The sequence below is a fragment of the Methylobacterium phyllostachyos genome, from assembly GCF_900103445.1.
In the GTDB taxonomy this organism is placed as follows: domain Bacteria; phylum Pseudomonadota; class Alphaproteobacteria; order Rhizobiales; family Beijerinckiaceae; genus Methylobacterium; species Methylobacterium phyllostachyos.
Genome location: NZ_FNHS01000022.1, coordinates 13571 through 69920, shown reverse-complemented (window position 1 = coordinate 69920; position 56350 = coordinate 13571). Strand labels below are relative to the sequence as shown.

General features: G+C 68.3%; 52 protein-coding genes (1 of these 52 only partly in view). 27 read left to right on the top strand and 25 right to left on the bottom strand.

Annotated elements, in window-relative coordinates; all coding sequences use genetic code 11:
• Positions 1 to 468 carry the beginning of a UDP-glucose dehydrogenase family protein gene (locus BLQ49_RS26035; RefSeq protein WP_091721775.1) on the bottom strand. The gene continues 876 nt to the left of window position 1, outside the view, so 468 of the gene's 1344 nt are visible here — the first part of the coding sequence; the start codon lies at positions 466 to 468; its stop codon lies beyond the left edge, outside the window.
• Between the two features lie 343 nt (positions 469 to 811).
• Here BLQ49_RS26035 and argB point away from each other — a divergent pair, with 343 nt between their 5' ends.
• The 3 genes from argB (at position 812) to rplS (ending at position 3263) form a co-directional block, all read left to right on the top strand.
• Positions 812 to 1705 carry an acetylglutamate kinase gene (argB, locus tag BLQ49_RS26030; protein WP_091721772.1) on the top strand — a complete coding sequence of 298 codons (894 nt, stop codon included), beginning with the start codon at positions 812 to 814 and terminating at the stop codon, positions 1703 to 1705.
• A 153-nt stretch (positions 1706 to 1858) separates the two neighbouring features.
• Positions 1859 to 2599 (top strand): pyrimidine 5'-nucleotidase, encoded by a 741-nt coding sequence (locus BLQ49_RS26025; RefSeq protein ID WP_091721769.1) that lies wholly within the window; start codon positions 1859 to 1861, stop codon positions 2597 to 2599.
• A 262-nt stretch (positions 2600 to 2861) separates the two neighbouring features.
• Positions 2862 to 3263: a 50S ribosomal protein L19 gene (gene rplS, locus BLQ49_RS26020; protein WP_091721765.1), complete on the top strand. Its 402-nt coding sequence runs from the start codon at positions 2862 to 2864 to the stop codon at positions 3261 to 3263.
• Between the two features lie 133 nt (positions 3264 to 3396).
• On the opposite strand, the gene BLQ49_RS26015 is transcribed toward rplS, so the two are convergent.
• The 4 genes from BLQ49_RS26015 to BLQ49_RS26000 are packed head-to-tail and all read right to left on the bottom strand — an operon-like array spanning position 3397 to position 6061.
• Positions 3397 to 4011 carry a GNAT family N-acetyltransferase gene (locus BLQ49_RS26015; protein ID WP_091721762.1) on the bottom strand — a complete coding sequence of 205 codons (615 nt, stop codon included), beginning with the start codon at positions 4009 to 4011 and terminating at the stop codon, positions 3397 to 3399.
• 19 nt (positions 4012 to 4030) lie between these two features.
• Positions 4031 to 4807, bottom strand: a complete 777-nt coding sequence (locus BLQ49_RS26010; RefSeq protein ID WP_091721760.1) for a hypothetical protein — start codon at positions 4805 to 4807, stop codon at positions 4031 to 4033.
• 7 nt (positions 4808 to 4814) lie between these two features.
• Entirely contained in the window at positions 4815 to 5015 is a 201-nt protein-coding gene (locus BLQ49_RS26005) for a hypothetical protein (RefSeq protein WP_091721757.1), read from the bottom strand.
• Positions 5012 to 6061 (bottom strand): hydantoinase/oxoprolinase family protein, encoded by a 1050-nt coding sequence (locus BLQ49_RS26000; protein WP_091721755.1) that lies wholly within the window; start codon positions 6059 to 6061, stop codon positions 5012 to 5014. Before BLQ49_RS26000 ends, BLQ49_RS26005 begins: the two co-directional genes overlap by 4 nt.
• Positions 6062 to 6082: 21 nt before the next feature.
• On the opposite strand from BLQ49_RS26000, the gene BLQ49_RS25995 reads away from it, so the two are divergent.
• The 3 genes from BLQ49_RS25995 (at position 6083) to BLQ49_RS25985 (ending at position 8818) form a co-directional block, all read left to right on the top strand.
• Complete coding sequence (locus BLQ49_RS25995) at positions 6083 to 6802, top strand: HisA/HisF-related TIM barrel protein (protein ID WP_244507766.1); 720 nt, start codon at positions 6083 to 6085, stop codon at positions 6800 to 6802.
• Between the two features lie 65 nt (positions 6803 to 6867).
• Positions 6868 to 7470: a 3-isopropylmalate dehydratase small subunit gene (gene leuD / locus BLQ49_RS25990; protein WP_091721749.1), complete on the top strand. Its 603-nt coding sequence runs from the start codon at positions 6868 to 6870 to the stop codon at positions 7468 to 7470.
• Between the two features lie 145 nt (positions 7471 to 7615).
• Positions 7616 to 8818 (top strand): lytic murein transglycosylase, encoded by a 1203-nt coding sequence (locus tag BLQ49_RS25985; RefSeq protein WP_091721746.1) that lies wholly within the window; start codon positions 7616 to 7618, stop codon positions 8816 to 8818.
• 238 nt (positions 8819 to 9056) lie between these two features.
• Here the strand turns inward: BLQ49_RS25985 and hpnH are convergent, their stop codons facing one another.
• The gene (hpnH, locus tag BLQ49_RS25980) at positions 9057 to 10220 is read right to left on the bottom strand and encodes an adenosyl-hopene transferase HpnH (protein ID WP_091721744.1); all 1164 of its coding nucleotides are present in this window, start codon (positions 10218 to 10220) and stop codon (positions 9057 to 9059) included.
• Between the two features lie 618 nt (positions 10221 to 10838).
• Between hpnH and BLQ49_RS25975 the strand changes: the two genes are divergently transcribed.
• Entirely contained in the window at positions 10839 to 13505 is a 2667-nt protein-coding gene (locus BLQ49_RS25975) for an MMPL family transporter (protein WP_091721787.1), read from the top strand.
• Between the two features lie 4 nt (positions 13506 to 13509).
• Here BLQ49_RS25975 and BLQ49_RS25970 read toward each other — a convergent pair whose 3' ends face one another.
• The 6 genes from BLQ49_RS25970 to BLQ49_RS25945 all read right to left on the bottom strand — a co-directional run bounded on the left by BLQ49_RS25970 (position 13510) and on the right by BLQ49_RS25945 (position 19873).
• Complete coding sequence (locus BLQ49_RS25970) at positions 13510 to 14385, bottom strand: bifunctional helix-turn-helix transcriptional regulator/GNAT family N-acetyltransferase (protein WP_091721741.1); 876 nt, start codon at positions 14383 to 14385, stop codon at positions 13510 to 13512.
• A 32-nt stretch (positions 14386 to 14417) separates the two neighbouring features.
• Positions 14418 to 15260 carry a hopanoid biosynthesis-associated protein HpnK gene (gene hpnK / locus BLQ49_RS25965; protein WP_091721738.1) on the bottom strand — a complete coding sequence of 281 codons (843 nt, stop codon included), beginning with the start codon at positions 15258 to 15260 and terminating at the stop codon, positions 14418 to 14420.
• Between the two features lie 119 nt (positions 15261 to 15379).
• Positions 15380 to 16813 carry a hopanoid biosynthesis associated radical SAM protein HpnJ gene (gene hpnJ, locus BLQ49_RS25960; protein ID WP_091721736.1) on the bottom strand — a complete coding sequence of 478 codons (1434 nt, stop codon included), beginning with the start codon at positions 16811 to 16813 and terminating at the stop codon, positions 15380 to 15382.
• A 55-nt stretch (positions 16814 to 16868) separates the two neighbouring features.
• Positions 16869 to 18077: a bacteriohopanetetrol glucosamine biosynthesis glycosyltransferase HpnI gene (gene hpnI / locus BLQ49_RS25955; RefSeq protein ID WP_091721733.1), complete on the bottom strand. Its 1209-nt coding sequence runs from the start codon at positions 18075 to 18077 to the stop codon at positions 16869 to 16871.
• A gap of 84 nt (positions 18078 to 18161) precedes the next feature.
• Positions 18162 to 18773, bottom strand: coding sequence for an MlaC/ttg2D family ABC transporter substrate-binding protein (locus BLQ49_RS25950; RefSeq protein ID WP_091721730.1), 612 nt, complete (start codon positions 18771 to 18773; stop codon positions 18162 to 18164).
• Positions 18764 to 19873: a flippase-like domain-containing protein gene (locus BLQ49_RS25945; protein WP_091721728.1), complete on the bottom strand. Its 1110-nt coding sequence runs from the start codon at positions 19871 to 19873 to the stop codon at positions 18764 to 18766. Before BLQ49_RS25945 ends, BLQ49_RS25950 begins: the two co-directional genes overlap by 10 nt.
• A gap of 210 nt (positions 19874 to 20083) precedes the next feature.
• Here BLQ49_RS25945 and BLQ49_RS25940 point away from each other — a divergent pair, with 210 nt between their 5' ends.
• Positions 20084 to 21259 (top strand): amidinotransferase, encoded by a 1176-nt coding sequence (locus BLQ49_RS25940; RefSeq protein WP_091721725.1) that lies wholly within the window; start codon positions 20084 to 20086, stop codon positions 21257 to 21259.
• 46 nt (positions 21260 to 21305) lie between these two features.
• On the opposite strand, the gene BLQ49_RS25935 is transcribed toward BLQ49_RS25940, so the two are convergent.
• The gene (locus BLQ49_RS25935; protein ID WP_091721785.1) at positions 21306 to 22325 is read right to left on the bottom strand and encodes an alpha/beta fold hydrolase; all 1020 of its coding nucleotides are present in this window, start codon (positions 22323 to 22325) and stop codon (positions 21306 to 21308) included.
• Between the two features lie 152 nt (positions 22326 to 22477).
• Complete coding sequence (locus BLQ49_RS25930; RefSeq protein ID WP_091721723.1) at positions 22478 to 23257, bottom strand: FkbM family methyltransferase; 780 nt, start codon at positions 23255 to 23257, stop codon at positions 22478 to 22480.
• 652 nt (positions 23258 to 23909) lie between these two features.
• On the opposite strand from BLQ49_RS25930, the gene BLQ49_RS25925 reads away from it, so the two are divergent.
• Together BLQ49_RS25925 and kdsA are read left to right on the top strand one after the other, a co-directional pair.
• A complete protein-coding gene (locus BLQ49_RS25925; RefSeq protein WP_244507765.1) occupies positions 23910 to 24344 on the top strand; it encodes a hypothetical protein in 435 nt (144 codons plus the stop codon).
• 50 nt (positions 24345 to 24394) lie between these two features.
• Positions 24395 to 25249, top strand: a complete 855-nt coding sequence (kdsA, locus tag BLQ49_RS25920; RefSeq protein WP_091721717.1) for a 3-deoxy-8-phosphooctulonate synthase — start codon at positions 24395 to 24397, stop codon at positions 25247 to 25249.
• Positions 25250 to 25348: 99 nt separating this feature from the next.
• Here kdsA and BLQ49_RS25915 read toward each other — a convergent pair whose 3' ends face one another.
• Complete coding sequence (locus tag BLQ49_RS25915) at positions 25349 to 26017, bottom strand: class I SAM-dependent methyltransferase (protein WP_091721715.1); 669 nt, start codon at positions 26015 to 26017, stop codon at positions 25349 to 25351.
• A gap of 311 nt (positions 26018 to 26328) precedes the next feature.
• Here BLQ49_RS25915 and BLQ49_RS25910 point away from each other — a divergent pair, with 311 nt between their 5' ends.
• Together BLQ49_RS25910 and BLQ49_RS25905 are read left to right on the top strand one after the other, a co-directional pair.
• The gene (locus BLQ49_RS25910) at positions 26329 to 26667 is read left to right on the top strand and encodes a hypothetical protein (RefSeq protein ID WP_091721712.1); all 339 of its coding nucleotides are present in this window, start codon (positions 26329 to 26331) and stop codon (positions 26665 to 26667) included.
• A gap of 291 nt (positions 26668 to 26958) precedes the next feature.
• The gene (locus tag BLQ49_RS25905; RefSeq protein ID WP_244507764.1) at positions 26959 to 27405 is read left to right on the top strand and encodes a hypothetical protein; all 447 of its coding nucleotides are present in this window, start codon (positions 26959 to 26961) and stop codon (positions 27403 to 27405) included.
• Between the two features lie 36 nt (positions 27406 to 27441).
• On the opposite strand, the gene queF is transcribed toward BLQ49_RS25905, so the two are convergent.
• A complete protein-coding gene (gene queF / locus BLQ49_RS25900; RefSeq protein ID WP_091721707.1) occupies positions 27442 to 27894 on the bottom strand; it encodes a preQ(1) synthase in 453 nt (150 codons plus the stop codon).
• A 240-nt stretch (positions 27895 to 28134) separates the two neighbouring features.
• On the opposite strand from queF, the gene eno reads away from it, so the two are divergent.
• Positions 28135 to 29424 (top strand): phosphopyruvate hydratase, encoded by a 1290-nt coding sequence (eno, locus tag BLQ49_RS25895; protein ID WP_091721704.1) that lies wholly within the window; start codon positions 28135 to 28137, stop codon positions 29422 to 29424.
• 320 nt (positions 29425 to 29744) lie between these two features.
• Here the strand turns inward: eno and BLQ49_RS25890 are convergent, their stop codons facing one another.
• Entirely contained in the window at positions 29745 to 30926 is a 1182-nt protein-coding gene (locus BLQ49_RS25890; RefSeq protein WP_091721701.1) for an adenylate/guanylate cyclase domain-containing protein, read from the bottom strand.
• 82 nt (positions 30927 to 31008) lie between these two features.
• On the opposite strand from BLQ49_RS25890, the gene BLQ49_RS25885 reads away from it, so the two are divergent.
• The 8 genes from BLQ49_RS25885 (at position 31009) to lpdA (ending at position 38586) form a co-directional block, all read left to right on the top strand.
• Complete coding sequence (locus tag BLQ49_RS25885) at positions 31009 to 31320, top strand: FtsB family cell division protein (protein ID WP_091721699.1); 312 nt, start codon at positions 31009 to 31011, stop codon at positions 31318 to 31320.
• A 136-nt stretch (positions 31321 to 31456) separates the two neighbouring features.
• Positions 31457 to 32530, top strand: coding sequence for a pyruvate dehydrogenase (acetyl-transferring) E1 component subunit alpha (gene pdhA / locus BLQ49_RS25880; RefSeq protein WP_091721696.1), 1074 nt, complete (start codon positions 31457 to 31459; stop codon positions 32528 to 32530).
• Between the two features lie 57 nt (positions 32531 to 32587).
• On the top strand, positions 32588 to 34030 hold the full coding sequence (locus BLQ49_RS25875; protein ID WP_091721693.1) for a pyruvate dehydrogenase complex E1 component subunit beta: 1443 nt from the start codon (positions 32588 to 32590) through the stop codon (positions 34028 to 34030).
• A 60-nt stretch (positions 34031 to 34090) separates the two neighbouring features.
• Positions 34091 to 34378 (top strand): DUF5076 domain-containing protein, encoded by a 288-nt coding sequence (locus BLQ49_RS25870; RefSeq protein WP_091721690.1) that lies wholly within the window; start codon positions 34091 to 34093, stop codon positions 34376 to 34378.
• A 15-nt stretch (positions 34379 to 34393) separates the two neighbouring features.
• Positions 34394 to 34987 carry a Uma2 family endonuclease gene (locus BLQ49_RS25865; RefSeq protein ID WP_091721687.1) on the top strand — a complete coding sequence of 198 codons (594 nt, stop codon included), beginning with the start codon at positions 34394 to 34396 and terminating at the stop codon, positions 34985 to 34987.
• A 4-nt stretch (positions 34988 to 34991) separates the two neighbouring features.
• Entirely contained in the window at positions 34992 to 36419 is a 1428-nt protein-coding gene (locus BLQ49_RS25860; protein ID WP_091721685.1) for a pyruvate dehydrogenase complex dihydrolipoamide acetyltransferase, read from the top strand.
• 304 nt (positions 36420 to 36723) lie between these two features.
• Entirely contained in the window at positions 36724 to 37146 is a 423-nt protein-coding gene (locus BLQ49_RS25855; RefSeq protein ID WP_244507763.1) for an endonuclease domain-containing protein, read from the top strand.
• A complete protein-coding gene (gene lpdA / locus BLQ49_RS25850; protein WP_091721681.1) occupies positions 37147 to 38586 on the top strand; it encodes a dihydrolipoyl dehydrogenase in 1440 nt (479 codons plus the stop codon).
• Positions 38587 to 39021: 435 nt separating this feature from the next.
• On the opposite strand, the gene BLQ49_RS29255 is transcribed toward lpdA, so the two are convergent.
• Positions 39022 to 39579, bottom strand: a complete 558-nt coding sequence (locus BLQ49_RS29255) for a hypothetical protein (RefSeq protein WP_143012323.1) — start codon at positions 39577 to 39579, stop codon at positions 39022 to 39024.
• An 841-nt stretch (positions 39580 to 40420) separates the two neighbouring features.
• On the opposite strand from BLQ49_RS29255, the gene BLQ49_RS25840 reads away from it, so the two are divergent.
• Both BLQ49_RS25840 and BLQ49_RS25835 read left to right on the top strand, forming a co-directional pair.
• Positions 40421 to 41404: a threo-3-hydroxy-L-aspartate ammonia-lyase gene (locus BLQ49_RS25840; protein WP_091721675.1), complete on the top strand. Its 984-nt coding sequence runs from the start codon at positions 40421 to 40423 to the stop codon at positions 41402 to 41404.
• A 122-nt stretch (positions 41405 to 41526) separates the two neighbouring features.
• The gene (locus tag BLQ49_RS25835; protein ID WP_091721672.1) at positions 41527 to 41904 is read left to right on the top strand and encodes a HesB/IscA family protein; all 378 of its coding nucleotides are present in this window, start codon (positions 41527 to 41529) and stop codon (positions 41902 to 41904) included.
• A gap of 149 nt (positions 41905 to 42053) precedes the next feature.
• On the opposite strand, the gene BLQ49_RS25830 is transcribed toward BLQ49_RS25835, so the two are convergent.
• From BLQ49_RS25830 to BLQ49_RS29250, 3 genes are all read right to left on the bottom strand, one after another.
• Positions 42054 to 43112, bottom strand: coding sequence for a GGDEF domain-containing protein (locus BLQ49_RS25830; RefSeq protein ID WP_091721670.1), 1059 nt, complete (start codon positions 43110 to 43112; stop codon positions 42054 to 42056).
• Positions 43113 to 43214: 102 nt separating this feature from the next.
• Positions 43215 to 44723, bottom strand: coding sequence for a DEAD/DEAH box helicase (locus BLQ49_RS25825; RefSeq protein WP_091721667.1), 1509 nt, complete (start codon positions 44721 to 44723; stop codon positions 43215 to 43217).
• Between the two features lie 199 nt (positions 44724 to 44922).
• Positions 44923 to 45135 (bottom strand): hypothetical protein, encoded by a 213-nt coding sequence (locus tag BLQ49_RS29250; protein WP_143012322.1) that lies wholly within the window; start codon positions 45133 to 45135, stop codon positions 44923 to 44925.
• Between the two features lie 537 nt (positions 45136 to 45672).
• Between BLQ49_RS29250 and BLQ49_RS25815 the strand changes: the two genes are divergently transcribed.
• Positions 45673 to 46539 carry an outer membrane protein gene (locus tag BLQ49_RS25815; RefSeq protein WP_091721663.1) on the top strand — a complete coding sequence of 289 codons (867 nt, stop codon included), beginning with the start codon at positions 45673 to 45675 and terminating at the stop codon, positions 46537 to 46539.
• Between the two features lie 188 nt (positions 46540 to 46727).
• Positions 46728 to 47216 (top strand): PRC-barrel domain-containing protein, encoded by a 489-nt coding sequence (locus BLQ49_RS25810; protein ID WP_091721662.1) that lies wholly within the window; start codon positions 46728 to 46730, stop codon positions 47214 to 47216.
• Between the two features lie 85 nt (positions 47217 to 47301).
• Here the strand turns inward: BLQ49_RS25810 and parE are convergent, their stop codons facing one another.
• On the bottom strand, positions 47302 to 49362 hold the full coding sequence (parE, locus tag BLQ49_RS25805) for a DNA topoisomerase IV subunit B (protein WP_091721660.1): 2061 nt from the start codon (positions 49360 to 49362) through the stop codon (positions 47302 to 47304).
• Positions 49363 to 49737: 375 nt separating this feature from the next.
• On the opposite strand from parE, the gene BLQ49_RS25800 reads away from it, so the two are divergent.
• Positions 49738 to 49926 carry a hypothetical protein gene (locus BLQ49_RS25800; RefSeq protein ID WP_091721659.1) on the top strand — a complete coding sequence of 63 codons (189 nt, stop codon included), beginning with the start codon at positions 49738 to 49740 and terminating at the stop codon, positions 49924 to 49926.
• A 234-nt stretch (positions 49927 to 50160) separates the two neighbouring features.
• On the opposite strand, the gene topA is transcribed toward BLQ49_RS25800, so the two are convergent.
• The 3 genes from topA to BLQ49_RS25785 form a co-directional block, all read right to left on the bottom strand.
• Positions 50161 to 52845, bottom strand: coding sequence for a type I DNA topoisomerase (topA, locus tag BLQ49_RS25795; protein ID WP_091721657.1), 2685 nt, complete (start codon positions 52843 to 52845; stop codon positions 50161 to 50163).
• Between the two features lie 162 nt (positions 52846 to 53007).
• The gene (locus BLQ49_RS25790; protein WP_091721656.1) at positions 53008 to 53967 is read right to left on the bottom strand and encodes a molybdopterin-dependent oxidoreductase; all 960 of its coding nucleotides are present in this window, start codon (positions 53965 to 53967) and stop codon (positions 53008 to 53010) included.
• Complete coding sequence (locus BLQ49_RS25785) at positions 53964 to 54824, bottom strand: cytochrome b/b6 domain-containing protein (RefSeq protein WP_091721654.1); 861 nt, start codon at positions 54822 to 54824, stop codon at positions 53964 to 53966. The genes BLQ49_RS25790 and BLQ49_RS25785 overlap by 4 nt, the downstream gene beginning before the upstream one ends.
• Before the next feature lie 450 nt (positions 54825 to 55274).
• Here BLQ49_RS25785 and BLQ49_RS25780 point away from each other — a divergent pair, with 450 nt between their 5' ends.
• Complete coding sequence (locus BLQ49_RS25780; protein ID WP_091721652.1) at positions 55275 to 56216, top strand: aspartate carbamoyltransferase catalytic subunit; 942 nt, start codon at positions 55275 to 55277, stop codon at positions 56214 to 56216.
• Positions 56217 to 56350 lie beyond the last annotated feature (134 nt).

Here is a 56350-nt window from a genome sequence, read left to right as displayed (position 1 = left end):
GCCCTCGCGGAGAAATTCGGGGTTCGAGGCGACGGCGACATCGGCGGCGGGGTTGGTCTCGCGGATGATGCGCTCGACCTCGTCGCCGGTGCCGACCGGAACGGTGGATTTGGTAACGATGACGGTGAAGCCCGAGAGCGCACCGGCGATCTCGCGCGCCGCGTCGAACACGAAGCTCAGGTCGGCGAAGCCGTCGCCGCGGCGGGAGGGCGTACCGACCGCGATGAACACCGCGTCGGCCTCGGCCACGGCCTCGCGCAGGCTGGTGGTGAAGGCGAGCCGGCCCTGGCGGACGTTCTCGGCGACCAGCGCATCGAGGCCCGGCTCGTAGATCGGCATGCGGCCGGCGTTCAGCGCCGCGATCTTGTCGGGCTCGCGATCGATGCAGACGACGCTGTGGCCGAAATCGGCCAGGCAGGCTCCGGAAACTAGGCCGACATACCCGGCCCCAATCATCGCGATCCGCATCCGCCCCTCTCGGCAGCCCACCCCCGACTTGCTGCAATGCAGCATGGTCCGGGCATCCTGGAGGCGCAACCCGGCCCAGCTTGGATCGTCTCCAGCCTGTCGCCTGATTGCAACACACGGGAAGGGTGACTGTTTTTTGACGGCGCGACTGCCGAGGCGCATCGACCGGGTGTCCGCATCGCGGGTCTCAGGCCGCGCGGCTTCGCAATGCCGCTTTCTTGTCCGCATCGCGGCAGGAGCCGCTTCGCAGTACCGATGCCTTCCTGTAGAAGCGCCACCGCCCGACGGGCGCAGGCGCAATCCCGCCCTCAGGCCCTGACCCAAGGATCGGCGAAGGACCGCGATGACCGAACTCCCCAACGTGCACGTGCGCGCCGAAGTCCTGGCTCAGGCGCTGCCCCACATGCAGCGCTATGACCAGGAGATCGTGGTCATCAAGTATGGCGGACACGCCATGGGCGACCGGTCGGCGGCCGAGGATTTCGCCGAGGACATCGTTCTCCTCGAACAGTCCGGGCTGAAACCGATCGTCGTGCACGGGGGCGGACCGCAGATCGGCAAGATGCTCGACCGGCTCGGCATCCAGTCGGAGTTCCGCAACGGCCTGCGCGTGACCGATGAGGCCACTGTCGAAGTGGTCGAGATGGTCCTGGCCGGCCTGATCAACAAGCAGATCGTCGGCTGGATCTCGGCCGAGGGCGGACGGGCGATCGGCCTGTGTGGCAAGGACGGCAACATGGTCCGGGCCAAGCGGGCGACGAAGACCGTGGTCGATCCCGAGAGCCATCTGGAGCAGACCATCGATCTCGGCCTCGTCGGCGAGCCGGAGCATGTCGAGCGCGGCGTGCTCGACGCGGTGTTGAAGGCCGAGCTGATTCCCGTTCTCGCGCCGGTCGCCTACGGGGCGGACGGACAGACCTACAACGTCAACGCCGACACGTTCGCCGGCGCCATCGCGGGGGCGCTCCGGGCCAAGCGCCTGCTGCTGCTCACCGACGTCCCGGGCGTCCTCGACAAGGACAAGAAGCTGATTCCCGAACTCACCGTGGAGGATTGCCGCCGCCTGATCGCCGACGGCACCATCACGGGCGGGATGATCCCGAAGATCGAGACCTGCATGTACGCGATCGAGCGCGGCGTGGAGGCGGTCGTCATCCTCGACGGCAAGGTCAACCACGCGGTGCTGCTGGAGCTGTTCACTGATTACGGCGCCGGCACGCTGATCCGGCGGGGCTGAGGGATCGGCCTCCGCAGAGAATCGTGCGGGGCGGCAACCTCCGCCCCGCACGCGCATTGTCGTGCTCCCGGTCAGTTCCGAATCGGCCAGGGTTGCGAGCTTGACCGCGAAGGTCCAGACTCGCGGTCCAGGGGACGAATCCAAAGGGATACGGTGCATCACCCCGACAAGGCCCAGTTCACCACACCCGGCGCGCGCGGCTTCGCCGATGTCGACACCTGGGTGTTCGACCTCGACAACACGCTCTACCCGAGCGACGCGCGGGTCTGGCCGCAGGTCGACGAGCGGATCACGCTCTACGTGATGGGGCTCTACGGGCTCGACGGGCTCTCGGCCCGGGCCCTGCAGAAGCACTTCTATCACCGCTACGGCACGACGCTGAAGGCACTGATGGTCGAGGCCGGGGTCGATCCCCACGAGTTCCTCGATTTCGCGCACGACATCGACCACTCGACGATCAAGCTCGACAAGGACCTCGGCGACGCGATCGAGCGGCTCCCGGGGCGTAAGCTGATCCTCACCAACGGGTCGCGCCGGCATGCCGAGAACGTGGCGGCCAAGCTCGGGATCCTCGACCATTTCGAGGACGTGTTCGACATCGCGGCCGCCGATTTCGTGCCGAAGCCCGAGCGCTCGACCTACGAGCGCTTCCTGAAGGCCCACGCCGTCGAGCCATCGCGCGCCGTCCTGTTCGAGGACATCGCCCGTAATCTCGCGGTGCCGCACGACCTCGGCATGGCGACCGTCCTGGTGGTGCCCAAGATCATCGATCCCTACCGGGAAGCGTTCGAGCAGGAGGCAGTGCGCGAGCCGCATATCGACCACATCACTGACGACCTCGCGGCCTTCCTGTCGAACTGCGTGCTGCCAGAGGCCGGCGTGGTGCCGGCGTAGGGCGAGACGCCGCGCGACAGGGGCCGCCTGTTTCCGGGAACACTCGACCTTCGGGCGAGTCACCGGGCCGAAGCCTGTGACGACAGCTGGGTTTGACGCTGCACCGAGCCGCGTCGCGGCATGGCCCGCGATCGCGTCCGCGACCCAATCGACAAGCCGGCGACGATCCTGTAGAGAGCCGGCCAACTCACAACAGGATCGCCGAAATCCTGGCGCCGATCGCCCATGAGGGGCGTCACGGCGCGACGGCTGGAGCTATGCCATGAACATCATCGAGCAGCTGGAGCGCGAGGAAGTCGCGCGCCTGGCCAAGACCATTCCGGATTTCGAGCCGGGCGACACGCTCATCGTCAACGTCCGCGTGAAGGAAGGCGAGCGCACCCGCGTCCAGGCCTACGAGGGCGTCTGCATCGCCCGCCAGGGCGGCGGCCTCAACGAGAGCTTCACGGTCCGCAAGATCTCCTACGGCGAGGGCGTGGAGCGCGTCTTCCCGGTGCATTCCCCGATGATCGATTCGATCAAGGTGGCCCGCCGCGGCAAGGTGCGCCGCGCCAAGCTGTACTACCTGCGCGACCGCCGCGGGAAGTCGGCCCGCATCGTCGAGCGCACCGACCGCTACAAGGCCAAGGACGCTCCGGCCACGGCGCCCGCCGCCGCCGAGTGATCACGGCAGGGCCGGTCTTCGACGCCGGCCTTCTGATTCAGGATCGAAGCCCGCTCCGACGCATCGGGGCGGGCTTTTTGTTTGGGTCTTTCGTGGCAGAGACACCGTAGCCGTATCACTCCACAGTCCCCTCTCACCCGAGCAGCGGCACGTGTGGCGCGCAACCCCGCGGGAGCAATCCGGTCAACCGTGGATCCGGAGCGACTTCGACATGGGTCGCGAAGGGCTCGAATCCGAAGCGCCGGTAGAACGCCAGGGCTCCGGGATGGTCCAAGGTGCAGGTGTGCAGCCAGAACCGCTCGATGGGCCGCGACCAAGCCCGGCGCAGCGCCTCGTTCATCAGCCTGCCACCGAGACCGGTCCCGATCCTGTCCCCAGTAAGACCGAGGAAGACCAGCTCGCATGAGCCGGGCTGCCGGAAATCCAGCTCCAGCATGCCGAGAGTGCGGTTCGCCTGTCGGAGAGCCAGGATCTCGACCGCCTCGTCGGCCAGGATCGCCGCCAGCGCGTCATCGGCGAGGGCGAGGCGCGAGAACCAGAGCCATTCGGCGCCGACAGTCCGGTACAGGCTTCGATACGGATCAGGATTGCGATCTGCGAGGGGACGCAGCACGAGTCCGGGTGGGACGGGCCGCTCGGGCCGCGGCGATGGCGGCCGAACCATCTCCACGGAGGTCACGATGGTCGCGATGTGCCCGGGCGGCACGCTGGCGTAGCCGGCTGCGAGCGTCGTGGTGGCGGTGATCATGGTCCGTGTCTCCCGGCGCTCACGCCGCCCGCGGACGGCGGCGCGCGAACAGCCAGGGCAGGACGCAGGCGGCCGACGCGGCGATCGATAAGGCGTAGGCCGGAACCGGATCCATCGCCCCGAGCGTCGCGTGGACGCCGATATAGAAGGCCAGCACGCCGAACGCCCCCTGGGCGCTGCCGCGCACCACATCGAGCGAGGCTCCGACCCCATCCTGTACCCGGGCGAAGACGATCAGCGGCCACGAAATGATCGGGATCGGGGACAGGACGCCGCTCAGGCCTGGCCCGAGCAGGGGCGCGAGGGTCGAGACCAGCAGGACCAGAATCGTGGCCGCCGTCAGCCGGGCCGGCATGTCCCAGCGCGGCGGCCGGCGGATCGGCTGAGCGGCCGGAGCCGCCGGCCGGCACAGGGCGACGACCAGCGCCATCATCGGCAGGTCGATCGCCGTGGCGAGCCACAGGCCCGGCCGGATGAGTCCGTGCAGCACGGCGCCGCCCAGCACGAAGGCGGCAAAGGCCAGGCCGATGGACGCGACAGCGCCCAGCCGCGGAGCACAGAGGGCGTAGGCGAGAGAGCAGAGCGTGACCGCGCCGAGCCCCTCCACCGAGCCGACAGCCGCGTCTGCGGCGAAGCGCTCGCCCTGCTCTACGGCGAGGTAGATCGAGATCGGAGCCGAGGTGAGCGGCAACCCTGAGAGCAGGCCGCCGACGAGGCTGCCCCAGCGGCGTGCCGCCGCCGAGACGGCCCACATCAGCGTCGGGGTGACGACGATCTTGGCGGCGATCAGGCTCACAATCGGCTCACGCCGCAGCGGGCGGACCGTCGTCGTCCGGCTCGGCGGGCGAGTTGAGGATGTCGTCGAGTTCATCGACCAGCCGGTCGATCTGGTCCTCGGTGGCGAGCACCTTCAGGACCTCGCCGGTCTCCGTCTCCACGGCCAGCTCGATATGCGGCCCGACGCGGGCGGTGAGGATCCGGGCCAGGATCTTGATGGCACTCATGCGTCTTTCTCCTCCGCGGCGATCAGGCCGACCGCCGCCGCCGGCCCGCAGGTCGAAATCCAGTCGGGCGGACCGGCGATCCGGTCCCGGAGCACATCCACCAGCGGCACGGCGGCGCGGCCGAGCCGGTCCCCCAGGCGCCCCCCCAGGAAGGCGCCGGCCCCGCACAGGATGAGCGGAGCCTGCGCGGACAGGTCCGGCCGGCCGAGCAGGAGCGCCGCCGCATCGTGCAGCAGGCGTAGCTGCGCCTCGGCGAAATGGGCTGCCAGGGCCGCCCAGGCCGGCCCGGGGGCTTCCTCTCTGTCCCGCCCGACGATCCGGGCCAGCCGGGTCTCACTCTCGGCCACGGACTTGCCCTTGCGGTCGCCGCTCGCCTGCTGGTCGGCCCCCGCGGGGAGCAGACCGAGGATCCGGTACGCGTCCGCCATGTGGGCGAAGGTCTCGGTCATTAGCCGGGTGCGGCGGCCGCCGAACGGCGCGTGGTCGGCCAGCGCGATCACCGGCGTGCGCACCACCCCGGTATAGACGAGCTCCCCCGTCTCCAGCCGCTCGGCGTCGCTGTAGCCCGTCGCGGCGGGGCGGCCGCCCACGATCGGGATCAGGTCGGTGGTGGTGGAGCCGATATCGATGAGGAGCGCGTCCGGGGCGAACCAGCCGGTGAGCGCCGCGGTAGCGTGCCAGTTGGCCGAGGCTACGTCGGCGGCGGCATCCGCGGCCGCCTCCGGGGCGACGAAGCCCGAGCGGCCGGCATAGATCCGCACGGAGCCGGCGAGGTGGGCCGTGGCCCAGCCGGCGAGCGCGGCCACCCCCTCCCGCCGATCCGCGAAGCAATCTGTCAATTCGCCCGTCATGGTGACCGCGTGGGACGCCTCGTCCCGTGCCCAATCCGGAAGGGCCGCGCGCGCCTGATCGAGGGCCGGCACCCCCTGCCAGAGCGGGCAGGGGACCTGGGCGGCGGCCACGACGCGTCCCGACTCCACCAGCGCGGCCTTGACGTGAACCCCGCCGAGGTCCCACCCGATCGACTTCAAGGATGGTGCGTGCATGGGACCGCGATGAACGCCTCGATGGACCACGGATTCGGGCGCCCCGGCTTCGCGGTGATCCCGGTGCTCGATCTCCGGGGCGGCCGCGTGGTGCGGGCGCGCCGGGGCGAGCGCTCCTCCTATGCCCCGATCGCGACGCCCTTGGCAAAGGGATCCGCCCCCGACGCGGTGGCGCGCGGCCTGTGCGACGCGTGGCCGGCGACGATCCTCTACGTGGCGGATCTCGACGCGATCATCGACGGCGCCGCGCCGGATCTGGCGGCGCTGCGGGCGATCGCCCACGCCTGCCCGGGCGTCGCCCTCTGGGTGGATGCCGGCTTCGGCGAACCGGTGGGCGTGGACGCGTTCCTGGCCACCGGCCTCGGACGGCCGGTGATCGGCAGCGAGAGCCAGACGGAGGCCGGCCTCGCGGCGCGCCTGGGCGACCGCATCGTGCTCTCCCTCGACACGCGCGGCACGGAGCGTCTGGGGCCTCAGGCGCTCCACGACGACCCGTCGCTCTGGCCGCCGGAGGTGATCGCCATGACGCTGGCCCAGGTCGGGGCGGGGCGCGGCCCCGACCTCGCGGCGCTTGCGGCCCTGCGGGCGCGGGCACCGGCGTGCCGCCTCTACGCCGCCGGCGGGGTGCGCGGCCCGGACGACCTGAAGGCCCTGCGCGCGGCCGGGATCGCCGGGGCGCTCGTCGCCTCGGCATTGCATGACGGCACCCTGTCCCGGGCTGACGCGGCGGATCTGGCGTGATGCTTCCGGCGCACGATATGGACTGCTAAACCCCGCCAGAACCCACCCGTAAGAGCCGGCAGACGATGGAAAAATTCACGATTCTGGAGGGCGTCGCGGCGCCCATGCGGACGGTCAACGTCGACACCGACCGGATCATCCCGGCCAAGTATCTCAAGACGATCAAGCGGACGGGGCTCGGCAAGAGCCTGTTCGCCGAGATGCGTTACCGCGAGGACGGCTCGGAGAACCCTGACTTCGTGCTGAACCAGCCCGCGTACCGGAACGCCAAGATCCTGGTGTGCGGCGATAATTTCGGCTGCGGCTCGTCACGCGAGCATGCGCCCTGGGCGCTTGCCGATTTCGGCATCCGCTGCGTGATCTCCACGAGTTTCGCCGACATCTTCTTCAACAACTGCGCCAAGAACGGCATCCTGGCGATCACGGTCGCTCCGGAGGATTTGGAGAAGCTGTTCGAGGATGCCGAGCGCGGCGCGAACGCGACCCTGTCGATCGACCTGGAGGCACAGACCATCCGGGGGCCGGACGGGGGGCTCCTGCGATTCGACATCGAGGCGGGCCGGAAGCACAACCTCCTGAACGGGCTCGACGAGATCGGCCTGACCCTGGAGCGCGCCTCGGCGATCGACGCCTACGAGCAGAAGCTCGCCCAGCGGGAATGGGCCTGACGGAGGGGATTCCGAAGGGCTGAGCCCTTTTGTGGGTTGCCAGGGCAGAGCCCTGGCGCATCGCCCGGCCCGCGCTAACGCGCAGTTAACCCTCGTGCTGCCTGATTCGGCCGCTACACCGCGGATGAGAAACAGGAACGCCAGGATGCGCCATCAGTGCTTCGGGTCGGGCGTCGCGCTCGGGTTCGGTCTCCTCGCCGTGGGCGCCGCGAGCCAGCCGGCGCGCGCGGATTTCGACGGCTGCCTCGCCGGCATCCAGGCCCAGGCGGCCGCCGCGGGCGTCTCCAGCCAGACCTTCCGGGCGGCCACGAGCGGCATCAGCTACGACGACAAGGTGATCGAACTCTCCCAGGCGCAGCCCGAGTTCAAGACGCCGATCTGGGATTACATGGCGGCCCTGGTCGATGACGAGCGCGTCGAGGACGGGCGGGCGGCGATGCGTCAGAACGCAGCCGCCCTGGCGCAGGCCGAGGCGCGCTACGGCGTCGACCGCTACACGATCGCGGCGGTGTGGGGGGTCGAGTCGAATTTCGGCAAGAACCTCGGCAAGATGCCGCTGGTCCAGTCGCTGGCGACGCTCGCCTGCTCGAACAACCGCCGCCGGGACTTCTTCCGCAACGAGCTGATCGCGACGCTGCGGATCATCGAGCGCGGCGACATCGCGCCGGAGCGGCTCACCGGCTCCTGGGCGGGGGCCTTCGGCCAGACCCAGTTCATGCCGACCACCTATCACCGCCTCGCCGTCGATGGCGACGGCGACGGGCGGCGCGACGTGGTCGATTCGACCGCGGATGCCGTCGCGTCGACGGCCAATTTCCTGCACGTCGCCAAATGGCAGCACGGGCAGGTCTGGGGCTATGAGGTGAAGCTGCCCCGCGGCTTCAACGTCGCGGCCGCCGGGCGCAAGAACAAGAAGCCGCTCACCCACTGGGCGTCCCTCGGCGTGACCCGGATCGACGGCCGCCCGCTCTCGGGCGAGGGGCCGGCTGGGATCATCGCGCCGGCCGGGATCGACGGGCCGGCCTTCCTGGTCACCAAGAACTTCGACGCAATCTACTCGTACAACGCCGCCGAATCCTACGGCCTCGCCATCGCGGTGCTGTCGGACCGGCTGCGGGGCAAGGCGGGCGTCCAGGCAGCCTGGCCGACCGACGATCCGCCCCTGTCCCGGGCCGAGCGGCGCGACCTCCAGACCCGGCTGGCCGCCCGCGGCTACGATGTCGGCGAGCCGGACGGCAAGGTCGGCCAGAAGACCCGCGACGCGATCAAGGATGTGGAGCGCCGCCTGGGCATGACCCCGACTGGCCGCCCCGGCGGCAAGGTGCTGGAAGCCCTGCGCGGGGGCTGACGGCCTGAAGGCTTCGGGCGGGCGGCTCCAATCGCTGCGTCCGCCCCGTCCATGGCCGGGTGCATGCCGCGTCAGCGGAATGCGGGCCGGGAACCAGCACAGGGCGTCGCGACGCGTCGATCTGGATCGACAAGTGCCGCTGACGGCAAAGGCACCCAGCACGATCTGCCGAACACCCTGAAACAGCAAAACCCGCGGCCTCTCGGCCGCGGGTTCAAATCCGTCCGCGCTGCGCCGATCAGGCGGCGGTGCGCTTGCGGGCTTCCTGCTTGGTGTCGACGCCGGCCGCTTTGATCTCGGACAGCTTCTGCGCGACGTTGCGCGAGAACACGAATTCGGCCGGGCGCTGGTTCTCCAGGCTGACCTCGGGGGCCATCGTGCCCTCGGTCTTGATGCCGCGGATCGCGTGGACCAGCGGCTTCCAGGGCTTGCGGACCGAATCGACCACCGAGGAAGCCTCGTAGCCCGAGTGGACCATGCAGTCGGCGCACTTCTCGTAGTTGCCGGTGCCGTAGGAATCCCAGTCGGTGGTCTCCATTAGCTCCTTGAAGGTCGCCGCGTAGCCCTCGCCGAGCAGGTAGCAGGGCTTCTGCCACCCGAACACGGTGCGGGTCGGGTTGCCCCACGGGGTGCAATGGTAGGTCTGATTGCCGGCCAGGAAGTCGAGGAACAGGCCCGACTGCTGGAAGGTCCACTTCTCGCGGCCCTTCTCCTTGCCGTGCCGGAACACGCCGCGGAACAGGTCCTTGGTCGCCTTGCGGTTCAGGAAGTGCTTCTGGTCGGGGGCGCGCTCGTAGGCGTAGCCCGGGGAGACGGTGATGCCGTCGATGCCCATGCGGGTCACGCTGTCGAAGAAGTCGGCGATCTTCTCCGGCTTCGAGTTGTTGAAGAAGGTGCAGTTGATGGTGACGCGGAAGCCCATTTCCTTGGCCTTCGCGATCGCCGCCACCGCTTTGTCGTAGACACCGCGCTGGCACACCGACTGGTCGTGCATCTCCTTGTCGCCGTCCAGATGGATCGACCAGGTGAAGTACGGGCTCGGCTTGTACTCCTTGATCTTCTTCTCGAGGAGCAGCGCGTTCGTGCAGACGATCGCGAATTTCTTCTGGGCGATGATGCCCTCGACGATCTGCGGCAGGTCCTTGTGCAGGAGCGGCTCGCCGCCGGCGATCACCACCACAGGGGCGCCGCACTCGCGCACCGATTCGAGCGCGTCGGCCACCGGCAGGCGTTTGTTGAGGATCTCGTCCGGGTAATCGATCTTGCCGCAGCCGGCGCAGGCCAGGTTACACCGGAACAGCGGCTCCATCATCATCACGAGCGGGTAACGCTTGCGACCGGTGAGGTGCTGTTTCAGGATGTAGCCGCCGATCTTCGCGACGTACCGGAGGGGGATACCCAAGATTGCGGCTCCTTCACTTCGTCGGCCCCGGGGCGTTCGGGGTGCTTAACACGAAAAAAAACGCGATTTCCAGCGATCTAGCTTGGAACTAATCTCATTCGGCCCTGTTTCGGCGGGGCCATGACATCTTATTCCGTGCCTGACGCAACGGCGCCACATGATCCACGGATACGGGCTCCGCGGACGAGGGCCTGAGCCCTTGAGGACAGCACGTGCATTGCGTCGGCAATGCGACCGGATCGTCAAGAATTCAGGTGCAGCGCCGAAGATGGTGTGCGCCAACGCACATAGGCTGGGCATAGACCGCGCCGGGGCCGCCGCGTTGCAATCTGGCACAGCCCTCTTTACTGAGCCCCATGTCGGCGATGCAAGCTGTGGCCTATGGCTGACGGCTGCGCCGCGATCCATATCGGCGGCGACCGGCGTGTGCACGCGCGTCGCGCGGCTGGGGCGGACCGTGTGTCGTTCATCGACCCCGGTTGGCGTCCAAGCGGATTGCGGGGCGGTCGGCGCGCGGGCTCTGAGCCTCGCCAAAGCCGGTCACCCGGATCCCGATGTGTTCGATGGCATGTGTCGGCTGCGCCGTGTGCGCGTCCGAGGCAAACAGGCAGGGTGCTCGTGATCGAAAGTCTCGTCGCGTTCTCGGTGCGGTATCGGTGGATCGTGCTCGCCCTCGTGGCGTTCGTCACGGTCGCGAGCACTGGAGTCGCGGCGCACCTGTTCCGGATCAACACCGATGTCGAGCGGCTGATCGATCCGAAGGAGCCGTGGCGCCAGGACGAGATCAACTTCGAGCAGGCCTTCCCGCAACGGTCGAACACCATCGTGGCGGTCATCAACGGCGAGACGCCCGAGGAGACTGAGGAAGCCGCCACCAACCTAGCCAAGGCGCTGACGGCCCACAAGAACCTGATCGAGACCGTCTATCGCCCGGATGGCGGCCCGTTCTTCGACAAGAACGGCCTGCTGCTGATGTCGCAGGCCGACCTCGACAAGACCCTCGAATCATTGACCCAGCAGCAGGGGCTGCTCGGCCCGCTCGCCGCCGACCCGTCGCTGCGCGGCGTGATGCGGGTGCTGACGCTGGGCGCCCGTGGCGTGAAGACCGGGGACGCCAAGCTGGAGGATCTCGAGAAGCCCATGGGGCAGATCGATGCCACCCTCCAGAAGGTGCTGGCCGGCCAGCCGGCGCGGATGTCCTGGCAGGAGCTTCTCTCCAACGGTGAGAGCAGCGTCACCGACAAGATGAAGTTCGTGGTCATCCAGCCGGTACTGGATTTCAACGCCCTGGAGCCCGGCTATCAGGCGACCAAGCTGATCCGGAACGTTGCCCAGGACCTCAAGATCGATTCCGAGCACGGCCTGCGCATGCGGCTCACCGGCACGGTCGCGGTGGCCGACGAGGAATTCGCGACGCTCTCGGAGGATGCCGGGATCAACAACAGCATCATCGTCGGGGCGATCGTGCTGTTCCTGTGGCTGGCCCTGCGCTCGGGCAAGCTCGTCGGCGCGGTGATCATCACCACCTTTGCGGGCCTCATCGTCACCGCCGCGCTCGGCCTCCTCATGGTCAAGGAGCTGAACCCGATCTCGGTGGCCTTCGCGGCCCTGTTCGTCGGACTCGGCATCGATTTCGGCATCCAGTTCTCGGTGCGCTACCGGGCCGACCGCTACGAGCAGCCGACCCTGGAGAGCGCGATCCGCGCCGCCGCCCGCGGAGTCGGCTGGTCGCTGACGCTCGCCGCAGTGTCGCTGGTGGCGGGCTTCTTCGCCTTCCTGCCCACCGCCTTCCGGGGCGTCTCGGAGCTGGGCCTGATTGCCGGCGTCGGCATGGTCGTGGCCTTCCTGTTCGCCCTGACGCTGCTGCCGGCGCTGATCGCGGTGTTCAAGCCCGAGGGCGAGAAGGCGGCGGTGCAGACCGATTGGCTGGTGGGCGTCGACCCCTGGATCATCCGCAACCGCAAGCCGATCCTGATCGCCGTCGGCCTCGTCACCCTGGCGGGGGCGCCGCTGCTCTGGCATCTGCCGTTCGATTCGAACCCGATGCACCTGCGCAGCCCGAAGACGCAGTCGATCGCGACGTATCTGGATCTCATCAAGAACCCCGAGACCAGCCCGAACTTCATCGACGTACTGGCCCCGAACGTCGAGGCGGTGCCGACCCTGTCGCAGAAGCTGATGGCACTGCCGGTCACGGCCTCGGTCAACAGCATCGACACCTTCGTGCCGCGCGACCAGGACAAGAAGCTCGCGCAGATCGCCGACACGGCGCAGCTCCTCGACCCGGTGCTCAACCCGGGCCGCCGGCCGCCTCCGCCCACCGACGCCGACAACGTCAAGGCACTCAAGGACGCCGCCACGGCCCTGAACGGCGTGTCGGGCGATGCCAAGGGGGACCAGAAGGGCGCCCAGGAGGCGAAGCAGCTCGCCGGCACGCTGGACAAGCTCGCCGCCGGGCCGGTGCAGCAGCGTGAGGCAGCCTCCGTCGCCCTGACCAAGGATCTCGTGCCGCTGCTCGCGCGTCTGCGCGACCTGCTGCACCCGGAGAAGATCACGCTGGAGAACCTGCCGCCGCAGTTGAAGGCCGATTGGGTGGCGGCGGACGGGCGCGCCCGCATCGAGGTCCATCCCAAGGGCGACTCGAACGACGATACGGTGCTGCGCACCTTCTCGGACGAGGTGCTGAAGGTTGCACCCCATGCCACCGGCGCGCCGGTCGCCACCACGCAATCGAGCTACACGATCCTGGGCGCCTTCGTGCAGGCGGCGGTGACGGCCTTCGTGCTGATCTTCGTCATCCTCTCGGTCGCCCTGCGCAAGCCCTGGGACGTCGCGATGACGTTGGGCCCGTTGGTCATCGCCACCCTCTGGACGCTGATGGCCTTGCGCCTCATCGGCATGCCCCTGAACTTCGCCAACATCATCGCCCTGCCGCTGATGCTCGCGGTGGGTGTGGCCTTCCATATCTACTACGTGATCGCGTGGCGGGCGGGCGTCACCGACATGCTGGCTTCTAGCCTGACGCGGGCGATCTTCTTCTCGGCGCTCACCACCGGCAGCGCCTTCGGATCGCTGGTCCTGTCGAGCCACCCGGGGACGGCGAGCATGGGCAAGCTGCTGGCGCTGTCGCTGTTCTTCACCCTGGTGGCGGCGTTCTTCGTGGTGCCGGCGACGCTGGGCGAGCCACCCGTGCAGCCCGACGAGGATCGACCCGAGGCCGAGAAGGCCGCCGGCGCGGCGCTCCGGAAGAGCACCGGGTTGAAGGATCCGGTGCCGGCGAAGTAGCCGGTCAGAGCGCCTTCTCGAAGAAGTGGTCCGGGTAGGGGTCGTCGTTGAACCGGTCGATCTCCACCCAACCCGACCGCCGGTAGAGCGTCAGCGCCTCGGGGAGGGCGCTGTTGGTGTCGAGCCGCAGCGTCCGGATGCCGAGGTCGCGGGCTGCCGCCTCGATCGCCTGCATCAGCCGCTTGGCGAGGCCGAGGCCCCGGGCGGCGGGATCGATCCAGAGCCGCTTGATCTCCGCGACCGGGCCGCCGCTCCCCTTCAGGCCGACGCACCCGACGGGCAAGCCATCCGCAACGGCGAGCAAGAAGGCGCCGCGGGGCCGCACCATGGCGGCGGCTTCGGGATCGCAGGACAAGGTGACGTCAAAGCCGCTCGCGAAGCGGGTCGCCAGCTCGGCATAGTAGGCGGCGAGGCAAGCACGGGCGCGCTCGCTTTCGGGGTCAACCTCCTCGACCGCGATGGTGTCGCGGCCCAGAGCAAGGGCGACCCGATCCATGGCGTGCAGGAGGGCGTCCGCCTGCGGCACACGTTCGAGAAGGTCGACGGCACGGGCATCCGACAGCGCCTCGTAGGCTTCGAACTCGCGCCGCCCCGCCGCGGTCAGGGACGCGACCCGGCGGCGGCCATCCGCAGGATGCGGCACCGTCACGATCAGTCCCTCATCTTCGAGACTTCGCAGGAGACGACTCATCAGGCCGGAATCCAGGCCGAGATAGGCGCGGATATCGCCGATCTCGGTGCGGCCGGCGCCGATGGCGTTCAGGACACGCGCGGCGCCTAAGGGTCGGCCGCGGCCGAGGAACGAGGAATCGAGCGCCCCAACCTCGGCGGTGACGGCGCGGGCGAACCGACGGATGCGGGCGATGTCGATCGTTTTCATGTTATCTGACTAAAGTCAGATATCGAAGCCGGTCAACCGAGGAAGTCGGAGAATCCGCCGCGCACCGCGCCCGACGTGTCGGCAGCCACCCGGGATGCGGGGGCGATCAGCGCATCCCGCTCGTCGGCATACCGATAGCCCGGAGCCTCGCCTGGGAAGCCGGCCGCTGTGGCCGGATGTGTGTAGAGCTCGGTCAGTCCGTCCGGGAGACGCTGCAGGAGCGCCGCCACGCGGGCCGGCGTCATGGCGCCGGACCACGCAAGGCCGAGGGTCCGGTCCGGAATCAGCAGCCCGGCCTGCCGGGCGCGCACGGCAAGCAGCGCCGCCCAGGGGGCGATATCGAGGGCGGCCCGCGGGCGGGCGCCGGGCTCGGCGCGGCGCAGGATCTCCCGCGGCTCCCGGGGCACCCGGATGGCGCGCATCCCGAAGGCGCGGCCGATACGCAGCACGGCGCCCGCGATCAGCGGATGGACGTGGAAATGCTTGTGGGCGTTGACGTGGTCCAGCGGCAGCCCGGTCGCCCGGTAGGCCTCGAACTGGGCGCGGATTTCGGCGGCGAGCTGACGCCGGGCCGCGGGCTTGCGAGCGAAATCGAGGCCGAGGCGGGCCATGTCGGCCCGCATCAGGCCGGCCGCGTCGGTCAGATCGGGCAGGTCCGCGGCGGGGAGGGTCGGCCATGCCTCCACGAGGACGAGGTGCAGCCCGACCCGCAGGGATGGCATCCGCTTGGCCCGCCCCACCGCGTCGGCGGCGGCCGGCGCCGAGACCATCAGGCTCGCCGCGGTCAGGATTCCCTCGCGATGCGCCTGCTCGACGGCCTCGTTGACCTCAAGGCTCAGCCCGAAATCATCCGCGGTGACGACCAGACGCTTCACGCAAACCTCGTAACGGGTGTCGAGAGGGCGAGCCCTCTCGCGGGTCCAGGGCGGAGCCCTGGGAAGAAGCGGGGCTCCGCCCCGCTCCCCGCCGGGGCCGTGGGCCCCGGACCCCTGACTTAGGCCGCCTTGGCGGTGCCCTGGCGCTCCTTGAGGAAGCGGTAGAACTCGACGCCCTCGCGCAGGCGGCGCTTCATCATGTCGGGCGAGCGCACCATCTCGCTGACGATCGAGGCGATCTTCGGCGCCCGGAAGTAGAACTTCTTGTAGAATTCCTCGACCGAGGTGAAGATCTCGGTGTGCGAGAGGTGCGGGTAGTGCAGCGGCGCGACCTGCACGCCGTTCTCGTCGACGAGCTCGGCGTTCTCGATGTCGAGCCAGCCATTCTCCACCGCCTGCTTGTACAGGAAGGTGCCCGGGTAGGGGGCCGCCAGCGAGACCTGGATCGTGTGCGGGTTGATCCGCTTGGCGAAGGCGATCGTCTCCTGGATCGTCTCCTTGGTCTCACCCGGCAGGCCGAGGATGAAGGTGCCGTGGATGGCGATACCCAGCTCGTGGCAATCCTTCGTGAATTTCTCCGCGACCTCGACCCGCATGCCCTTCTTGATGTTGTGCAGGATGGTCTGGTTGCCGGACTCGTAGCCGACCAGCAGCAGGCGCAGGCCGTTCTCCTTGAGCACCTTCAGGGTCTCACGCGGCACGTTCGCCTTGGCGTTGCACGACCACGTCACGCCGAGCTTGCCGAGCTCGCGGGCGATCTCCTCGGCGCGCGGCAGGTTGTCGGTGAAGGTGTCGTCGTCGAAGAAGAACTCCTTGGTCTGCGGGAACTCCTTCAGGCAGTACTTGATCTCCTCGATCACGTGAGCGACCGAGCGAGTGCGGTAGGTGTGGCCGCCGACCGTCTGCGGCCAGAGGCAGAAGGTGCAGCGGCTCTTGCAGCCCCGGCCCGAATAGAACGAGATGTAGGGGTGCTTCAGGTACCCGATGAAGTACTTCTCCATCTCCAGGTCGCGCTTGTAGACGCTGGTGACGAAGGGCAGCTGATCCATATCGGTCATGATCTCGCGGTCCTCGTTGTGGACCACGACACCGTTGGCATCGCGATAGGACAGCCCCTTGATCTCCGACATGGGGACGCCCTCGGCGACTTCCTTGACGGTGAAGTCGAACTCGTTGCGGGCACAGAAATCGACCACCGGGGCCTGGGCCATGGCGCCGGCCGCGTCGACCGCGACCTTGGCGCCGATCAGGCCGGCGATGAGCTTCGGGTTGGCGGCCTTGAGCGCCTCGATCGTCTTCACGTCCGACTTGAACGACGGCACCGAGGTGTGGAGCACGACGAGGTCGAAGTCGTTGGCCTGGGCCACGATCTCGGGAAGCTTGATGTTGTGCGGCGGCGCGTCGATCAGCTTTGAGTTCGGCACCAGCGCGGCCGGCTGGGCCAGCCAGGTCGGGTACCAGAACGACTTGATCTCGCGCTTGGCCTGGTAACGGGAGCCGGCGCCGCCGTCGAAACCGTCGAAGGTGGGGGCCTGGAGGAAGAGCGTGCGCATGGGGTTCAAGGCCTCAGGGCAGTGCGGGGGGAGGGGCGGAGGGGATTGGTGAGGATCAGCGGAGCGGCGCGCCGGCGTCGCTGCCGAGCTCCGCGTCGGGGATCAGGGTGCCATCCGCAACCACGTGATAATCATGACCTTTCCATGTCACCGCCCCCGACACGAAGGCCCAGGTGAAGTTCAGGAAGGAGAGGATGTCGCGGATCGGCAACAGTCCGTAGGGGTGCGGGGCGAGGCGGAAGGCCCGCTCGACCTGTCGGCAGAGCAGGATGCGGCTCGCCAGGGCGAAGCCGGCCACCGCGAGGGTGCCGATGCCCGCACCCGGCAGCAGCGCGGCCACGAGGGCCAGCGGGAACGCATGGGTGACGATCGAGCCGGCATAGCCCGCGGGATCGACGGTGCGGATGGTGCGGTTCCAGCGCAGCTCGTGCCGCCACAGGCCAGCAAGCTCGGTGTCGACGCTGGTGTGCCCGATGGTGAAGCTCGGGATCGCCACCCGGCCGCCGAGGCCGCGCAGCGCCGCGCCGATGGCATAGTCGTCGGCGAGGTCGTTGCGGAAGGTGCGGAAGCCCCCCACCGCCTCCAGGCTCGCCCGGGTGAAGGCGACCGTGGAGCCGAAACAGGGTTTGGCGAGCCCCAGGCTCAGGCCCATCACCACGTTCGGCAGAAAGTGCGTGTCGATCGCCAGCGTCGAGAGCCGGTCGTAGAGGCCCTGGAAGGCCGGCACCCCGTGATAGAGGCAGGTGACGCCGGTGACGCCCTCCTGCGACAGCTCGGCGACCAGACGTTCCAGGTAGTCGGGGCCGACCACCATGTCGCTGTCAGCCAGCACCACCACATCGTGGCCGATCCGCTCGGCCATGTTGATGAGGTTCGAGACCTTGCGGTTCGAGCCGTGCTGGCGGGCATCGATCACGAGGTCGATTCTCGCCGCTGGATAGGCCTGCTTCAGCTGCTCCACCACGCCGATCGCCGGATCGGTGGCCTTCTGGACGCCGAACACGATCTGGACCGGCCCGGCATAATCCTGGCGCAGGACGCTCTCGAGATTGGCGTAGAGCGACGGCTCCAGCCCGCAGAGGGGTTTCAGCACCGTCACGGAGGGCCGGGGAGCGCCGGGCGCCAGGGCAGGGACCGTGCGGGCCGCGTAGCGACCGGCGCAATAGGCGGCCGCCAGCCCGTAGAGGCAGCCCACCGCTGCCAGGATCAGGCAGATCAGCGAGAGCCACGAGAGGGCGAGCAGCGTCAGGGCGGAAACATCCATCCGGTCGGGTCCGTGCGATCGTCCCGCCGCCTCAGGCAGCAATGGCCGCGAACGGCCGGTTCAGGGCGGCAACAGGGGAGGCGCTCACGGCGTGGGCTTGGCCGCGAGCATGCCGTCAGCCCGCTGGCGCAGGAACTTCACGGCGCCGTCCGCCCCCCCCGCCTTCAGCGGCGCCGACAGGGCGGTGCGCTGGGCCGCAATCTCGCTCACGTCGCCGTTGAGCAGGACGTCCTGGATGCGGTTATTGGCATTCACGACGAAGTCGACCTCGGAATCGTCGCCGTCCGCCGCGGTGACGCGCGTCGGAACCACCCGCTGGGCGCCGCGCTCCTCGACGTTCGGGGTCACGTCGAACTTGCCCCCGGCGGCGCGGGCGAGGCGGTTGGCGTAGGTCACGGTCAGGCTGCGCTTGAACGCGTCGGTGACCGCCGCCTGCTGCTCCGGGGTGAAGCTCGACCATTTCGAGCCGACCGCGATGCGGGCCATGGCGGGGAAGTCGAAGGCCTTATCCATCGCCGGGCCCACGGCCGCGACCCGTGCGGGCAGGGGGCTGGGCCCATCCTTCAGCGCGGCCGAGAAGGCGGCGTAGAGGTCACGCACCGTCTGGACGGCGGGATCGTCCGCGGCCCATGCGGAAACCGGAACGAGGAGCGGTGCGGCGATCAGGGCGGCCGCAAGCCGGCGGGTCAGGCGCACTTCTTCAACTCCTCGCCGTCGCCGAGCCGCGCGCCCATCCGGGGCGGGGCGTAGCTGTAGAACGGCCCGAGTGTCGCAGGCTGGGAAACCCGCAGGGCGGTGCGTCCGGTCTCAGCATCCGCCGCACGCTCCTCCTCGGGGGCCTCTGCGCGCAGTTTGCTCTCGATCCGGTGCCAGAGCAGCAGGCTCGGCAGGCCGACGCCGAGATCGGCGAAGCGCTTGACCAGCGAGAGCGCGAGCGCCGCCTCGGCCGGGATGTTGAACAGGCCGCACAGGGCGATCAGGCCGCCCTCCTGGGCGCCCAGAGCCCCGGGCACCGCGAAGGCCGCCCCGCGGACCGCCTGAGCCAAGCTCTCGATCATCAGCGCCTGCGCGAAGTCGATCGGGTAGCCCATGAAATGCAGGCAGACATAGACCTCGAGGGTGCCGATCACCCAGCCGACGAAATGGACCACTAGCGCGGCCGCGAAGCGCGCATGGTTGGCATAGAGGCGGCGCAGGCTGTCGTAGAGCTGGTCGATCGCCCCGAAGGCACGCCATTCGCGGCCCGAGGCGAAGCGGCTGAGCAGGCCCTGGATCAGGCGGTGCCCGGCCCGGCGCTGGATCAGGTAGAAGGCACCGAGCGCCGGCACCGCCAGGGCGAGGCCGCCCTCCACGGTCCGGGCGATCGGCCCGTCGCCGCAGATCGCGACCAGCAGGGCGAGGCCGACAACCGTGAACAGGAGCTGCGTCAGCGCCTGGGTCATCAGGTCGACGAACATGCTGGCGCCCGCCAGCGCCCCCGGAACGCCGCGCTTGGACAGGAGGCGTGCGCCGACGAAATCGCCGCCGACCGTGGCCACCGGAAGCAGCGTGTTGATGCCCTCGCGCACGAAGCGCAGCGACACGCAGTCGGCGAGCCGGGCGGACCCTTTCGGAAATACGACGTGCCAGCCCATGCCCGCCCAGGCGACCGCCACGATGCGAGCCAGCACCACCAGGGCGGCACCCCAGCCGGCACTCACGACGGCGGCCGAAACGTCCTCGAGACCGGAGGACATGAACAGGCCGACGACCGTGCAGAGACCGGCGATCGAGGCCAAGGTCGTCAGGCGCTTCATTGTCGTCTTTCAAGCTCGCAACAGGCTTGATGCGGGAAATCGGTCACGGTCGCGGCAGAAATAGGTCAGCCGAGCCGAGAACGTTTCTGTCACGTTGCAGGACGGATGAGCGCTGTCTATCACCCGTTTAACACACCGGGAGCCAAAGCGGCGGCGGGGCTGAAGAGCCTGCGTAGAAGGCCGCGGCACGTCGCAGAAGGGGCACACGTCATGGAGCGCGAATCACCGATCACGGCCCTTGAGGCCGTGAGCGAGGACACGCATGCCGGCAGCTACGCGGGCGGAGCGGCGCCGGGCGTGCCCGCTCCCCACTCGCCGGTCATGGCCTGGAACGAGTGGGATCCGCTGGAGGAGGTGATCGTCGGCTCCCTCGATGGAGCCACCATCCCGACCCACCATCTCACGGTGATCTTCAACCTGCCGCGCGCCGCACAGCCGTTCTACCGGCTGGCGAGCGGCTGGAAGTATCCGAAGTTCATGAAGAAGCTCGCGCAGGCCGAGCTCGACAACTTCATCACCATCCTGGCCGGTGAGGGCGTGAAGGTCCGCCGCCCCGACGCGGTGGACTTTTCGAAAAAGTTCAAGGCGCCGCGCTGGTCGTCCCGGGGCTTCTGCGTGGCCTGCCCGCGCGATCCGTACCTCGTCATCGGCGACGAGATCATCGAGAGCCCGATGTGCTGGCGCTCCCGCTACTTCGAGGGCGACGCCTACCGCTCGCTGTTCAAGGAATACTTCCGGGCCGGCGCCCGCTGGACCTCGGCGCCGCGGCCGCAGCTGACCGACGATCTCTACAACTACGACTACCGGGTGCCGAACCTGAAGGCCGGCGAGCCCATGCAGTTCACCGTCAATGAGTTCGAGCCGGTCTTCGACGCCGCCGACTTCGTGCGCTGCGGCCGCGACCTGTTCGTGACCCGCTCGAACGTGACGAACCTGATGGGCATCGAGTGGCTGCGCCGCCACCTCGGCCCAGGCTTCCGCATCCACGAGATCGAGAGCCGCTGCCCGCAGCCGATGCACATCGACTCGTCGTTCATGCCGCTGGCCCCCGGCAAGGTGCTGGTGAACCCGGACTACGTCGATGTCGAGAAGCTGCCCGCCGTGCTCAAGAAGTGGGACGTGCTGATCGCGCCGCGCCCCGACCCGGTCGAGGGCTTCATGAGCAAGATCTCGATGTGCTCGCCCTGGACCTCGATCAACGTCCTGGCGATCACCGAGAAGAAGATCGTCGTCGACCAGAGCCAGCCGACGCTGATCAAGGCGCTCAAGGACTGGGGCTTCGATCCGATCCCGGCGCCGTTCCTGAGCTACGGCCCGTTCGGCGGCTCGTTCCATTGCGCCACCCTCGATGTGCGCCGCCGCGGGGTGTTGAAGTCGTACTTCTGAGATCCCGGGTGGCCCCATCCCGCGCTAGGCGAGGGGCCACCCGCACTTACCGCACCGCGATCCCTTCGATCAGCGCCTTATTGAACCCTTCCGGGTCGGACATCTGCGGCGCATGGCCGAGCTCGGGAAACTCCACGAGCCGCGCCCCCGGAATCGCCCGCGCGGCCGCCTTGCCCAACTCCGGATAGTGACCGAGGCTCGCCCGCACCTCCGGCGGGGCGAGATCCTTGCCGATCGCCGTATTGTCCTTCTGGCCGATCATCAGCAGCGTCGGCACCGCGATCTGCGGGAACCGGTAGAGCACCGGTTCGGTGACGATCATGTCGTAGACGAGCGCCGAATCCCACGCGACCGCAGCCTTGCCCGGACCGTTGTTGAGCCCTGCCAGCATCGTCACCCAGGGTTCGTAGCGCGCCTCCCAATGACCGGCGTAATAGGTCGCCGTCTCGTAGGCGCGGATCGACGCTGCCGAGACCTTCAGCTCGCGCTGGTACCATTGCTCCAGGGAGACCGGCGGCAGGCCCTTGGCGCTCCAATCCTCCAGGCCCACGGGATTGACCAGCACCAGCTGTTCGACCTCCCTCGGGTAGAGGAGGGCATAGTGCGCGGCGAGCATGCCGCCCGTCGAATGGCCGATCAGGATCGGGCGCTCGACACCCAGCGTCGCCAGCAGGGCGTGCGTGTTCTCGGCGAGCTGCCGGAAGGTGAATTGATAGGCCGCCGGCTTGCTCGACTTGCAGAAGCCGATCTGGTCGGGCGCGATCACCCGGTAGCCAGCGGCGCTCAGCGCCCGGATCTGGCTCTCCCAGGTGGCGGCGCAGAAATTCTTGCCGTGTAGCAGCACCGCGGTGCGGCCATTCGGGGTTTCGGCCGGGACATCGAGATAGGCCATCTGCAGCTCCTGGCGCTGCGACGGGAAGGTGAAGCGCTTCACCGGGAAGGGGTAGGCGAAGCCCTCCAGCTCCGCCCCGTAGGACGGCTCGGCGACACGCTCGGCCGACGCCGCGTCGGGGAGCGCCAGCGCGAGGATCGCGGCGGCGAGGATCGTTTGGAAGAGGGGCTGCATCGGAGCCTGCATGCGGGCGGCGCGCGAGGCCGCGCCGCCCGCACAGATCGAGCATCTGGGCGGTGCTGTCTACGTCCCCGGCCCACCCAGGCTCTCCCCTAGGTCCTCACGCGGGGCGGCGGTTGGGGCGATCCAGCCGCCCCGTGCCGGCCTCACGCTGCGGCCGAGCGTGACGCCTGCGCCGCATCGCGCTTGATGTACCAATCCTCGGACGTGGAGAAAGCCTTGAACCGGCGTTCGTAACCGTTCCGGTTCAGCACCGCGCCAAGGGCCTCGCTCTGCTGCGCGTCAGCGGCCGCAATGCTGAAGAGCGTGACGTCGCGCTCCGAGAAATCGAAGCGTTCCAATAGATCGACCGTATCGTCTTCGACGTTGATGCACATGTAGTCGATCGTTCGTGGCGCCTCGGCAGCCTGCAGGAAGCTGCGCAGCGTGACGCTCTCGACCTCGTACCGCTTCCCGCCCCGACGGGTGCCCTGGGTGGCTCGTCCGCCCGAGGAATCTTCGATCGTCCCCGCGTCGTTGAACAGGATCTTCAAGCCATCATCCGTGTAGATGAACTTGTTCGAGATGTAGCATGAGCGGCTGGCGCGCAGCTTGTCGAGGCGGCTGCGGGCCGGTTCCGCAATCGCGCCCTGCCAGCCGTAGGATTTTTCAAGCAGCAACGTGGTGCTGCCCTCACCGTCGGCAGCGCCGAACTCGACGAAATACCCGTTCCGCTTCTCCCCGAGCTCGAACAGGACCCAAAGATCCTGGAGGCGTGGGGCCTTGGAAAGCGAAGCTCTCCGGGCCGCGAAGGCGAGGAAATCGATCGGCTCGGCATAAGCCTCCTGGCCCGGACCGATGAGGCTCTTGATCTCCGAGATGGAGTCTTCAAGCGTGTCCCTAATCCCCAAGACCGACTTGAACACGATTTCAAGTTCGTTTTCCACGACTCGACTCCTTGGTACGCCCGCAACTCAATCACTGCGCACGGGACGTCAGCCTATGGGTTCGTTGAGACGAACGTCCGGCCTTCGTCCTGTGCAAACCACCCCGCAGCGCCGGGCGGCATCGACATCGGATCGCCCCGGAGCCGACCGCCCCGGCGATCACATCCTGACCGGCGCCCGCTCGGCACGCCCGGAACTTTTTCGGCCAACGATCATAGATCGGCATGGCCCCCTCTCTTCTCCGATCCGCCAGTTCCAGCACCAGCGGATGAGCGCGGATCGTCGTGGGACGGGGCCCGCACCCATCCAGGCGACGTTCACTCAGACCGTTCATGACCGCCTCACGCCAGCCCCATCATCGCCGGGCCACGATGCCGCATTCGGCCGTTCGAACCCGAGTCTCCCGTCTTATCCAGCGACGGTTGGCGACGATAGAACTATCAAACCTCATCTTTTCTGGTATTCGCATCACATTACCGGAAAACTCAGCGCTCACCAAAGTTTTCTACAGTAAATAAACCTGCTTGATCAGAATATTACTCTTCACTGAAGCCAATCTTGTGAGGATCTATTGCAGAGGATGCGGAGCAAGTCAATGATGAGGCTGCCGGAATCGATCTTAACGCTTGCTATCCTGAGCGGTCTTGCTTCCGTGCCAGCCCATGCGGCGGATGCCTGCGACGCGCTCGCCGCCAAGGTGATCCGTGAGACCGGTGCTTCGCTCGCCGGCCGGGCCGGCCCATTCGCGGTGTTCCGCGCCGAGGATGCCGAGCGGATGAGCCTCGATTGTCGGGCGCCCGCACGGATCACCGTGGCCTCCCGCGACCGGGAGCCGTCACAGGCCTATTTCATTCTGGTCGGCCGCGCGGCCCGGGCCGTTGCCGGAGCCGATCCCGCCGCCGCTGAGGTTCTGGCCCTCAACCTGCACCAGGCCAGCCTGCTTGCGGACGCCCCCCGCCGTGGAGGCTTCGGCAAGGCGCTGATGCTGTGCGAGACCGGGCCCCGGGCCGATGCCTTGCGGGACGATCTCACGGTCTGCCGGATCGCACCCCGGCCGGGGCGGTCGCGGAGCCGGCACGTAGGCTGAACCGCCGGCTCCGATTGCAAGGCGGTCCGGAACGGCGCTAGACCGGCCGCATGTCGAACACCGAACCATCCGGCGCCGTCGTTCAGGTCGGCAGCGCACGCTTTGCCAACCACCTGCCGCTCAGCCTGATCGCAGGCCCGTGCCAGCTGGAGGGGCGGGGCCACGCCCTGGAGATCGCCGCCGCGCTGAAGGAGATGACGGCGCGCGCCGGGATCGGGCTCGTGTTCAAGGCCTCCTTCGACAAGGCCAACCGCACCTCGGGCAGCGCCGCCCGCGGCGTCGGCCTGGACGAGGCGTTGCCGGTCTTCGCGGAGATTCGTGAGTCCCTGGGCCTGCCGGTCCTGACCGACGTGCACGCCGCCGAGCAGTGCGCCCGGGCCGCCGAGGCCGTGGACGTGCTTCAGATCCCGGCCTTCCTGTGCCGCCAGACCGACCTGCTCCTGGCGGCGGCGGCGACCGGCCGGGCGGTCAACATCAAGAAGGGCCAGTTCCTGGCGCCCTGGGACATGAAACACGTCGCCGCCAAGGTGACGCAGGCCGGCAACCCGAACGTCCTCGTCACCGAGCGGGGCGCCTCCTTCGGCTACAACACCCTGGTCTCGGACATGCGCAGCCTGCCGATCATGGCGCAGGTGACGGGCGGCGCACCGGTCGTGTTCGACGCGACCCATTCCGTCCAGCAGCCGGGCGGCCAGGGTGCGAGTTCCGGCGGTCAGCGGGAATTCGTCGCCGTGCTGGCCCGGGCCGCCGTAGCGGTGGGGGTGGCGGGGGTGTTCATCGAGACCCATCCCGATCCCGACCGGGCCCCCTCCGACGGCCCCAACATGGTGGCGCTGAAGCACATGCCGGCGCTGCTCGACGAACTGATCGCGTTCGACAGGCTGGCCAAGGTTCGCGCCGCGTAAGGCGGGGCATCCAGAAGGCGGGCCCTTTGGTGGGTCGTGCGGGCAAGGCCGTGACCAACCCCTGGACCCGCGAAAGGGCTCGCCCTTTCGACACTCGGATCAGGCGGGTGTCAGCACCTGGATCCGCAGGGGTTGGACGAGGCCGTAGCCCCCGTCCGCCGCGCGGTCCGCCGCACTCTCGAACGCCGCTTCCACCACAGCGTGCCGGGCCTCGATCACCGCCGCGCGTGCAGGGTCCACGGTGCAGACCCGCTTCAGGAAGGCATCGAGGCTCGCGAAACTTTCCCGCCGCTCGACGATGACATCGCGGCGGCACGCGAGCGTACCGTCGGCCACGGCGGCCGCGATCGCCTCCTGCGCGGCCGCCCGGACCGCGGTCTCGTCCTCGATCGGCCGCAGGGCGTCGAAGAAACTGCCCCTCGCCAGGGGTTCCACCACCACGAGCGACCCACCCGGAATCAGCACGCGCGCGGCCTCGCGCAGGGCTGCGGCGGGGTTGGGCACGTGATGCAGGGCGTTGAGCATCACGGCTCCGTCGAAGCTGGCATCGGGGAAGGGCAGGGCCTCGCCCGAGGCGGCCTCGAACCGCGCCTCCGGAACGGCGGCCCGGGCTTGGGCGAGGGCGGCCGGGCCCGGGTCGATGCCGGTCACCGCCGCGCCATCCTCGGCCAGCCGCTTGGCGAGGGTTCCGGCGCCGCACCCGATATCGAGAATCCGCCTATCGGCGAGCGGCGCGAAGGTCTTGCGGATCAGGGTCAGGGCGTCCATCGGTCGGTCCTCCACCGTTCCCATCTTTAGGGTCGGCGTAGGTCGGAGGCGATGCCCGCCGGTTGGCTGCGCCTCCGCGGGATTGCCGGCCGGCCGAGGCAGACGGGATTCCCCGGTACGGGAAAATCTTCTCAAGGTTTCGGATCGAATGGTCAAGCTCCCACCGCATCACCGCGCTGTGTTAACAATGAACCGCGGTTCATAATCGGACCTGTGTGCGGATCCGCACGCCAAGACCTTCCGAAACTTGGAACTGTCCCGTGACGGCTACGTTATTGGGCTAGTTCGATCGAGGATCGAGAAGGAACGTCATGCGCAAGATCGGTATCATCGCCACCGCCGCCGCCCTGGCCCTCGGCAGCGTCGCCGTCACATCGAGCGCCGAGGCCCGTCCCTACGGCTACCATGGCGGCTACGGCGGCTATGGCCACGGCTACTACCGCGGCCGTCGCGGCATCGGCACCGGCGCCGCCATCGGCCTCGGCATCGCCGGCCTTGCGGCCGGTGCGATCGCCGCCGGCGCGGCCCGCGACAGCTACTACGGCGGCGGCTATGGCTACGCCCCGTCCTATGGCTACGGCTACGCCCCGGTTTACGGTGGCTATGGCTACGCCACCCCGGGCTACGGCTACTACGGCTACGGCTACTAAGATCCGAGATCCGGATGGATCGGAGGCGACCGGCGCGAGCCGGTCGCCTTTCTTGTGTCCTCCGGCGATGCGCCGCCCGCCGGATTGGAAACGCAGCGGAGCGCGGTTCGAAAATTCATTGGCGCCGCAACCAAAGCTTGTATTCCTATGAGGTGATTGCATTCCACCCCAGGGTGCGACATCCTGCCCCCGTGCGGTCGACTCATGGGGAGACGGAAGTTGCCGATCATCGCTGCGGTTGTCGGAGCGATCCTCTCCGGGCTGGTCTACTGGTTCCGGTACGGCGACGGCATGGCGCAGATCGACTGCGCCCTGGCCGATCGACGCAATGCCAAGCGCCGTGCGGAGAGCGAGGCCGCCTTTCGGGCCGCACCGGTGCGCGCGATTCGAAACCCGATCGATGCAGCCGGCGTCCTGATGTATCGCGTCGCGCTCGCACGCGGCACGCCGACGCCGGAGCAGGAGGCGGCGATCGAGGCCGAGCTGCGCGCGATCGTACCGCCGGGCGACGATCTGGCGACACGGATGACCTATATCCGCCACGCGGCTCATCAGGTCGCGGATACCGACACGGCCCTTGGTCATCTCGCGCCGTTGCTGCGCCAGAAGCTCACGGCTTCGGAGCTGGCCGACCTCGAACGGATGCTCGCCAACATCGCGGCAATCCATCAGGGGCCGATCCCCGTGCAGGAAAGCCTGTTGGCCCGCACGAGGCGCAGTCTGATCCAGACGGAGTGAGGCCCCGACCGCCTTCGCGGCGCGAAGCCCGGACCGTCATCGCCCGCGATAGGGCGCAACCCCCGGATCGGGCAGCCACGCATTCTTGGGTAGCTCACCCGTCTGCCAGAACACGTCGATCGGGATGCCGCCGCGGGGATACCAGAACCCGCCGATGCGCAGGTAGCGCGGCTCCAGAAGGTCGCGAAGCCGCTTGCCGATCGCCACCGTGCAATCCTCGTGGAACGCACCGTGGTTGCGGAACGAACCGAGATAGAGCTTCAGCGACTTCGACTCCACGAGCCAGTCGCCCGGCACGTAGTCGATGACCAGGATGGCGAAGTCGGGCTGCCCCGTCACCGGACAGATCGAGGTGAATTCGGGTGCGGTGAACCGGGCTACGTAGTCCGTATCGGCGTGCGGATTCGGCACCCGGTCGAGGCGAGCATCCTCGGGGGAAGTCGGCAGGGGCGCTGGCTGGCCGAGCTGGAGGTCATTGGGCATCGTCATGGCGCGCGTATAGAACGCCGCGCCGCGCGGCGCATCCCTTGGCCCACCCCTTGGCGCATCCCTCGACGCCGCGGCCATTTTCCGGTGCCGGCGCTCCGACGCTTTAGCCGCGGGACACACAAGTCGACCGCCCGCCTGCGCTTGCCGCCGAACGCGGCTTGCTGGATAAGCCGCCGCGATGCGCCGCCCCCCAGATTGGGATGCGACCGCCGACCCGCGGCCCCCGCGAGAGGACGTTCTATGACCGCGATCACCAATATCAGCGCCCGCGAGATCCTCGACAGCCGCGGCAATCCCACGGTCGAGGTGGACGTGATTCTGGAAGACGGCTCCTTCGGCCGCGCCGCGGTCCCCTCAGGCGCCTCCACGGGCGCCCACGAGGCGGTGGAGCTGCGCGACGGCGACAAGGGTCGCTTCCTCGGCAAGGGCGTGCTCAAGGCGGTCGAGGCGGCCCAGACCGAGATCCTCGACGCGATCGGCGGCATGGAGGCCGAAGATCAGGTCGCGGTCGACGAGGCGATGATCGAGCTCGACGGCACGCCCAACAAGGCGCGGCTCGGCGCCAACGCGATCCTGGGCGTGTCGCTGGCGGTGGCCAAGGCCGCGGCCGAGGCTTCGGGCCTGCCGCTCTACCGCTACGTCGGCGGCGTGCAGGGCCGGGTGCTGCCGGTGCCGATGATGAACATCATCAACGGCGGCGCACATGCCGATAACCCGATCGACTTCCAGGAATTCATGATCATGCCGGTGGGCGCCGATTCGCTCGCCGAGGCCGTGCGCATGGGCTCCGAGGTGTTCCACACCCTCAAGGGCAAGCTGAAGAAGGCCGGGCACAACACCAATGTCGGCGATGAGGGCGGTTTCGCCCCGAACCTGCCCTCGGCCGAGGCGGCCCTCGACTTCGTGATGGACGCGATCAGCGCCGCCGGCTTCACGCCGGGCCAGGACATCGCGCTCGCCCTCGACTGCGCCGCCACCGAGTTCTTCAAGGGCGGCGGCTACGCCTATGAGGGCGAGGGGACGACCCGCACCATCGAGGCGCAGGTCGATTACCTCGCCCAGCTGGTGGATGCCTACCCGATCGTCTCGATCGAGGACGGTATGTCGGAGGACGACTGGGCCGGCTGGAAGCTGCTGACCGAGAAGATCGGCGACCGGTGCCAGCTCGTGGGCGACGACCTGTTCGTCACCAATGTCGAGCGCCTGTCGCGGGGCATCGGGGAGGGCACGGCGAACTCGATCCTCATCAAGGTCAACCAGATCGGCACGCTCACCGAGACCCTGGCGGCGGTCGATATGGCCCAGCGCGCCGGCTACACCGCGGTGATGTCGCACCGCTCGGGCGAGACCGAGGATTCGACCATCGCCGACCTCGCGGTCGCCACCAATTGCGGGCAGATCAAGACCGGCTCGCTCGCCCGCTCGGACAGACTGGCCAAGTACAACCAGCTGATCCGGATCGAGGAGGGCCTCGGCCCGCAGGCGCTCTACGCCGGCCCCGCCGCGCTCAAGCAGCTCGCCCGGCGCTGAAGACGCGCAGGCCCACCTTGCCGGAGCCAGGTGGGCCTTGTGGTTCGCGCAGCGAAGACGCAGCGCAGCGCCGCGCTTGAAAAGGACGCGCTGGTTCTGTCACGAACCGCGACCTCGTCCCGCACCGGTGGCATGGCAGCGGAACCTGACCCGGGAGCCGGCACAGAGACAAGCCGCGCCCGCGGCACAGGTTGAATCAGACGGGCGCTTCGCGACGTCCCGTGCCGGATCCCGGAACGCATCCACGGGCGCGGCATGCACCCCCGGTAGAGGGCGGCACCTCAAGCGATCCACTCGGCGCTCGACGACAAGGCTGACCCTCACTCGTCCGGTACGGTCCAGACCCGCATCGGGCGCGACAGGCCGCGCAATTCGATCGTCCCGACCGGCTCCAGCCGCCGCGCGCAGCGCTCGGCGAAAGCCTCCGACACGAGGAGGTCGTGGCCCAGCGCCGCGCATTGGCTCTCGATCCGGCTGGCCTCGTTGACCGCCCGTCCGATGATCGTGAAATCGAGGCGCCGCTCGGTCCCAACATTGCCGTAGATCACCGTCCCGAAATGCACGACGCACTCGGCCGCGAGTTCGGGCAGCCCCGCTGCGCGCCGGCGGTCATTGAGCGTCGCGTTGGCGGCGAGGCCTTCGATCGCGGCATCCAGGGCTGCGCCGCAGACCGGGCAGGGGAGGGTGCCGGCATCCGGGACCGGGAAGATCGCCAGGAACCCGTCGCCCAAGAACTTCAGGATCTCGCCGCCGTGCCGCTCCACCGGATCGCCGAGGGCGTCGAAATGCGCATTGAGCCACGTGACCATGTCGGCGGGGTCCACCCGGTCGGCCAGGGCGGTGAAGCCGCGCAAATCCGTGAGCAGGATGGCCGCCGGCACGGCGCGTCCCTCGCCCCGCCGGATCTGGCCGTTGAGGATGCGCTCGGCGGTGGACCGGCCGAGATAGGTCGCCGACACCTCGCGGAAGGTGTGGGCCAAGCCCATCTTGGCGATCGCCAGGGTCAGGAACGGCAGCACGTCGGCGATGGCTGACAGGTGCGCCGCGCTGAAGCCGGCAGCCTCGCGGGTGCAGAATGAGACCGCGATGCCTTGCAGCGCCGTGCCGGGGGCGAAGGCGACGATGTGCAGGACGTAGTCGACCCCGCCCTGCGCACCCAGCGCCTGCAGGACCGGAAAGTCCGCTTCCAGCTCAGGGGCATCCAGGCGCCAGCGGCCAAAAGTCTCGCCGGTTTCCACCAGGGCGTAGACGGGGCTCAGGAGCCAGTCGCTCTCCTCGTCGGCGCCGTAGGCGTTGGCGATGAAGGACATACCCTCGCCCGCGTGCCAGTTGAGGCTGACGCCGCGCAACGTCGGGTCCAGGGCCGGGGCCATGACGCTGACCCGCCAGACCGGGATGCCGGCCTCGACCAGCGTCTCGCAGAAGCCGGAGAGCAGGGTGTCGTGGTCGTCGGTCGCCGTGGCGTGCTCGGCGATCCAGCGCCTCAGATGCGTCAGGTCCATCCCTCAGGCTCGCCCTTTGTTCGTATCGGTCGCGGACCATGATCGAAGAGATCCGTTAACCTTTCCGCGCGAGGGTCACGCCATGGTCGTGCGCCGCCGAGTCAGAATGGTCGTGTTGCCGCTGGGTCTCTGGACCCTGTCGGCGCTCGTGGTCGGTTATTTCGTGTGGCAGGCCGAGAGCGGCAACCGCGGTTTGGAAGCCAAGAAGGTTCTCAAGATCCGCGCCTACCAGCTCACCCAGGAGCTGAACGCCGTGAAGGCCGAGCGGGCCACCTGGGAGCACCGGGTCGCCCTCCTCAAGAGCGATCAGATCGACCGCGACCTGTTGGAGGAACGCGCGCGGATCGTGCTCGGGCGCGTCCATACCAACGACGTGGTCATCATCACGCCGTGATTGCGGCGCGGCCGAGCGCCGCCCTCCTGAAAGCCTTCTGACAACAACGGCTTCCTGTCAGAGCGGCGACCCTCGCTTTCCAACCGGCGCTGTCCTACACCCCCCGAAGTCGCGTGGAATCATGGGGAGTGCGCCGATGGATGCCGCCAAGGAGCCCGCCAAGGACGCTGCGTCCTCGGCTTCGCAGGCCGGAAGTCCTCAGGTCGCGGAGGCGCACAAGCCGGCGCCCAACATGCCGCAATTCACGCGGGACGAAGACCTCCACGCCTATCACGAGATGCTGCTGATCCGGCGCTTCGAGGAGAAGGCCGGCCAGCTCTACGGCATGGGCCTGATCGGCGGCTTCTGCCACCTGTATATCGGCCAGGAGGCCGTGGTGATCGGGATGCAGATGGCCTCGGTCGAGGGCGACCAGGTCATCACCGGCTACCGCGACCACGGCCACATGCTGGCCTGCGGCATGGACCCGAAGGGCGTCATGGCCGAGCTGACCGGCCGCCGCGGCGGCTACAGCCGCGGCAAGGGCGGATCGATGCACATGTTCAGCCGCGAGAAGCAGTTCTTCGGCGGCCACGGCATCGTCGGCGCGCAGGTCTCCCTCGGCACCGGCCTCGCCTTCGCCGACCATTACCGGGAGAACGGCAAGGTCAGCCTGACCTATATGGGCGACGGCGCCGCCAACCAGGGACAGGTCTACGAGAGCTTCAACATGGCGGCCCTCTGGAAGCTGCCGGTCGTATACGTGATCGAGAACAACCGCTACGCCATGGGCACCTCGGTGGCCCGGGCCTCGGCGCAGACCGACTTCTCGAAGCGCGGCCTCTCCTTCGGCATTCCGGGCGAGCAGGTCGACGGCATGGACGTGCGCACGGTCCGCGAAGCCGCCACCCGGGCGATCGAGCATGCCCGCACCGGCCAGGGCCCCTACATCCTGGAGATGCAGACCTACCGCTACCGCGGCCACTCCATGTCCGATCCGGCCAAGTACCGGACCAAGGACGAGGTCTCGAAGATGCGCGACGAGCACGATCCGATCGAGATGGTGCGCAAGCGCCTGCTCGAGCTGCACGGCGTGCCGGAGACCGAGCTGAAGGCGACCGACGCCAAGGTCCGCGAGATCGTCAACGCTTCGGCCGAGTTCGCCACCAACGATCCCGAGCCCGATCCGTCCGAGCTGTGGACCGATATTTTGCTGGACGCGCACGCCTGAGCGCGTCGCCGACGACGCTGGCCGCCCCCTATTGAGAATCCGACCGCAGAGCTGAGCATGGCGACCGACATCCTGATGCCCGCCCTCTCCCCGACCATGGAGGAGGGCAAGCTCGCCAAGTGGCTGAAGAAAGAGGGCGATCCGATCAAGTCCGGCGACGTGCTGGCCGAGATCGAGACCGACAAGGCCACCATGGAGGTGGAGGCCATCGACGAGGGCGTGCTCGCCAAGATCCTGATCGCGGAGGGCACCGAGGGTGTGGCGGTCAACACGCCGATCGCCGTGATCGCGGGCGAAGGCGAGGACCCGGCGACCGTCCAGTCCGGCGGCGCGCCGAAGCCCAACGGTGCGGGTGGCCATCCCGCACCCACGCCCGACATGCAGGCCGAGGGCATGGCCGACAAGGCCGCCCCCGCAGCGAAGTCTGGCGACGATGCTCCTAAGGCACCGGCGGCGCCGGCGGTCATCACCAACAAGGCCGACGAGCCGGTGATGGAGGAGTTCCCGGCCGGCACGCCGATGGTCACCACCACGGTGCGCGAGGCCCTGCGCGACGCCATGGCGGAGGAGATGCGCCGCGACGGCGACGTCTTCGTCATGGGCGAGGAGGTCGCCGAGTACCAGGGCGCCTACAAGATCACGCAAGGTTTGCTGCAGGAATTCGGCGCCAAGCGGGTGGTCGACACCCCGATCACCGAGCACGGCTTCGCGGGCATCGGCGTGGGCGCGGCGTTGGCCGGCCTGAAGCCGATCATCGAGTTCATGACCTTCAACTTCGCCATGCAGGCGATCGACCACATCATCAACTCGGCGGCCAAGACGCTCTACATGTCCGGCGGCCAGCTCGGTTGCCCGATCGTGTTCCGCGGCCCCAACGGCGCGGCCGCCCGGGTCGGCGCCCAGCACAGCCACGATTATGCCGCGTGGTATTCCAACGTGCCGGGCCTGAAGGTGATCGCGCCCTACACGGCGTCCGACGCCAAGGGCCTGCTCAAGGCCGCGATCCGCGACCCGAACCCGGTGATCTTCCTTGAGAACGAGATCCTGTACGGCCAGTCCTTTCCGGTGCCGCAGCTCGACGATTTCGTGCTGCCGATCGGCAAGGCGCGGATCCACCGCCCCGGCACGGACGTGACCATCGTCTCCTTCGCCATCGGCATGACCTACGCGCTCAAGGCCGCCCAGATCCTGGCCGAGCAGGGGATCGAGGCCGAGGTGATCGACCTGCGCACGATCCGCCCGATGGATTCCGAGACGGTGGTCAAGTCGGTGAAGAAGACCGGCCGCTGCATCACCGTGGAGGAGGGGTTCCCGCAATCGGGCATCGGCGCCGAGATCGTGGCGCGGCTGATGGCCGACGCCTTCGACTACCTCGACGCCCCGGTCCTGCGCATCACCGGCAAGGACGTGCCGATGCCCTATGCGGCCAATCTGGAGAAGCTGGCGCTGCCGAACGTGGCGGAGGTCGTCGAGGCCGCCAAGAGCGTCTGCTACAAGTGACGGGCGCGCGGGCGACGCTGTCGCCCGCCCCGGCCAGGATCGAGGAACAGCCGGCGCGCCATGAGCCAGGATTCCAGCAGCGACTTCGCCGAACTCGCCATCCCGCCCGACGCCCTGGAACAGGGCGGCATCGAGGTGTTGCGCGCGGCCGTGGTGGATGGCGCGGTGAGCGTGGCGCTGCGCCGCTCCTTCGATGACCCGGCCACCTGGGGCCGGCTGCTGATCGACCTCGCCCGGCAGGCGGCCCGCGCCTACGCGCTGGAGACCGACATGTCCGAGGAGGAGGCGCTGGAGCGCATCCGCGCCGGCTGGGAGGCCGAGGGGCTCGACCCCGGCGGCCTCAACTGACGATGGCGGCCAACCATGGCTGAGGCGGCTGATCGGCAGGCGACCTACGCGGATCTGGAGGCGGTCCCGGAGCATCGCGTCGCCGAGATCATCGATGGCGTGCTGGAGACGCATCCGCGGCCCCGGCCCCGTCATGCCAGCGCAGCCGTGCGGCTCGGCGGCGAGCTGGACCTTACCTTCAGCCGGGGACGCGGTGGTCCTGGCGGCTGGATTTTCATGATCGAGCCGGAGCTTCATCTCGGATCCCAGATCGTGGTGCCCGATCTCGCGGGTTGGCGCCGCTCGCGAATGCCGACCGAGCCCGAGGGCGCCTATATCGAGATCGCGCCGGATTGGGTGTGCGAGATCCTCTCGCCCTCCACGACCCGCCTCGATCGCGGTCCGAAGCGCCGCATCTATGCGGAGGCCGGAATTAGCCACCTCTGGCTGCTCGATCCGGCCGCGGGCGTGCTGGAAGGCTTCGCCCTCGCGGACGGGCGCTGGGTGCTCCTTGCCACGATCGAGCGCGGCGAGACCGTGGCGCTGCCACCCTACGACGCCGTGCCGTTCCCCTTCGACGACCTCTTTCCCTTCGACGATCCGGCCGCCCCGGCCCAGCCCGAGACCTGATGCCATGCCGATCAACGTGCTGATGCCCGCACTCTCCCCGACCATGGAGAAGGGCAACCTCGCCAAGTGGCTCAAGAAGGAGGGCGACCCGATCAAGTCCGGCGACGTGCTGGCCGAGATCGAGACCGATAAGGCCACCATGGAGGTGGAGGCCATCGACGAGGGCGTGCTCGCCAAGATCCTCGTGCCCGAGGGCACCGCGGACGTGCCGGTCAACGACCTCATCGCCATCATCGCCGCCGAGGGCGAGGACCCGGCGAGCGTCCAGGCCGGCGGCGGCGCGCCGAAGGCGGCCTCCAACGGCGAGGCCAAGGCCGAATCCAAGCCCGCGGCCGGTGCTTCGGCGGCCGACCAGAACACCACCCCCGGCGGCGGCCACATGTCGTACGAGCGGGTGAACGCCGCGCCGGAGGGCGCGCAGCCGAGCGGGACTCCGCAGGGTGGCGCGCAGGCCGGCTCCGGCGGCCGGGTCTTCGCCTCGCCGCTCGCCCGGCGGATCGCCAAGCAGGAGGGCGTGGATCTCGGCGCCGTCCAGGGTAGCGGGCCGCATGGCCGCATCATCGCCCGCGACGTCCAGGCCGCGAAGGCCTCCGGCGCCACCAAGGCGCCGGCCGCCGCGCAGCCCGCCGCCGAGGCACCCAAGGCCGCTCCGGCCCCGAAGGCCGCGCCTGCTGGCGGCGCGTCGGCCGGGCTCACGGCCGATCAGGTCAAGGGCTTCTTCGCCAAGGATGCCTACGCGGAGGTGCCGCTCGATGGCATGCGGAAGACCATCGCCAAGCGCCTCACCGAGGCGATGCAGGTCGCGCCGCATTTCTACCTGACGGTGGATTGCGAGCTCGACGCGCTGATGAAGCTGCGCGAGACGCTGAACGGCTCCGCCGGCAAGGACAAGGACGGCAAGCCCGCCTTCAAGCTCTCGGTGAACGACTTCGTCATCAAGGCGATGGGCCTCGCGCTGACCCGCGTGCCGGCCGCCAACGCGGTCTGGGCCGAGGACCGGATCCTGCGCTTCAAGCACGCCGAGGTCGGCGTCGCGGTGGCGATCGATGGCGGGCTGTTCACCCCGGTGATCCGCCGGGCGAACGAGAAGACGCTCTCGACCATCTCCAACGAGATGAAGGACTTCGCCGCCCGCGCCCGCGCCAAGAAGCTGAAGCCGGAAGAATACCAGGGCGGCGTCACCTCGGTGTCGAACCTCGGCATGTTCGGGATCAAGCACTTCACCGCGGTGATCAACCCGCCGCAATCGAGCATCCTGGCAGTGGGTGCGGGCGAGAAGCGCGTCGTCGTGAAGGACGGGGCGCCGGCCGTGGTCCAGGTGATGACCTGCACCCTGTCCTGCGACCACCGGGTGCTCGACGGGGCGCTCGGCGCGGAACTGGTCTCGGCCTTCAAGGGGCTGATCGAGAACCCGATGGGCATGCTGGTGTGAGGGGGCTTCTCTCCTCCCCCCTTGTGGGGAGGAGTTGGAGGTGGGGGTGGTGCAGAAGGCACCTCTGCGCACGATCCTGCACCACCCCCACCCCTGACCCCTCCCCACAAGGGGGAGGGGAAAGCGCGTTCTGGAATGTCGAGGTGGGGAAGGTGGCAAGCATCGGTCAGAACACGCAATCTTGCTGCGATGAGCCGTATTCCATGCTCACGGTGAGCATGCGCCCATCAGCCACGTTCGATTGACTTGCCGCCCGATGCCTTGGAACCAGCAGCCCCGGAGAACACCCTCGCCCAGAGCCGCCGTGAACGCAAAGACGCTGCGGCGCTCGTTCACCGAGGCGGAGAAGCGCCTCTGGTGGCACCTGCGGCACCGTCTGCCTGTGGACGGCTCGCATTTCCGCAGGCAGGTCGCCCTCGGCCCCTACGTGGCGGATTTCTGCTGCCTGTCGGCCCGTCTCATCGTCGAAGTTGACGGCGAGCAGCACGGCTTCGAGGCCGGCACGGCCTACGACACCCGGCGCGATGCCTATCTTCAGTCCGAAGGCTTCCGCGTCCTGCGTTTCCCGAACTGCATGGTCCTGCGGGAGATCGACACCGTCCTCGATACGATCCACGCGGCCCTTGCCGCATTCGACGCGCCTCTTCCGGATTCAGCCGGCCAGGCGGAGCCATCCCAACCCCCAGCCCCCGCCCCGAAAGGGGGAGGGGCGTTCGCGGAGAGGTAAATGTCCGACACCTACGACGTCCTCATCATCGGCGCCGGGCCCGGCGGCTACGTCACGGCGATCCGGGCGGCGCAGCTCGGGTTCAAGACCGCCGTGGTCGACCGCGAGCACCTGGGCGGCATCTGCCTGAACTGGGGCTGCATCCCCACCAAGGCCCTGCTCCGCTCGGCCGAGATTTTTCATTACTTCCAGCACGCCGGCGATTACGGCCTGACCGCCGAGAAGGTCGGATTCGACACCGCCGCCATCGTGAAGCGCTCCCGCGGCGTCTCGGGCCGGCTCAACGGCGGCGTCGGCATGCTGCTCAAGAAGAACAAGGTCGACGTGATCTGGGGCGAGGCTTCGGTCGACAGCGTCGCGAAGGGCAACCAGCCCGGCCAGGTCACCGTGAAGGAATCCAAGCGCGCCGAGCCGCCGAAGGGCGCTAAGGGTGCCGGCACCTACCAAGCCAAGCACATCATCGTGGCGACCGGCGCGCGCCCCCGGGCGATCCCCGGGATCGAGCCCGACAAGAAGCTGATCTGGACCTACTACGAGGCCATGGTCCCCGAGACGATGCCCAAGAGCCTGCTGGTGATGGGCTCGGGCGCCATCGGCATCGAGTTCGCCTCGTTCTACCGCACCATGGGCGCCGAGGTGACCGTGGTGGAGCTGCTGCCGCAGATCCTGCCGGTGGAGGATGCCGAGATCGCCGGGCTGGCCCGCAAGCGCTTCGAGAAGCAGGGCATCAAGATCCTCACCGGCGCCAAGGTGACCAAGGTCGAGAAGGGCGCGGATTCGATCACGGCGACCATCGAGGGCGGCGATGGAAAGTCACAAACCATCACCGCGGAGAAGCTGATCTCGGCGGTGGGCGTGGTCGGCAACATCGAGAATATCGGCCTCGAAAAGCTCGGCGTGAAGATCGACCGCGGGATCGTGGTGACGGACGGGCTCGGCCGCACCAACGTGCCCGGCCTCTACGCGATCGGCGACGTCGCCGGCCCGCCGATGCTCGCCCACAAGGCCGAGCACGAGGGCGTCATCTGCATCGAGACCATCAAGGGCCTGCACACCCACCCGATGGACAAGGCCAAGATCCCGGGCTGCACCTATTGCCAGCCGCAGATCGCCAGCGTCGGGCTGACCGAGGCCAAGGCCAAGGAGCAGGGCTTTGCCGTGAAGGTCGGCCGCTTCCCCTTCGCGGGCAACGGCAAGGCGATCGCGCTGGGCGAGCCGGACGGGCTGATCAAGACCGTGTTCGACGCCAAGACCGGCCAGCTGCTCGGCGCCCACATGGTCGGCGCCGAGGTGACCGAGCTGATCCAGGGCTACGTGGTGGCGATGAACCTGGAGAGCACCGAGGAGGAGCTGATGCACACGGTGTTCCCGCACCCGACGCTCAGCGAGATGATGCACGAGAGCGTGTTGGATGCGTATGGGAAGGTGATCCATACCTGAGGCTCGAAACGGACCGAAAGCTCCTTCAACTTGTTCGCCGCGCCAGGGTTAAGCTGCGGATTGCTCACTGGTCAAAGCTCGGGAGGGTAGTCATCGCCCATCCCGCAGCTACCAAAACCGAGATCGGAGAGATGCTGGTGGCAGCAAATCGCGGATGTTCCTCTTAATGAGGCGAGCGCCCATCAGCTGTGCCGAGGACCGCTTAGTACGTATTGAGCAGCATGCGCGCGGAGAAGCTGGACTGGCTGAGTACCGCGTCCGTGCTAAAGGGCAACCATCGCTTGGGCTTCAATCAGCAGCGCTCGGGCGATATCTCGTTTGCTTGCCGCAGTCTGCAATTGGAGTTCGACGCACTAAAAAATAATCTACTGCTACAAATATGGCTGCGAGAAAGACGATCCTCGAAAGCTTGACTATTAAGCGTCTTGCGGCGACTTACGACCACGTGATGTGGTGCTTGCCCAGCGTCATCCGTGATTTGTGCCGCTCGACCTCTTCCGGTGTCCAGTTGTCTCGGGCGGCCTGCAATCTATCATCGCGAGCCTGCTGGATACGCAGGGCGAGCCGCGTGACGATCTCCATCTCGTAATCCAGATCATTCTCCAGAGTGGCATATTTCTCCGCTCTGTTTCTCAGGCGTGTGACAGCGCCGAGTGGATTGTTGGCGATTTTATACGACTCGTTCAATCTAGTAATAACCGTTCCAAAATAGATGCTCGCGACGAACATGGCAGCAAATGAGAAATAGCCAGTTACCAATTGAGTAGTAGTTATTTCTATTGCGCATGAACTGCTGCCACCGGGAACCCGCGCTGCGGTCATGTTGATGGCAACAAGAAACGCGCTAACTATCAACCGCCAAATCAATTGTTGGTAGTACATGTGATATGTGTGCTTCACTATCCGCTCAAGAACATTGATAGTTTTGTCGAGTTGTGTGCGTAGTGAGATACGGTTGAAGCGACGAATGCTACTATTCTGGATGCGATCCATCCCTCTTTGTAAGTATGTAGTGAGTAATGTCACCACTATGGGAATTATTACAACAACCCACCAATCGAAGTTGGCTAGCGATGAGAACATGGCACACCAAATATCAATGAAGCCCCTGCGGGCCTCAATAATGCATCAGCCACACCGTACCATGCGGCGGCGATCCCACAGAAGGCTAGATAGCAACTGAAAAGGCAGCCACGCCAGAAGATACAAACGAATTCCATGTTGCCTATCCGATGACGGCCGCGGCCTGTCTGTGTGTTCGACAATCAACTTGCCAGCCAGAAACTCAGCGAAACTGCGCCCAGCGCGTGCCAATTCCATTTGCTCAGCCAATCCCTTGGCACTGTTAGCTCGATCGGTGGGATCGATGAGTTCACCGAACCCAACTCACCCCCGCCCCGCCTCCACCGGCTCCGCCTCCTCCGGCGAGGGCACATACGCGCACCACTCACAAATCCCCCGCTCGGCCCCCCGGGGCGCGTTCCGCTGCGAGCAGAGCGGACACACCAACAGAATCAGCCGCCCGCCGGCGCGCAGGGCCAGCCCGCGGCCCCGGAACGTGACCTCGGTCGCGCCGTCGCCCGGCGGACGCTCCCGGACCCAGCCGCTCACCGGGCCGCCCCGTCGGCCAGCCGGGCGGCCCCCAGGCCGTGGCGTCCGTTCGATCCCATCCGCATGCGATGCCGCCCCCAAGCTCAGCCGCGATGATCCCGCCGGGTTAAGCCCTGAGCCGGCGAATGGCTCCGCTTCCGGCTGTGCATGGGCGCGGGATGCGGCGCGGGCCGTTCGCCCGTATGACTCGTCCCGGTACGAAGCGGGCGCGAGGCGGGATCCGATGCAGGGCGAATCGATTGAGGCGGCCGGCGGGCTGCCCACCTATGCCGACGTGGCCCGGGCGGCCGACCGGATCGCGGGCGTCGCGCACCGCACGCCGGTGCTCACCTCCCGCACCGCCGACGCGATGACCGGCGCAAAGCTGTTCTTCAAGGCCGAGAACCTGCAGCGGGCCGGGGCCTTCAAGTTCCGCGGGGCCTACAACGCCATCAGCGCCCTGCCCGAGGCGGAGCGCGCCCGCGGGGTGATCACCTTCTCGTCGGGCAACCACGCCCAGGCCATCGCCCTGGCGAGCCGGCTGCTCGGCGCCCCGGCCACGATCATCATGCCGGGCGACGCCCCGGCGGCGAAGATCGAGGGCACCCGCGGCTACGGCGCCGAGGTGATCCTCTACGACCGCTACAGCCAGGACCGCGAGGCGCTGGGCCGGTCGATCGCGGAGCCCCGGGGCCTGACGCTGATCCCGCCCTTCAACCATCCCGACGTCATCGCCGGGCAGGGGACGCTCGCGCAGGAGCTGATCGAGACCGTGGGCGAACTCGACGTGCTGGTGGCCTGCCTCGGCGGCGGCGGCCAGCTCGCGGGCTGCGCGCTGGCGGCGGCGGAACTGTCGCCCGGCTGCCGGGTGATCGGCGTCGAGCCCGAGGCCGGCAATGACGGGCAGCGCTCGTTCCGCGACGGCGCGATCGTGACGATCCCGGTGCCCCGCACCATCGCCGACGGGGCGCAATCGACGGCGCTCGGTCCGCTCACCTTCGCGATCATCCGGGAAAAGGTGGCCGAGATCGTCACCGTCACCGACGATCAGCTCGTGGAGACGATGCGCTTCTTCGCCAGCCGGATGAAGATCGTGGTCGAGCCCACCGGCTGCCTCGCGGCGGCGGCGGTGCTGCACGGGCTGGTGGACGTCAAGGACAAGCGGGTCGGCGTGGTGATCAGCGGCGGCAACGTCGATCTCGCGACCTTCGCGCGGCTCACCGCCTGACGCGCCGAATGCCGGGCGGGTGTGACCCGGGCGCGGTGGACCGGGTGCAACCCAATGCTTATCTTATCGGCGTCAGAATGCGCGTCCCCGGGCCTTGAACCCGGTTGGGCGGGAGGGTGACGATGTCGACTGGGTTCAAGGTTCTCTCGCTGACCGATCGGGCCGCCGACCGGATCAAGGCGATCATGGCGGATGCCGACCGGCCGATCGCCGGCCTGCGGGTCGGCGTCCGCAACGGCGGCTGCGCCGGCATGTCGTACACGATGGAATACGCCGAGGCCGCCAAGCCCGGCGAGGACGTGGTCGAGGATCGCGGCGTGCGGGTCTTCGTGGATCCGAAGGCGGTGCTGTTCCTGCTCGGCACCGAGATGGATTTCACCACCAACAAGCTCGCGTCGCAGTTCGTGTTCAACAACCCGAACCAGACTTCGGCCTGCGGCTGCGGCGAGTCCGTGGCGATCACGCCGGTCTCGGCCGACCGGATCCCCGCCCAGGCCTGAAGTCCCGGGTTCCCAAAGGACGAGTCCTTTGGTGGGGTGTCGGGGTGAAACCCCGACGAACGGCTCCTCCGCCCCTTCGAAGGGGTGGACGAGCCATATCGCAGGGCTCTGCCCTGCACCCGCGAAAGGGCTCGCCCTTTCGAAACCGGTTACGCGACCTGCGTCAGGGCCTCGACCGTGTCGTCCACGGTGCGGTTGCGGCCGCCGCGCTTGGCCGCGAACATGCACAGGTCGGCCCGCTCCATCAGCGAGGCCGGCGTATCGCCCTGGCGCAAAACCGCGACACCCAGCGATACTGTGACCTTGCCGAGCGATTCGCCCGTCGAACGCTTGACCAACTCCCGCCCCATCACGCTGGCGCGCAGCGTCTCGGCCAGGTGCCGCGCCGCCGCGCGGTCCACACCGGGCAGGACGATCCCGAACTCCTCGCCGCCGAACCGGGCGAGCTGGGCAGTCTTGCCCGCCTGCTCACGCATCACGATCGCCACCAGCCGCAGCACCTGATCGCCCGTGAGGTGACCATACAGGTCGTTGAAGCGCTTGAAGAAATCGATGTCGAGGATGATCAGGCTCATGGAGCCGGCCCGCAGGCGGGCCTCCTCGATGGCGGCCTTCAGGCTCGCCTCGAACTGCTTGCGGTTCGACAGGCCGGTCAGGGCGTCGGTGAGGCTCTCGAGGCGCGTTGCCTCCAGCTTCTCGCGCAGCGTCTCGATCTCGCTGCGGGTCTCGCGCATGCGCGCTTCGAGGACCCGGTTGTTGACCGCGACTTCGCGGGTGGTGACGGCGAGCGTCGCGACGATCTCGCCCAGCCTTGCGCCGCTCGGCGGGCTCTGGGCGAGGTCCTGGGTCAGGCCACGCAGGGATTCGCCGTATTGGGCGGCGGAGCCGAGCGACAGGTCGAGGATTTCGGTGACCGCCGCGATCTCGCTCAGGACCACGGTGCTGATCGTGTCGGCGGCGCTCGCGAGGCGGCGACCGTCCAGATAGGTCTCGTGCAGGTCGTCGATGTCAGCCTCGGTGAGGCAGCCGTTCTGAATCGTCAAGCGCTTCACGGCGTCGCCGAGCAGCGGCATCTCCGCCGACACGTAGGCGTACCAGACCGCGTAGGCGCGCGGCGCGGCCGAGGGGCCGTAGTCACGGATCAGATCGAGCGCGCGGCTCGCCAGCGCAAAGCTGCGATCCCGATCCGAATGGGTCTCAAGGCTCATGCCGGTTCGCCGCCTCAGGAGCGCTGACGCTTCGTTGCGCCGCGGCCCGGAAACTACTCTACGGCCGGGTGGTAGCCGGAAAGTTAAGCCGTATTGACCCGGTTATTTCTCTTTTTTGGCCAAGACTGGTCGAAGCAGGAAGGCCGGCACGTGCGACCCGAGGCCGACGGGCGTATCGCCCTCCGCCTCGTGCCGGCGCCCGCGCTCGTCGCGCCCCCGTTCGTCCCGCGCCCGCCCCTCGCGCACCGGCTCACGATGCGGCTCCGGCGTGGGCCGGCTGTCCGCGCGCTGCGCAGTCGAGCCGCCGCGGCTGCCGCGCACCCTCGAACGGTCGGTGGACTCTCCGGCGCCCTTGTCCAAATTCCTATCGGCGCTCTTATCGGCCCCCCTGCCACCGGCCGCGGCCGAGCGGGACCCGCGGCGGGCATTGCCGGAGCGCCCACGATGGCGGGTGGCGGTCTCCGACGCCGCATCGCCGATCGTCGTCAGGTCGCCGTCGAGCCATGGGATCGGCTGCCCGATCAACGCCTCGATGGCGCCGAGCGACCGGGCATCCTCCGGCGAGACCAGGGTGTAGGCGGTCCCGGCCCGGCCGGCGCGCCCGGTGCGGCCGATCCGGTGGACGTAGTCCTCCGGATGGTGCGGGACGTCGAAGTTGAAGACGTGGCTGACCGCTGGAATGTCGAGGCCGCGGGCTGCGACGTCGCTGGCGACCAGCAGGGCGGTCTCGCCGTTCCGGAACGCGTCGAGGGCGGTGGTGCGCGCGCGCTGGTCCATGTCGCCGTGCAGCGCGGCGGCGTCGAAGCCGTGGCTCACCAGGGACTTCTGCAGCAGGGCGACGTCGCGTTTACGATTGCAGAAGATGATCCCGTTCTTGAGCTCCGCCTCGCCGCGGATCAGGTCGCGCAGCCGTTCGCGCTTGGCGTGCCCCTCGGACCCGGTGGCGACGAGACGCTGCGTGATCGTGGTGGCCGTGGAGGCGGGCCGGGCCACCTCGACCCGCTGCGGGTTGTGCAGGAACATGTCGGCCAGCCGCTCGATCTCCGGCGGCATGGTGGCCGAGAAGAAGAGGGTCTGCCGGGTGAACGGCACCATCTTCACGATCCGCTCGATATCGGGGATGAACCCCATGTCGAGCATGCGGTCGGCCTCGTCGATGACCAGCAGTTCGACACCGGTGAGCAGCAGCTTGCCGCGCTCGAAATGGTCGAGCAGGCGCCCCGGCGTCGCGATCAGCACGTCGGTGCCGCGCGTCAGCTTCGCGTCCTGCTCGGCGAAGGAGACGCCGCCGATGATCAGCGCCACGTTGAGCTTGTGGTTGGTCCCGTAGCGGTCGAAATTCTCGACCACTTGGGCAGCCAGTTCGCGGGTCGGCTCCAGGATCAGCGTGCGCGGCATCCGGGCCCGGGCACGGCCGTTCTCCAGCAGCGTCAGCATCGGCAGCGTGAAGGCTGCGGTCTTGCCGGTGCCGGTCTGAGCGATGCCGAGGACGTCGCGGCGCGCCAGCACGTGGGGAATGGCCTCGGCCTGGATCGGCGTCGGCTCGGTGTAACCCGCCGCTTCGACAGCGTTCAGGACTTTCTCGCTCAGTCCCAGGTCGGAAAAAGGCATCTGCGTTTAGGAACCGTTGCGCGCCCGGCCGGCGCGAAGGACACCGTCGCGGCAACGGCTGGGAAAGGCTCGCGGGGAGCGCTGGTACGCTCCCGGGGCCGCGGGGCGCGTTCGCCAAGTCAGTTAGGGGCTTGGCGCGACTTGTCAATCTCGCAATGCGCACCCGGCGTCGCGACACACAGACGATCAAGGCCTGCGATCAAGGCCTGAGGCGCGGAGAGACGGGCAGCAGGCAAGGATCGAGATGCGTGCCACGGGCGGCACCGGCGGACGTGATCGCGCCGGTCGTCTCGGGGTCGGCCGGCACCGGGCCTGCCGTGCCGGCGAGGCGCATGGGCGCGTCGCCGGCACGCATCCAACGCGCCAGCTGCGTCGTGCCGGCGATCGCCAGGAGTCCGACGACGGCCGACACGCGCAGAGTCCAGGCGAGGAGACTGAGCGATGAATCGGCCCGCTCCCGATCCGAGGCGGGCGCTTCCTCCGTCAGCCGCCGTCGGCCGAAGGACCTCGGAGCCCGATCGTGGCGGCTGTGCATGAGCGACTCACTCCACCGAACGCGGGCCCGGCCATCGACCGGGAATCATCGGACGATAGGGTTAACCGCACCTTTCGATGACGCGGTGGATGGCGTCTCCAAACGAGACAGGATCGCTCCTCCGTAAACGCCCCCTAGTACCGGGGCTTTCATCGATATTTCCACGCATAATCCGCATATTCGAAGCTATATCTTGAGCTATTTTGGCGCCTTAAATCCGTTCTATTACTGTATTCATCGCAACAAGGCGCATTCATGATATCTTCATGGGCGATGCAACCGCAAATAAGTCTTCATGATTCGTTGACCTGATACGCCTAGTCTGACGATGCTTGTTGCAGGAAAGCGACAGACCTTGCGGTCGAGAGCGCCTAGAAGTCTGCCGGCTCCCGCTAACCCAGGACTTAGGGAATTATGAAGAAGCTTCTCCTTGCGTCGACTGTGCTCGTCGGCACCGCCGCTGCGGCCTCAGCGGCCGACCTGCCGCGCCGCGCGGCCCCGCCGCCGGCCTTCACGCCCGTGCCGGTCTTCACCTGGACGGGGTTCTACGTCGGTGGAAACGCTGGCTACGGCTTCGACGCCAACAGCCGCCGGACCACCAACTACGTCCTGCGGAGCGGCTCGGTGGTCGGGTCTGAGGATACCGCCGGCGTCATCAACGTGAACAAGCGCCCGAACAACGACGGCTTCACCGGCGGCGCGCAGATCGGCTACAACTACCAGTTCACGCCGGGTTCGGGTGTCGTGATCGGTTTCGAGGCTGACGCCCAGTATGTCGACTTCGCCCGCCGCGCCAACGCCACGCTGAACTACACCGGCCTCGGCTTTGCGGGCACGGCCTTCTCCGGCCAGCACCCCTACGTCGCCACCAGCGGCAACGGCCTCGACTACTTCGGCACGGCGCGCGGCCGCCTCGGCTACGCCTTCGACCGTACCCTCGTGTATGCCACCGGCGGTTACGCCTACGGCTCGGGCCAGGACGACCAGAACTTCGCTGGCCGCCGCTTCCGCGACAGCTTCCGCACCGGCTACGCGGTCGGCGGCGGCGTCGAGTACGCGCTCCCCACCGACTCGTTCCTGAACTTCTTCAAGTCCTCGGCCGTGACGTTCAAGGTCGAAGGTCTGTACGTGAACCTCGACCGTCAGAAGAACGCCGCAGCCGGCGTCTACGTCCCGGGCCTCCCGGCCCCGGCCGGCACCGTCTACCTCAACGGCGGCGCCGCCAAGACCGAGTTCGCGGTCGTCCGCGCCGGCGTGAACTACAAGTTCGGCTCGTACTGAGCTCGCAGGGCGGAACCGGGTTTCCTGGCCCCGTCGTGAAGGGGTCCGGCCGAAAGGCCGGGCCCCTTTTCCGTTTGCACGACGCGTCGGCCGGGGCAGGTGCGACATGGCGGGCTGGAACCCGACTGGAACCGGACGATTGTGACCGCGTCGCCCAACTGGAGCAGGGCGCAGCGGAGCGATCAGCCATGCGGAGCCGAATCCTTCTCCTGTCGCTGGCGGCCTTCCTTGCCGCCGCCCCGGCACACGCCCAGGACGCGAGCGTCATCGGGAAGGACACCGTCCTGCCCGGCACAGGGCCGGGAGCCTTGATCGGCGGCACCGCGCCCGGCCGCCTGATGGAGGCGGCCAATGCTCAGGACGCGGCGAAGCGTCAGGGCCTCAAACCGGTCGCGTTCCTGACCACGAAGTTGATCGGTGTGGAGGTGCGCAACGCCGCGGGCGACAGCGTCGGCAAGATCGACGACCTGCTGATCACGGATGGCGGGACCCTGAAGGCGGTGGTGCTCGACGTGGGAGGTTTCCTCGGCCTCGGCAGCAAGCACATCGCGGTTGAACCCGGCGCCCTGGTACTGCGGCCAGGCGGCGACCGGTTCTCGGCGATCCTCAACATGGGCAAGGACGCGATCTCGGCCGCCCAGCCCTTCGATCCCGCAAAGGCGATCGCCGCCCATTAAAGGCTCGCGCCGGCCATCAACGGTTACCAAAGGGCTGAGCCCTTTGGCGGGTCGCCAGGGCAGAGCCCTGGCTGACCAAGCAACCTCAGATATCGAGATCCGCCCCCTCGGCGAAGGCCGCGCGCTCGCTGATGAACGCAAAGCGCGCCTCGGGCTTGTTGCCCATCAGGCGCTCGACCGTGTCGCCGGTCGATTCCCGGGCCTCGTCCAGGACCGCGACACGCAGGAGCGTGCGCTTCTTCGGGTCCATGGTGGTCTCCTTGAGCTGGGCCGGCATCATCTCGCCAAGGCCCTTGAACCGCCCGATCTCGACCTTGCCGCCCTTGAACACCGTCTTGATGATCCGCTCGCGATCCGCGTCGTCCCGGGCGTAGGCCACCTTCGAGCCCTGCTGCAGCCGGTAGAGCGGCGGGATCGCGAGGTAGAGGTGGCCGCGGTCGATCAGCTTCGGCATCTGCCGGTAGAAGAAGGTGATCAGCAGCGAGGCGATATGGGCGCCGTCGACGTCGGCGTCCGTCATGATGATCACCTTGTCGTAGCGCAGATCCGTCTCGCGGAAGGCCGAGCCGGTGCCGCAGCCGAGCGCCAAGGTGAGATCCGAGATCAGCTGGTTGGCGCCGAGCTTGTCGCGGGAGGCCGAGGCGACGTTCAGGATCTTGCCGCGGAGCGGCAGGATCGCCTGAGTCGCCCGATCTCGGGCCTGCTTGGCGGAGCCGCCAGCCGAATCGCCCTCGACGATGAAGATCTCCGAGCCCGCGGTGCCGGCGGCCGAGCAGTCGGCGAGCTTGCCGGGCAGGCGCAGCTTGCGGGTCGCGCTCTTGCGGGCGACCTCCTTCTCCTGGCGGCGGCGCAGGCGCTCCTCTGCCCGGTCGATCACCCAGTCGAGGAGCTTGTTGGCCTGGGCCGGGGAGGCGGCGAGCCAGTGGTCGAAGGCGTCCCGCACCGCCGTCTCGACGATGCGCTGCGCCTCCACGGTGGCGAGCTTGTCCTTGGTCTGGCCCTGGAACTCCGGCTCGCGGATGAAGACCGAGAGCATCGACGCGCAGGTCGCCATGACGTCGTCGGTGGTCACCGCCGTCATGCGCTTGGCCTGGTTCACCCGCTCGGCGTGCTCGCGCAGGCCGCGCAGCAGGGCAACGCGCAGGCCGGCCTCGTGAGTGCCGCCCTCGGGCGTCGGGATCGTGTTACAGTAGGAGTGCGAGAACCCGTCCTCGGCGACCATCCAGGCCACCGCCCATTCGAGCGACCCGTGCGAGCCCGGCTTGGTGATCTTGCCGGAGAACATCGCCTCGGTGACGAGTTCCTTGCCCTCGATGTCCCGGGCGAGATAGTCGCGCAACCCGTCGGGGAAGCGATGCACGGCTTCCGCCGGCACGTCCGCCAGCCCTTCGAGAAGGGCCGGGGCGCAGCGCCAGCGAATCTCGACGCCGCCGAACAGGTAGGCCTTCGAGCGGGCCATCTTGAACAGGCGGCGCGGGTCGAACTTCAGCGAGCCGAAGATCTCGGCATCGGGGTGGAAGCGCACGCGCGTGCCGCGCCGGTTCTGAACCCGGCCAACCAGTTCCAAGGCCCCCTGCGCGTGGCCGCGCGAGAAGGTCTGGCGGTAGAGGGTCTGGTTGCGCGCGACCTCCACCTCCAAGAGGTCGGAGAGCGCGTTCACCACCGAGATGCCGACGCCGTGCAGGCCACCCGAGGTCTCGTAGACCTTCGAGTCGAACTTACCGCCGGCATGCAGCGTGGTCATGATGACCTCGAGCGCCGACTTGCCCGGAAATTTCGGGTGCGGGTCGACCGGGATGCCGCGGCCGTTGTCGGTCACCACGAGGGCGCCAGTCTCCTCCAGCTCCACCTCGATGAAGCTGGCGTGACCCGCCACCGCCTCGTCCATGGAATTGTCGATCACCTCGGCGAAGAGGTGGTGCAGCGCCCGCTCGTCGGTGCCGCCGATATACATGCCGGGCCGGCGCCGGACCGGCTCCAACCCCTCCAGCACCTCGATGTCGGAGGCGGTATAGCCGGCCTCCGGCGCGGCCGTGGCGAGGGTCGTCACCGAGGCCGAGGCGTCCAGGCGTCGCCGCGGCTCAGACGGACGGCCGGCCGGGCCCTTGCCGCCCGGGGCGAACAGGTCGCGCGCCGGGTCGCTCACGCGCGGCCTCCGGGAGCGCGGTGTGTCGGCCGGCTCGGATTCGCGCAGACGAGTCGTGGGTCGTGGTGCATGCGCCTTCATCCCCGCATCATAGCGGAACAAAACATAAACATCAAAGCCATTCGCCGCTCGGCGATGCGGCCGCATCATCGCATGCTGCACCGCCGCGAGCGAGGGCCCGTTCGGCGCGAACGTCGGTGACCCGTCCGCCCCCTGTCATCGAGACGTTGCACAACAATGGGTTAAGGCTTCCTCGCGACATTCTCGGTCGGATCTCAGCAGATCTCCATCGGAACAGATCAGAACGATCGACGTTGCCAGCAGAGACAAAACTTGACCGTAGCCGACGTGCTGCGGCCCAGGGAGGCGCAGTCCATGAGTGACGCCGCAATCGAGGCCCGCCGCCTGACCCTGATCCGCTTCGAGCATGCGGCCGGTGCCGCCTTCGGATGCGATGACGACGGAGTGAGCCTGCCGCAGGCGCGCGCGCTGATCAACGCCACCACGATCGCACTAGCAACCTTCGCCACCGCCGTGGCGGCGACGATCACCTACTTGGTTTGAGCTGAGGCCGCTTTCCAAGGCGCTTGGGGGCGACCGAAGCGTTGGTTAGCAGAACACACGCGATCTCCAACCCGTGCCCTCGTCCTGAGGTGCCCGCGAAGCGGGCCTCGGAGGAGGGCTCCAGAAGACACTGCGATCCCTGGAGGGCTCCTTCGAGGCCCCCGCTACGCTTCGGCACCTCAGGGTGAGGGGAGAGGTTGGAATTTCCGCCTCCCCCCACGATCCGGCCCGCCCTCAGCCCGCACTCGACTTCTTCGCCGGCGCCTTCTTGGCGGCCGGCTTCTTCGCGGCGGTCTTCTTGGCCGCCGGCTTGTCGCCGCTCGCGGCGCGGGCCGAACTCTTCCGAACAGCCCCGCGCTTGGCCGGCTTGCCGCCGCCTGAAGCGCGCTTGGCGTTTACCAGGGCGATCGCCTCGTCGAGGGTCAGCGCCTCGGCATTCATCGTCTTCGGCAGCGTGGCGTTCACCTCGCCGTCCGTGACGTAGGGCCCGTACTTGCCGGCCTTGACCACGAGGTCGCGCCCGCTCGCCTCGTCCTTGCCGAGCGGCCGGCCGGGATCGGCGGCCGGACGGCCGCGACCGCCGCCCTGCTCCTTGGCGACGATGAGGTCGATCGCGCGGTTGCCACCGATCTCCAGCACGTCGTCGTCCTTGCCGAGATTGGCGTAGGTCTTCCCGTGCTGCACGTAGGGTCCGAACCGGCCGAGATTGGCCAGGATCGGCTCGCCGGTCTCGGGGTGGCGCGCCACCTCGCGCGGCAGCGACAGCAGGGCCAGCGCCTTGTCGAGGTCGACCGAAGAGGGGCTGAGCCCCTTGGGCAGGGACGAGCGCTTGGGCTTGGCCGCCCCCTTCTCGGTGGAGGCCTCGCCGAGCTGCACGAACGGACCGAACCGCCCGTCGCGGATCGTCACCGGCAGGCCGGTCGCGGGATCGTTGCCCAGCACCCGCACGCCCGGCTGGCCGCCCTCGGCCGAGGAGCCGTCGCCGTCCCCCTCGACGCCGGAGGCCGAGAGCTGGCGGGTATACTTGCACTCCGGATAGTTGGAGCAGCCGATAAAGGCGCCGAACTTGCCGAGCTTCAGCGACAGCTGGCCCGCGCCGCAGGTCGGGCAGGTGCGCGGGTTCGAGCCGTCGCCCTTATCGGGGAAGATGTGCGGGCCGAGGAGGCCGTTCAGCGCTTCCAGCACGTCGGTGACGCGCAGCTCCTTGGTCTCGCCGATCGCCGCCGAGAAATCACGCCAGAAGTCGCGCAGCACTGCCCGCCAGTCGATCTCGGCGTTGGAGACGCGGTCGAGCTGCTCCTCCAGATCGGCGGTGAAATCGTACTCGACGTAGCGGCGGAAGAAGCTCTCGAGGAAGCCCGTGACGAGCCGCCCCTTATCCTCCGGCTGCAGCCGCTTTTTTTCGATTTTGACGTATTCGCGGTCCCGGAGCGTCTGCAGCACGGCCGCGTAGGTCGAGGGCCGGCCGATGCCGAGTTCCTCCATGCGCTTCACGAGGCTCGCCTCGGAATAGCGCGGCGGCGGCTCGGTGAAGTGCTGGGTCGAGCTGATCCGCTCACGCTTGAGTGGGTCGCCGGCCTTCATGGGCGGGAGGCGGCGGCTCTCCTCGTCCTCCTCGTCGTCCTTGCCCTCCTGATAAAGCGCAAGAAAGCCGTCGAACTTCACCACCTGGCCGGTGGCGCGCAGGTCGATGGTCCGCGGGCCGACCTTCGCGGCGACGTCCACGGTGGTCCGCTCCAGCTCGGCCGATTCCATCTGGCTCGCCATGGTGCGGGTCCAGATCAGGTCGTAGAGCTTGGCCTGCTCGGGCTCGAGGTGGCGGGCGACCATCTTGGGCAGGCGGCCCATATCGGTCGGCCGCACCGCCTCGTGGGCCTCCTGGGCGTTCTTGGCCTTGACGCTGTACTTGCGCGGCACGTCCGGCACGTAGCGGTCGCCGAACTCCTTGCCGATCACCCGGCGGGCGTCCTGGATCGCCTCCGGCGCCATGTCGACGCCGTCGGTCCGCATGTAGGTGATGATGCCGACCGTCTCGCCGCCGATATCGACGCCCTCGTAGAGGCGCTGGGCGACCCGCATGGTCTGGGCCGGCGCCATCCCGAGCTTGCGGGAGGCCTCCTGCTGCAGCGTGGAGGTCGTGAAGGGCGGCTGCGGGTGGCGCTTGGCGGGCTTCGCCTCGACGCTCGCCACCTGGAAGGTCGCGAGTTCGAGGTCGCGCTTGAAGGCGGCCGCCTCCTCGCCCGTGCCGACATCCAAGCGCTGGATGCGCTTGCCATCGGCGCCCACGAGGCGGGCCTCGAAGGTGGCGCCGTCGGCGGTCGTCAGCGTGGCGATGAGCGTCCAGTACTCGCGCGGCTTGAACCGCTCGATCTCCATCTCGCGCTCGACGACGAGGCGGAGCGCCACGGACTGCACGCGCCCCGCCGAGCGGGCGCCCGGGAGCTTGCGCCACAGGACCGGCGAGAGGTTGAAGCCCACGAGGTAGTCGAGCGCCCGGCGCGCCAGATAGGCATCGACCAGCGCCTGGTCGATCTCCCGCGGCTTGCGCATCGCCTGCTCGACCGACGCCTTGGTGATGGCGTTGAAGGTCACGCGCTCGACCGGGATGCCCTTGAGCACCTTGCGGGCGTTCAGCGCCTCCAGCACGTGCCAGGAGATCGCCTCGCCCTCGCGATCCGGGTCGGTGGCGAGGATCAGCTTGTCGGCGCCCTTGACCGCCTTGGCGATCTCCGAGACCCGGCTCGCCCCGCGGTCGGCCAGCTCCCAGACCATGTGGAAGTCCTGCTCGGGATCCACCGAGCCGTCCTTGGGCGGAAGGTCGCGGATATGCCCGAAGGAGGCGATCACTTCATAGTCGCGGCCGAGATACTTATTGATCGTCTTGGCTTTGGCCGGCGACTCGACGACGACGACTTTCATTCAGACCTCTGCCCCTGACGGAGCCTGGGCTCGACGGACGAATTCTGTTCGCAATTCGCGTGGGACGTATGCCCGCCGTCGGGCCGGGGCCGCGCGCCGGGCACAAGTGGGTCACAGGCGGCGGGTTGTCAAATGGCAGGAGCATTCCGCCGACCCGGCGCCTCAGATCCCCGCGTACCACTCGTAGCCGCGATCCTCCCAGTAGCCGCCGCTGCCCTGGCCGATTCCGGCGAGCGACTCCACCATCTCGACCCGCATCACGTACTTGGCCTGCTTGTAGCCGAGCTGGCGCTCGACCCGCAGGCGCAGGGGCGCACCGTTCGAGACCGGCAGCGGCTTGCCGTTGAGGTCGTAGGCCAGGATCGTCTGCGGGTTGAACACATCATAGAGGCCGATGCTCTCGTAATAGCGGATCGGGATCCCCGTCGGCTCGGGCTCCGGAGCCGGGCTGCCCTGGCCCCAATCGTCCTTGGGCGCTTCGGTGGCGGTGGACGGGCCGCCCCAATCGTCGGCGGCGGCGAGCTGGACATAGGCCTCCCGGACCGCACCCGGATGGGTCGGGCGCACCAGGGAGGCCCCCTGGCCACGCCCCTTGCCCCCGCCCTTGGGGCCGGCCTCGAACTCCAGCGTGTCGGCGCAGTGGAACACGGCGTAGCGCGCCTGCGGCTTCAGCCCGGCCTTCTTCAAGATCTCGGCGAGCGGAACGCCGCTCCACTGCCCGATGCAGCTCCAGCCCTCCACGCAATCGTGCCGGGTGATCTGGGTGCGCGACGGCAGGGCGCGAAGATCCGCGAGGCTCAGCGCCAGCGGCGTCTGAACGAGACCGTCCACCGTGAGCTTGAAGTCCGAAAACTTCTGCGCCGCCAACGCCCGGTAGCCCCGGTCCGGCGGGTCGATCGTTCCGTTCGGCTTGAACCAGGGGGAGATCATCGAGGCGGGAAATTCCCGAGCCAGGGTCGTCGGCGACATCAGCAGGCGCTGGACGTATTGGTTGGCGTCCTCGCCGACCTTGAGGGTGCGCTGCCCGGTCTCGGTCCCGGCGAACTTGTCGCAGCCGCTGAGAAGGGCGGTGCCCATCAGGCCGGCGCCCGCGGTGAGGAGCTTGCGGCGGTGGAGGATCATCGCGCACTCTCCCGGTCGCGGCCGAGGCTGAACCAGCCGGTGACCATGCCGCGCATGTTGTTGACGAGGCCGGAGACGATCACGAGCAGCACGTGGACCACCACGAAGAGCACGATCAGCCCGGCCGCGATGAAGTGGACGCTGCGGGCCGATTGCCGGCCGCCGAACAGCTCGGTGAGCCAGGGCCACGCCGCGTCCATCCCGGGCGACATGGCGAGGCCGGCCAGCACCATGGCGGGCAGCAGGCCGAGGATCAGGACGAGGTAGGTGAGCTTCTGGATGACGTTGTAGCGCTTGGCCTCCGTGCCCTCGGGGAAGCGCAGGAGCAGGTGCTCCTTCACGGAACCGCCGAAGTCGCGGATCTGGTCGCCGTCCGGGATCAGGCGGCGGCGGAGCTGGCCGCTGAACAGGCCGTAGAGCAGATAGACCGCGCCGTTGATGACCAAAGCCCAGGCGAACAGGAAGTGCCAGCGCCGCCCGGTGGCGAGGTCCTGATCGGCCGGCAGAGTCGCCCAGGCCGGGAAGGCGCGCTCGATCTCGGTGCCGTCCTGCTTCGACAGGCCGAGAACCCCGGTGGTGTCGAGGGTGTGGGCGCCGACCGTCACCACGCCGCGATTCGTGCCGTCGCGCCCCTGCTCGCTGGTGATGGCGAGCGCCGGGTCGTCGAAGGTCGAGGTCGCGCCCCAGTAGAGCGCCGGGTGGGCGTTGAAGATCTGCAGGCCGCTCATCAGCAGCACGAGCAGCACCGCGGCGTTGATCCAATGGGCCAGCCGGATCACCAGCGGGTGGCGGTAGAACCAGCGGCGCCCCTGCCGATCGACGGTCTCGGGGGCTTCGAGGGCAGGGGAGGCGGCCAAGCGTCTGTATCCCGGGGAGGCGGTGCGGGGCCGGGAAACGTCTGAATCCCGAGTGTTCGGGCGAATACGTGGCGCAGGGGTCTCCGGTTACCATCGGCCGGAAAAAAGGCCGCAGGCTTTTCCCGCTCAGGCGGCTGGGCCGATCTGGAGCACCACGCTGCGAGGATTCCCGCGCGTCCTCCCTCCCCCCTTTTGCGGGGGAGAGTGGCCCCTGCGTCAGCAGGGGTCGGGAGAGGGGAACCCGGCTTCCAGAGAAAGCGCGCCCTGCATGAAGGCTCGTGCCTGATTCTGCACCGTCGCTCCCCTCTCCCGACCCGCTTCGCGGGCCACCCTCCCCCGCAAAGGGGGGAGGGAGAGAAGCAGAGCCGTCGCTCCTTTCCTTATCATGTCGATGTCTGACCATCGCAGCCTTGCCCCCCGGGCCCGCCGCACCTACACCCGGGCCTCATCATGACGACGCCCGCGCCCTTCCCGCATCGGCACCTCCTCGGCATCGAGGGCCTGACCCGGCCCGACATCGCGGGGCTGCTCGACGCCGCCGATTCCGCCGTCGACATCTCCCGGCAGGTGGAGAAGAAGCGCACGACCCTCCGGGGCCGGACGCAGATCAACCTGTTCTTCGAGCCCTCGACCCGGACGCAATCGTCCTTCGAGCTCGCCGGCAAGCGCCTCGGCGCCGACGTGATGAACATGTCGGTGGCCTCGTCCTCGGTGAAGAAGGGCGAGACCCTGATCGACACCGCCGCGACGCTGAACGCCATGCGGCCCGACATCATCGTGGTCCGCCACGAATCGGCCGGTGCGGTGCATCTGCTGGCCCGCAAGGTCGATTGCGCGGTGGTCAATGCCGGCGACGGCGCCCACGAGCACCCGACCCAGGCGCTCCTCGACGCCCTCACGATCCGCCGCAACAAGGGCCGGATCGAGGGGTTGCAGGTGGCGATCTGCGGCGACGTCCTGCACTCGCGGGTGGCGCGCTCCAACATCATCCTGCTGCAGGCGATGGGTGCGCGGGTCCGCCTGATCGCGCCCTCGACCCTGCTGCCCGCCGGCATCGAGCGCTTCGGCGTCGAGACCTTCACGGACATGCGCAAGGGCCTCGTGGGCTGCGACATCGTGATGATGCTCCGCCTCCAGCGCGAGCGCATGAACGGCTCGTTCGTCCCCTCGGTGAAAGAGTATTTTCGCTATTTCGGCCTCGACGGCGAGAAGCTGGCGCTGGCCAAGCCCGACGCGCTCGTGATGCATCCGGGCCCCATGAACCGCGGCGTCGAGATTTCCTCGGAGATCGCCGACGGGGCGCAGTCGCTGATCCGCGAGCAGGTCGAGATGGGCGTCGCCGTGCGCATGGCCGTGCTGGAGGCGCTCGCCCGGCATCTGCCGAACGGGTAGGGGACCTCGGCCGACCGCGCGTCTCCCCCCCCCCTTTGTGGGGGAGGGTGGCCCGCGAAGCGGGTCGGGAGAGGGGAGCGACGGTGCAGAATGAGGCTGCGCCCATCTTGAAGGCTGCGCGCTATCCTGAACCC

Coding starts and splice junctions, on each gene's coding strand:
- BLQ49_RS25875 (WP_091721693.1), top strand. CDS start 32,588: ATGGCGACCGACATCCTGATGCCCGCCCTCTCCCCGACCATGGAGGAG.
- pdhA (WP_091721696.1), top strand. CDS start 31,457: ATGGATGCCGCCAAGGAGCCCGCCAAGGACGCTGCGTCCTCGGCTTCG.
- rplS (WP_091721765.1), top strand. CDS start 2,862: ATGAACATCATCGAGCAGCTGGAGCGCGAGGAAGTCGCGCGCCTGGCC.
- BLQ49_RS26015 (WP_091721762.1), bottom strand. CDS start 4,011: ATGATCACCGCCACCACGACGCTCGCAGCCGGCTACGCCAGCGTGCCG.
- argB (WP_091721772.1), top strand. CDS start 812: ATGACCGAACTCCCCAACGTGCACGTGCGCGCCGAAGTCCTGGCTCAG.
- queF (WP_091721707.1), bottom strand. CDS start 27,894: ATGACGATGCCCAATGACCTCCAGCTCGGCCAGCCAGCGCCCCTGCCG.
- BLQ49_RS25840 (WP_091721675.1), top strand. CDS start 40,421: ATGCAGGGCGAATCGATTGAGGCGGCCGGCGGGCTGCCCACCTATGCC.
- BLQ49_RS25905 (WP_244507764.1), top strand. CDS start 26,959: ATGGCGCAGATCGACTGCGCCCTGGCCGATCGACGCAATGCCAAGCGC.
- BLQ49_RS25870 (WP_091721690.1), top strand. CDS start 34,091: ATGAGCCAGGATTCCAGCAGCGACTTCGCCGAACTCGCCATCCCGCCC.
- BLQ49_RS25940 (WP_091721725.1), top strand. CDS start 20,084: ATGGAGCGCGAATCACCGATCACGGCCCTTGAGGCCGTGAGCGAGGAC.
- BLQ49_RS25865 (WP_091721687.1), top strand. CDS start 34,394: ATGGCTGAGGCGGCTGATCGGCAGGCGACCTACGCGGATCTGGAGGCG.
- BLQ49_RS25985 (WP_091721746.1), top strand. CDS start 7,616: ATGCGCCATCAGTGCTTCGGGTCGGGCGTCGCGCTCGGGTTCGGTCTC.
- BLQ49_RS25825 (WP_091721667.1), bottom strand. CDS start 44,723: ATGCCTTTTTCCGACCTGGGACTGAGCGAGAAAGTCCTGAACGCTGTC.
- BLQ49_RS26005 (WP_091721757.1), bottom strand. CDS start 5,015: ATGAGTGCCATCAAGATCCTGGCCCGGATCCTCACCGCCCGCGTCGGG.
- BLQ49_RS25885 (WP_091721699.1), top strand. CDS start 31,009: ATGGTCGTGCGCCGCCGAGTCAGAATGGTCGTGTTGCCGCTGGGTCTC.
- eno (WP_091721704.1), top strand. CDS start 28,135: ATGACCGCGATCACCAATATCAGCGCCCGCGAGATCCTCGACAGCCGC.
- BLQ49_RS29255 (WP_143012323.1), bottom strand. CDS start 39,579: ATGGATCGCATCCAGAATAGTAGCATTCGTCGCTTCAACCGTATCTCA.
- BLQ49_RS25815 (WP_091721663.1), top strand. CDS start 45,673: ATGAAGAAGCTTCTCCTTGCGTCGACTGTGCTCGTCGGCACCGCCGCT.
- BLQ49_RS25995 (WP_244507766.1), top strand. CDS start 6,083: ATGGACCACGGATTCGGGCGCCCCGGCTTCGCGGTGATCCCGGTGCTC.
- BLQ49_RS25800 (WP_091721659.1), top strand. CDS start 49,738: ATGAGTGACGCCGCAATCGAGGCCCGCCGCCTGACCCTGATCCGCTTC.
- BLQ49_RS25835 (WP_091721672.1), top strand. CDS start 41,527: ATGTCGACTGGGTTCAAGGTTCTCTCGCTGACCGATCGGGCCGCCGAC.
- BLQ49_RS25915 (WP_091721715.1), bottom strand. CDS start 26,017: ATGGACGCCCTGACCCTGATCCGCAAGACCTTCGCGCCGCTCGCCGAT.
- BLQ49_RS25780 (WP_091721652.1), top strand. CDS start 55,275: ATGACGACGCCCGCGCCCTTCCCGCATCGGCACCTCCTCGGCATCGAG.
- lpdA (WP_091721681.1), top strand. CDS start 37,147: ATGTCCGACACCTACGACGTCCTCATCATCGGCGCCGGGCCCGGCGGC.
- hpnI (WP_091721733.1), bottom strand. CDS start 18,077: ATGGATGTTTCCGCCCTGACGCTGCTCGCCCTCTCGTGGCTCTCGCTG.
- topA (WP_091721657.1), bottom strand. CDS start 52,845: ATGAAAGTCGTCGTCGTCGAGTCGCCGGCCAAAGCCAAGACGATCAAT.
- hpnJ (WP_091721736.1), bottom strand. CDS start 16,813: ATGCGCACGCTCTTCCTCCAGGCCCCCACCTTCGACGGTTTCGACGGC.
- BLQ49_RS25810 (WP_091721662.1), top strand. CDS start 46,728: ATGCGGAGCCGAATCCTTCTCCTGTCGCTGGCGGCCTTCCTTGCCGCC.
- leuD (WP_091721749.1), top strand. CDS start 6,868: ATGGAAAAATTCACGATTCTGGAGGGCGTCGCGGCGCCCATGCGGACG.
- BLQ49_RS25935 (WP_091721785.1), bottom strand. CDS start 22,325: ATGCAGCCCCTCTTCCAAACGATCCTCGCCGCCGCGATCCTCGCGCTG.
- BLQ49_RS25860 (WP_091721685.1), top strand. CDS start 34,992: ATGCCGATCAACGTGCTGATGCCCGCACTCTCCCCGACCATGGAGAAG.
- BLQ49_RS25790 (WP_091721656.1), bottom strand. CDS start 53,967: ATGATCCTCCACCGCCGCAAGCTCCTCACCGCGGGCGCCGGCCTGATG.
- BLQ49_RS25970 (WP_091721741.1), bottom strand. CDS start 14,385: ATGAAAACGATCGACATCGCCCGCATCCGTCGGTTCGCCCGCGCCGTC.
- BLQ49_RS25830 (WP_091721670.1), bottom strand. CDS start 43,112: ATGAGCCTTGAGACCCATTCGGATCGGGATCGCAGCTTTGCGCTGGCG.
- kdsA (WP_091721717.1), top strand. CDS start 24,395: ATGTCGAACACCGAACCATCCGGCGCCGTCGTTCAGGTCGGCAGCGCA.
- BLQ49_RS25910 (WP_091721712.1), top strand. CDS start 26,329: ATGCGCAAGATCGGTATCATCGCCACCGCCGCCGCCCTGGCCCTCGGC.
- BLQ49_RS25945 (WP_091721728.1), bottom strand. CDS start 19,873: ATGAAGCGCCTGACGACCTTGGCCTCGATCGCCGGTCTCTGCACGGTC.
- BLQ49_RS26000 (WP_091721755.1), bottom strand. CDS start 6,061: ATGCACGCACCATCCTTGAAGTCGATCGGGTGGGACCTCGGCGGGGTT.
- BLQ49_RS25890 (WP_091721701.1), bottom strand. CDS start 30,926: ATGGACCTGACGCATCTGAGGCGCTGGATCGCCGAGCACGCCACGGCG.